32 protein-coding genes and 1 pseudogene are annotated in these 41,763 nt (G+C 45.2%); 18 read left to right on the forward strand and 15 right to left on the reverse strand.

The genetic code is table 11. The features are described from left to right. From QUA53_RS22065 to QUA53_RS22080, 4 genes and pseudogenes are all read left to right on the forward strand, one after another. A partial coding sequence (locus QUA53_RS22065) for an AAA family ATPase (RefSeq protein WP_333099827.1) occupies nucleotides 1-4,725 on the forward strand: 4,725 nt, incomplete at its 5' end. 58 nt (nucleotides 4,726-4,783) lie between these two features. After that, a complete protein-coding gene (locus QUA53_RS22070; protein ID WP_445304978.1) occupies nucleotides 4,784-4,933 on the forward strand; it encodes an ATP-binding protein in 150 nt (49 codons plus the stop codon). A gap of 78 nt (nucleotides 4,934-5,011) precedes the next feature. Continuing rightward, a pseudogene (locus QUA53_RS22075) lies at nucleotides 5,012-7,525 on the forward strand (ATP-binding protein); the annotation flags it as partial. Nucleotides 7,526-8,488: 963 nt separating this feature from the next. After that, nucleotides 8,489-10,804: an ATP-binding protein gene (locus tag QUA53_RS22080; RefSeq protein WP_445305247.1), complete on the forward strand. Its 2,316-nt coding sequence runs from the start codon at nucleotides 8,489-8,491 to the stop codon at nucleotides 10,802-10,804. Nucleotides 10,805-10,987: 183 nt separating this feature from the next. On the opposite strand, the gene QUA53_RS22085 is transcribed toward QUA53_RS22080, so the two are convergent. Beyond that, nucleotides 10,988-13,210: a PAS domain S-box protein gene (locus tag QUA53_RS22085; RefSeq protein WP_333099825.1), complete on the reverse strand. Its 2,223-nt coding sequence runs from the start codon at nucleotides 13,208-13,210 to the stop codon at nucleotides 10,988-10,990. A gap of 413 nt (nucleotides 13,211-13,623) precedes the next feature. Further along, entirely contained in the window at nucleotides 13,624-15,102 is a 1,479-nt protein-coding gene (locus QUA53_RS22090; protein WP_333099824.1) for a leucyl aminopeptidase, read from the reverse strand. 337 nt (nucleotides 15,103-15,439) lie between these two features. Between QUA53_RS22090 and QUA53_RS22095 the strand changes: the two genes are divergently transcribed. After that, nucleotides 15,440-17,641 carry a transglycosylase SLT domain-containing protein gene (locus QUA53_RS22095; RefSeq protein ID WP_333099823.1) on the forward strand — a complete coding sequence of 734 codons (2,202 nt, stop codon included), beginning with the start codon at nucleotides 15,440-15,442 and terminating at the stop codon, nucleotides 17,639-17,641. Nucleotides 17,642-17,789: 148 nt separating this feature from the next. Here QUA53_RS22095 and QUA53_RS22100 read toward each other — a convergent pair whose 3' ends face one another. Beyond that, entirely contained in the window at nucleotides 17,790-18,287 is a 498-nt protein-coding gene (locus tag QUA53_RS22100; RefSeq protein WP_333099822.1) for a pentapeptide repeat-containing protein, read from the reverse strand. A 109-nt stretch (nucleotides 18,288-18,396) separates the two neighbouring features. On the opposite strand from QUA53_RS22100, the gene QUA53_RS22105 reads away from it, so the two are divergent. Beyond that, on the forward strand, nucleotides 18,397-18,765 hold the full coding sequence (locus QUA53_RS22105; protein ID WP_333099821.1) for a phage holin family protein: 369 nt from the start codon (nucleotides 18,397-18,399) through the stop codon (nucleotides 18,763-18,765). A gap of 4 nt (nucleotides 18,766-18,769) precedes the next feature. Here the strand turns inward: QUA53_RS22105 and QUA53_RS22110 are convergent, their stop codons facing one another. Beyond that, a complete protein-coding gene (locus QUA53_RS22110) occupies nucleotides 18,770-19,561 on the reverse strand; it encodes a cobalamin biosynthesis protein (protein ID WP_333099820.1) in 792 nt (263 codons plus the stop codon). 120 nt (nucleotides 19,562-19,681) lie between these two features. Between QUA53_RS22110 and QUA53_RS22115 the strand changes: the two genes are divergently transcribed. Next, the gene (locus tag QUA53_RS22115) at nucleotides 19,682-19,819 is read left to right on the forward strand and encodes a hypothetical protein (RefSeq protein WP_333099819.1); all 138 of its coding nucleotides are present in this window, start codon (nucleotides 19,682-19,684) and stop codon (nucleotides 19,817-19,819) included. A gap of 48 nt (nucleotides 19,820-19,867) precedes the next feature. Beyond that, entirely contained in the window at nucleotides 19,868-20,050 is a 183-nt protein-coding gene (locus tag QUA53_RS22120) for a hypothetical protein (protein WP_333099818.1), read from the forward strand. A 113-nt stretch (nucleotides 20,051-20,163) separates the two neighbouring features. On the opposite strand, the gene QUA53_RS22125 is transcribed toward QUA53_RS22120, so the two are convergent. Then, nucleotides 20,164-20,337, reverse strand: coding sequence for a hypothetical protein (locus QUA53_RS22125; protein WP_333099817.1), 174 nt, complete (start codon nucleotides 20,335-20,337; stop codon nucleotides 20,164-20,166). 82 nt (nucleotides 20,338-20,419) lie between these two features. Between QUA53_RS22125 and QUA53_RS22130 the strand changes: the two genes are divergently transcribed. Then, entirely contained in the window at nucleotides 20,420-20,782 is a 363-nt protein-coding gene (locus tag QUA53_RS22130; protein WP_333069100.1) for a hypothetical protein, read from the forward strand. Nucleotides 20,783-20,790: 8 nt separating this feature from the next. Here QUA53_RS22130 and QUA53_RS22135 read toward each other — a convergent pair whose 3' ends face one another. Beyond that, nucleotides 20,791-21,312, reverse strand: a complete 522-nt coding sequence (locus QUA53_RS22135; protein ID WP_333099816.1) for a GNAT family N-acetyltransferase — start codon at nucleotides 21,310-21,312, stop codon at nucleotides 20,791-20,793. A 24-nt stretch (nucleotides 21,313-21,336) separates the two neighbouring features. Beyond that, nucleotides 21,337-21,954 carry a TetR/AcrR family transcriptional regulator gene (locus tag QUA53_RS22140; protein ID WP_333099815.1) on the reverse strand — a complete coding sequence of 206 codons (618 nt, stop codon included), beginning with the start codon at nucleotides 21,952-21,954 and terminating at the stop codon, nucleotides 21,337-21,339. 282 nt (nucleotides 21,955-22,236) lie between these two features. Here QUA53_RS22140 and QUA53_RS22145 point away from each other — a divergent pair, with 282 nt between their 5' ends. Next, nucleotides 22,237-23,832, forward strand: a complete 1,596-nt coding sequence (locus QUA53_RS22145; RefSeq protein ID WP_333099814.1) for a pitrilysin family protein — start codon at nucleotides 22,237-22,239, stop codon at nucleotides 23,830-23,832. A 283-nt stretch (nucleotides 23,833-24,115) separates the two neighbouring features. Then, complete coding sequence (locus tag QUA53_RS22150; RefSeq protein WP_333099813.1) at nucleotides 24,116-25,597, forward strand: pitrilysin family protein; 1,482 nt, start codon at nucleotides 24,116-24,118, stop codon at nucleotides 25,595-25,597. Nucleotides 25,598-25,875: 278 nt separating this feature from the next. Here QUA53_RS22150 and asnS read toward each other — a convergent pair whose 3' ends face one another. Both asnS and QUA53_RS22160 read right to left on the reverse strand, forming a co-directional pair. Next, nucleotides 25,876-27,267 carry an asparagine--tRNA ligase gene (gene asnS / locus QUA53_RS22155; RefSeq protein WP_333099812.1) on the reverse strand — a complete coding sequence of 464 codons (1,392 nt, stop codon included), beginning with the start codon at nucleotides 27,265-27,267 and terminating at the stop codon, nucleotides 25,876-25,878. Nucleotides 27,268-27,380: 113 nt separating this feature from the next. Beyond that, nucleotides 27,381-27,746, reverse strand: coding sequence for a DUF2203 domain-containing protein (locus QUA53_RS22160; RefSeq protein WP_333099811.1), 366 nt, complete (start codon nucleotides 27,744-27,746; stop codon nucleotides 27,381-27,383). 115 nt (nucleotides 27,747-27,861) lie between these two features. Between QUA53_RS22160 and QUA53_RS22165 the strand changes: the two genes are divergently transcribed. After that, on the forward strand, nucleotides 27,862-28,137 hold the full coding sequence (locus QUA53_RS22165) for a DUF6439 family protein (protein WP_333056391.1): 276 nt from the start codon (nucleotides 27,862-27,864) through the stop codon (nucleotides 28,135-28,137). A 246-nt stretch (nucleotides 28,138-28,383) separates the two neighbouring features. Here QUA53_RS22165 and QUA53_RS22170 read toward each other — a convergent pair whose 3' ends face one another. Next, nucleotides 28,384-28,872, reverse strand: a complete 489-nt coding sequence (locus QUA53_RS22170) for an anti-sigma regulatory factor (protein WP_333076090.1) — start codon at nucleotides 28,870-28,872, stop codon at nucleotides 28,384-28,386. 696 nt (nucleotides 28,873-29,568) lie between these two features. Between QUA53_RS22170 and QUA53_RS22175 the strand changes: the two genes are divergently transcribed. Continuing rightward, complete coding sequence (locus QUA53_RS22175) at nucleotides 29,569-30,462, forward strand: alpha/beta fold hydrolase (RefSeq protein WP_333099808.1); 894 nt, start codon at nucleotides 29,569-29,571, stop codon at nucleotides 30,460-30,462. Nucleotides 30,463-30,605: 143 nt separating this feature from the next. Next, on the forward strand, nucleotides 30,606-31,592 hold the full coding sequence (locus tag QUA53_RS22180) for an aldo/keto reductase (protein WP_333099807.1): 987 nt from the start codon (nucleotides 30,606-30,608) through the stop codon (nucleotides 31,590-31,592). A 242-nt stretch (nucleotides 31,593-31,834) separates the two neighbouring features. On the opposite strand, the gene QUA53_RS22185 is transcribed toward QUA53_RS22180, so the two are convergent. Both QUA53_RS22185 and QUA53_RS22190 read right to left on the reverse strand, forming a co-directional pair. After that, complete coding sequence (locus QUA53_RS22185; RefSeq protein WP_333099806.1) at nucleotides 31,835-31,975, reverse strand: hypothetical protein; 141 nt, start codon at nucleotides 31,973-31,975, stop codon at nucleotides 31,835-31,837. A gap of 108 nt (nucleotides 31,976-32,083) precedes the next feature. Beyond that, on the reverse strand, nucleotides 32,084-33,775 hold the full coding sequence (locus QUA53_RS22190; protein ID WP_333099805.1) for a transglutaminase family protein: 1,692 nt from the start codon (nucleotides 33,773-33,775) through the stop codon (nucleotides 32,084-32,086). 422 nt (nucleotides 33,776-34,197) lie between these two features. Here QUA53_RS22190 and QUA53_RS22195 point away from each other — a divergent pair, with 422 nt between their 5' ends. Both QUA53_RS22195 and QUA53_RS22200 read left to right on the forward strand, forming a co-directional pair. Continuing rightward, nucleotides 34,198-35,064: a DUF928 domain-containing protein gene (locus QUA53_RS22195; protein ID WP_333099804.1), complete on the forward strand. Its 867-nt coding sequence runs from the start codon at nucleotides 34,198-34,200 to the stop codon at nucleotides 35,062-35,064. Between the two features lie 432 nt (nucleotides 35,065-35,496). Continuing rightward, nucleotides 35,497-37,659, forward strand: a complete 2,163-nt coding sequence (locus QUA53_RS22200) for a ShlB/FhaC/HecB family hemolysin secretion/activation protein (RefSeq protein WP_333099803.1) — start codon at nucleotides 35,497-35,499, stop codon at nucleotides 37,657-37,659. Nucleotides 37,660-37,748: 89 nt separating this feature from the next. On the opposite strand, the gene QUA53_RS22205 is transcribed toward QUA53_RS22200, so the two are convergent. The 3 genes from QUA53_RS22205 to QUA53_RS22215 all read right to left on the reverse strand — a co-directional run bounded on the left by QUA53_RS22205 (nucleotide 37,749) and on the right by QUA53_RS22215 (nucleotide 39,384). Next, on the reverse strand, nucleotides 37,749-38,147 hold the full coding sequence (locus QUA53_RS22205) for an alr0857 family protein (RefSeq protein ID WP_333099802.1): 399 nt from the start codon (nucleotides 38,145-38,147) through the stop codon (nucleotides 37,749-37,751). A 254-nt stretch (nucleotides 38,148-38,401) separates the two neighbouring features. Next, entirely contained in the window at nucleotides 38,402-38,917 is a 516-nt protein-coding gene (locus tag QUA53_RS22210) for an HNH endonuclease (RefSeq protein WP_190660760.1), read from the reverse strand. Between the two features lie 212 nt (nucleotides 38,918-39,129). Beyond that, a complete protein-coding gene (locus tag QUA53_RS22215; protein ID WP_333099801.1) occupies nucleotides 39,130-39,384 on the reverse strand; it encodes a hypothetical protein in 255 nt (84 codons plus the stop codon). Between the two features lie 93 nt (nucleotides 39,385-39,477). On the opposite strand from QUA53_RS22215, the gene QUA53_RS22220 reads away from it, so the two are divergent. Both QUA53_RS22220 and QUA53_RS22225 read left to right on the forward strand, forming a co-directional pair. Then, nucleotides 39,478-39,813 (forward strand): ribbon-helix-helix domain-containing protein, encoded by a 336-nt coding sequence (locus tag QUA53_RS22220; protein ID WP_039886507.1) that lies wholly within the window; start codon nucleotides 39,478-39,480, stop codon nucleotides 39,811-39,813. A gap of 432 nt (nucleotides 39,814-40,245) precedes the next feature. Beyond that, nucleotides 40,246-41,577: a D-alanyl-D-alanine carboxypeptidase gene (locus tag QUA53_RS22225; protein WP_445304979.1), complete on the forward strand. Its 1,332-nt coding sequence runs from the start codon at nucleotides 40,246-40,248 to the stop codon at nucleotides 41,575-41,577. The last annotated feature ends 186 nt before the right edge of the window (nucleotides 41,578-41,763 follow it).

The following is a 41,763-nucleotide window of genomic DNA, read 5'->3' on the forward strand; positions in this document are numbered from 1 at the left end:
CCTGCAATAAACAGCCAAGAAATCCCGCAGGTGGTTTCGGATATTGTCATGAAGCTGATGGCGAAGAATGCCGAAAAACGCTATCAAAGTGCCTGGGGATTGAAACATGACTTAGAAAAGTGTTTGCAGCAGTGCCAAGAAACTGGAAAGATTGAAACTTTTGAGTTAGGAACGCGGGATATATGCGATCGCTTCCTCATCCCCGACAAAATTTATGGACGAGAAACCGAAGTAAAAACGCTCATACAAGCCTTTGAAAGAGTCAGCGAAGGTGCAACAGAAATCATGCTAGTAGCGGGTTTTTCTGGAATTGGAAAAACCGCAGTTATCAACGAAGTTCATAAACCCATTGTCCGCCAGCGCGGTTATTTTATTAAAGGAAAATATGACCAATTTCATCGCAACATTCCCTTCAGCGCCTTTGTGCAAGCATTCCGCGATTTAATGGGGCAATTGCTATCCGAATCAGATTGGCAATTAGAAACATGGAAAAGCCAGATATTAACTGCATTAGGAGACAACGGACAAGTCTTAATTGACGTAATTCCTGAGTTAGAAAATATTATCGGTAAACAGCCAGCAGCCATTGAATTATCGGGAACAGCCGCCCAAAATCGCTTTAATCTCCTGTTTCAAAAATTTGTGCAAGTCTTTACCAGTAAAGAACATCCATTAGTCATGTTTTTAGATGACTTGCAATGGGCCGATTCCGCATCACTGAACTTGCTGAAATTATTGATGCAAGATGCTGGGTATCTATTAATACTAGGTGCGTATCGAGATAATGAAATCTCCCCCGTACATCCATTCATTTTAACAGTGGATGAAATTGTAAAAACTGGGGCAACGGTGAATACAATTACTTTACCACCCTTAAGGCAACCTGATATGAATCAGTTGGTGGCAGATACACTGAATTGTGAATCATCTCTAGCCCAGTCTTTAACAAAATTGGTCTATCAAAAAACTCAAGGTAATCCTTTTTTTGCGACCCAGTTTCTCAAAGCATTACATGATGACAAGTTAATTAGCTTTGATTTCGAGATTCAATATTGGCAATGCGATATTGCCCAAGTGAAGGCCTTAGCCATTACTGATGATGTCGTTGAATTCATGGCATTGCAATTACAGAAATTGCCCAGAGAAACTCAGGATAGTCTCAAACTAGCGGCTTGTATAGGGGCGCAGTTTGATTTGAATACCTTAGCAATTGTCAGTGAGAAATCACCAGACAGTAGCGCCACAGCTTTATGGAAAGCCTTGCAGGAAGGTTTGGTAATTCCTACTACCGAAATTTATAAGTTCTTTACCCAATCTGATAGCGAGGAAGTTTTTAATGATTCCGCTAATCCGACTTATCGATTTTTACACGATCGCGTCCAACAAGCGGCTTATTCATTGATTCCTGACGAGCAAAAACAGCAGACCCATTACCATATTGGGCAATTACTCCAACAAAACTTATCAGAGATAGAAAAAGAGGAAAAGCTGTTTGATATTGTCGGGCATTTAAATTTAGGAATTGAGTTCATGACTCAAGCAGAGGAACGGGAAGCCTTAGCCAGATTAAACTTAGCAGCAGGACAGAAAGCCAGAAATTCTACAGCCTATGCAGGCGCCAGAAGTTTTGTGAAAACAGGGCTGGAGTTACTCACTGAAAACTGTTGGCAAACTCAGTATGAATTAACCCTGAATCTTTATGTGGCTGCGGCTGAAACGGCTTACTTAAATGCCGATTTTAATGGCATGGAAGAAATGGCAGCCCAGGTTTTGCGATCGGCGAAAACAATACTAGATAAAGTCAAGATATTTGAGATTCAAATCAACGCACTGACAACTCAGAGTCAGATGTTAGAAGCGATCGCTATCGGCACCAATGCCCTAGCACAATTGGGGATTGAACTCCCCTATGAAACTGACGAAGCATTGACACGCATTGCATTACAAAACCTCGCCAACCAACTGGAGGGCAAACAGATCGAGGAACTGGTTAACCTTCCCGTGATGAGCGATCCTCGGACAATCGCGGCGATGCAATTGTTAGGCATCTTGTTTCCGGCTATTTTTATGGGAAATCCTGCCTTGCAGCCTCTCCTTTGTGCCACAATGGTCAGTATATCACTTCAATTTGGCAATGCACCAGCATCAACAATCGGGTATGTGGGTTATGGCATTGTGCTGTCTGGTTTTTTCGGAGAAGTAGAAAAAGGTTATCGCTTTGGGCGAGTAGCACTGAGCTTACTCAATCAGTTGAATTGGCCAGAATTTAAATGTATCACTTTACTTTGGTTTGGCTGTTTTATTCAGCATCGTCAAGAACCACTGAGGGCAACAATTCCAACTGCGAAAGAAGGGTATTTAGTCGGAATGGAAACAGGTGATTTTCTCAATGCTGGCTACTGCGTCAGTAGTTATTTATATAATAATTTTTTTTCAGGGGTAGAGATTGATGATTGGCACGCAGAAATAGAAAATTACTGTGTTGTCTTAACGACTGTGAAGCAATATTCTCCTATGTTTTACGTGAAGATGACACAACAGACGGTACAGAACTTGAGGGAAATTGTCAATCAACCGGATTTGTTAATCGGTCAGGCTTATGATGAAACCGTGATGTTTCCTCAGCATAATCAGAATAGAGAGCTTACTGCACTCGCTCTTGCCTATAACTACAAACTAATGCTTGCCTATCTCTTTGGCAACTACACCAACGCCCTAGACTACATTGCTCAAGCAAGCCTCTATTTGAGGGTGGCGGCAGCAATGATTCATACTCCGGTTTTCCATTTCTATGCCGGGTTAACCTGCTTGGCAGTCGGCTCTACGCAGTCAGAAATTGAGCAAGCGAACAGTCTCGCTTTGGCAGAAACCCATCAAACCACTTTGGCTCAATGGGCACACCAGGCGCCGATGAATCACAAACATAAAATTGACTTGGTAGAAGCAGAAAAATGCCGGGTTTTAGGCAAGAATTATGAAGCTGGAGATTGGTACGATCGCGCAATTGCCGGATCCAAGAAAAACGAATATATCCAAGAAGAAGCTTTAGGCAACGAACTCGCTGCAAAATTCTACTTAGATTGGGGGAAAGAAAAAGTTGCACAATCTTACATGATTGAGGCGTATTACTGTTATTCCCGTTGGGGTGCAAAGGCTAAAGTCGCTTATTTAGAACAACACTATCCACAACTACTGAAAGCTATTCTCCAACCTGCTAACTTTGTAATCACATCTGGGACAACAATCAACCCTACCTGGATGGGAAGCCTAGCTAGCGTCAGTAGTAGCGAGAATGTATGGTTAGATTTTCCAGCAGTAATGATGGCGGCACAAGCTATTTCCCAAGAAATTGAATTAGAGAAACTGTTAGCCACTTTGATGCAGATTACGCTGGCGAATGGGGGAGCACAAATCGGTTGTTTAGTGCTTCGCCAAGACCGACAATGGTTAGTCGTCGCTCAAACCGCACAAAAGCAGACAAAAATATTAGAAATTCCTCTGGAACAATATCAGGAAATTCCTCATAGTTTAATTTATGCGGTGGCACGAACTCAAGCGACGGCTGTTTTTGATAACTTAAGTATAGCAGACCAATTTGCAGGCGATCGCTATATTATTGCTCATCAACCTAAATCAGTTTTATGTACTCCAATTATTCGCCAAGGAAAACTCGTCGGTATTGTTTACTTAGAAAATAACTTAACACTAGGAGCATTTACTAATGAGCGAGTAGAAATTCTCCAGATACTCGCAGCTCAAGCGGCGATCTCTATTGAGAATGCTCGTTTATATAAACAAATAGAAAAATATTCCCAAAGCTTAGAAGCAGAAGTAGCGCAAAAAACGGAAGATTTAAGCCAAAAAGCTTTTGATTTAGAGCAAGCATTTAAAAACTTACAACAAACCCAAGCACAATTAATTCAGAGCGAAAAAATGTCATCTCTCGGTCAACTGGTAGCTGGGATTGCTCACGAAATCAACAATCCAGTAACATTTATTCGTAGTAATGTTGCACATATAGAGGATTATGTCAAAGATTTGCTTATTTTACTTGATATTTATCAACAAGAGTATCCTGAAGCCCGTGGAGTAATTCAAGCAAAAATAGAAGAAATGGATTTAGAATTTATCTGGAAAGATTTAATTAAAATTCTAGAATCTATGAAATCAGGGAGCGATCGCATTAGCCAAATTATCCTGAGTTTGCGTAACTTTTCCCGTTTAGATGAAGCAGAGATGAAAGCAGTAGATTTACATACCGGAATAGAAAGCACTTTGCTAATTTTACAAACTCGCTTAAGACTAAGCGATGGCAAATCAGAAATACAAGTTATTAAAAGTTATGGAAATCTGCCCAATGTCATTTGTTATGCTAGTGAGATAAATCAAGTATTTCTGAGTATTATCAGTAACGCTATTGATGCTCTTCAATCAATTAATAAAACAGAAAAAAATCCTGTAATCATGATTCATACTGAAGTCATAGAAAAAGACAGGGTTAGAATTAAAATCTCTGATAATGGTGCTGGTATCCCGGCGAGTATTCAATCCAGAATATTCGATCCCTTTTTTACAACTAAACCAGTGGGTAGCGGTACAGGTTTAGGTTTATCTGTTAGCTATGGTATTGTCAAAAAACATGGCGGTAAATTAACCTGTAATTCTAGAGTTGGAGATGGTACAGAGTTAGCGATCGAGATTCCTATCAGCTATATTAGAGCCTAAAGAAGCTTCTTACTGCTACCCCCGTTGGGATGTCAAACAAAAAATATTCGATCATTTATTGACCACGAAAGCAGTGGGCAAAGGCACGGGATGGGGTTTGGCGATCGCACGGCAGATTGTAGTTGAGAAACATAGCGGCTCTATTCACATCAACTCTCGACAGGGAGCCGGAACAGAATTTATCATCACCTTACCCACTAATGCCTAACAAAAAAGTTAATTTTTTTCTCTTCTTCAGACCCATTTAACCGCTCGTTAACCCACCAATTACCAAATAACAACAACCATGAATAACTCTCACCAAAACCGCAACCAAAACATAAGCATTCAAATTCCCAACTATCAAATTCTCCAAACAGTTTATTCAGGAAGTCGCACCTTAGTTTATCGGGCCATCCGTACCAGTGACCGATTACCTGTCGTCATCAAACTGCTGAAAAACGAGTATCCCACCTTTAGCGAGCTGGTGCAATTTCGCAATCAATATACCATAGCTAAAAACCTTTGTCAAGCGGGAATCATCCAAACGTATAGTCTCGAACCCTCTCGAAATGGCTATGCATTAGTCATGGAAGACTTTGGGGGAATTTCGCTTCAGGAATGGGCGATTAAAGGGAAAAACGCACTATCTTTGAGAGAGTTTTTGGAAATCGCGATCGCACTATGCAATACCTTAGATATTCTCTACCGAGAGCGCATTATTCACAAAGACATCAAACCCAGCAATATCTTAATTAATCCCGAAACCAAACAGGTCAAATTAATTGACTTTAGTATTGCGTCTTTACTTCCAAGAGAAACACAAACTTTGATAAATCCCAATGTATTAGAAGGGACACTTGCTTATATTTCCCCAGAACAAACTGGTCGAATGAATCGGGGGATTGACTATCGAAGTGACTTTTATTCTTTGGGTGTGACTTTCTACGAATTACTCACAGGGAAATTACCATTTGAATCAAATGACCCAATGGAGTTGGTACATTGTCATATTGCCAAAGCAGCACCATTAGTACATGAAAATAACCCACAACTCCCCTCGGTAGTCTCAGAGATTGTCAGTAAATTGATGGCAAAAAACGCCGAAGATAGATATCAAAGTGCATTAGGACTGAAATATGATTTAAAAAAATGTTTACATCAACTACAAAAAACTGAGAAAATTCAGAGCTTTAAAATTGCACAACGGGATAGGAGCGATCGCTTCATCATCCCCGACAAACTCTACGGACGAGAAACTGAAGCAGAAACTTTACTGCAAGCATTTGAGCGAGTCAGTCTTGGTGCAACAGAAATGATGCTGGTAGCAGGTTTTTCTGGTATTGGTAAAACCGCCGTTGTCAATGAAGTTCATAAACCAATTGTTCGGCAACGCGGTTATTTTATCAAAGGAAAATTCGACCAATTTCAACGCAATATCCCCTTCTCAGCTTTTGTCCAAGCATTTCGGGATTTAATGGGGCAATTGTTAACCGAAAGTGATGTCCAACTAGAGCAATGGAAAAATCAAATATTAGAAACTGTCGGAAACAACGGTCAGGTAATTATTGAAGTCATTCCCGAATTAGAAAAAATCATTGGTGAACAACCACCAGCAGTAGAATTATCAGGAACAGCAGCCCAAAATCGCTTTAATTTATTGTTTCAAAAATTCACCCAAGTCTTTACTAGCGCCGAACATCCATTAGTGATGTTTTTAGATGATTTACAATGGGCTGATTCAGCATCATTAAAGTTGATGCAGCTATTAATGGTTGATACAGATCATCTTTTCATCATTGGTGCCTATCGGGATAACGAAGTCAATCCCGCCCATCCATTAATGCTGACTTTGAGCGAAATTCAAAAAAACCCAGCAGCCATTAATACTATTACTTTAACACCCCTGAGTCAATCCCAAATCAATCAATTAGTCGCTGATACCCTAAAAATTACAGAAAATTTGGCATTACCCCTTTCACAACTAGTCTCTCAAAAAACTAAAGGCAACCCATTTTTTGCCACCCAATTTCTCAAAGCCCTACACGAAGAAAATCTCATTCAATTTAACTTGGAGTTAGGCTGTTGGCAATGCGATCTGTCCAAAATTAATCAACAAGCTTTGACCGATGATGTTGTAGAATTTATGGCGTTGCAGTTAGAGAAGTTACCCTTAGTAACCCAGAATATTCTGAAGTTAGCCGCTTGTATTGGCAATCAGTTCGATCTAGCAACATTAGCAATTGTTTCAGAACACTCAGATGTAGAAACCGCAGCCAATTTATGGAAATCATTACAAGAAGGTTTGATTTTACCGATCGGTGATGTTTATAAATTTTCTCTAGGGGAAGAAAGTCAAGCTGTTACGTCAGAAAAGTCTCAAAATGTTACCTACAAATTTTTACACGATCGCGTTCAACAAGCAGCCTATTCCCTAATTCCACACGACCAAAAACAGGGGACTCATTACCAAATCGGACAACTGCTGCTGCAACAGATTTCGGCACAAGCAAGAGAAGACCGTATTTTTGAAATTGTCAATCAATTAAATCACGGAACTGGTTTAATTACCAAACCAACAGAACGAGAAGAATTAGCCCAACTCAATTTAATTGCCTGTCGCAAAGCCAAAACTTCAACCGCCTATCAAGCCGCCCATGAATATGCCACAGCAGGATTGTCTCTGTTGGCATAAAATACTTGGCAGCAGCAGTATGAAATGACCCTAGCCTTGTATGAACTAGCAGCGGAAGTGGCAATGCTAAACGGTAATTTTGAGGCGATGGAACAGTTCATTGATATTGTCATTCAACAGGCACGCTCCTTACCTGAAAAAGTCAACGTTTACTGCTTTAGAATTCAATCTCATATTTCCCAAAGTAAATTAACCTCAGCGATCGCGATCGCCCAACCAGTTTTACAACAGCTTGGCGTCACCTTTCCTGAAACACCAACACGATCAGATCTTCAACAGGAAATCCAAGAGATTGAGGAACTTATTGGAAATAGGGAAATTGCCGATTTGGTTAACTTGCCTGAGATGAGGGATGTGGAAAAACTCGGTACTATTAAGATTGCCAATATCATCAGCCCAGCAGCTTACCTCACGGGCTCTGCGCTGTTCCCATTGCTGAGTACTTTGTCGGTTAAACTTTCCATTCAGTACGGTAACACATCGATTTCTGCTTACGGCTATGTGAACTATGGCAATATTCTCTGCAATTTCTTCCAAGTCGTGGATACAGGAACACAGTTTGGTTTCTTGGCACTCCAGATTATTTCAAAACTCGATGCCAAAGCAAGTAAAACAGATGTTTTGATGCTCTTGGGGTTATTTGTTGTACACCGAAACTCTCACATTCAAGAAACACTACCCCTGTTGCAAGAAGGTTACACCACTGCCATAGAATTTGGGAACTTGGTACTTGCTGGGTATAATGGCCACAGTTTTTGCCTCAATTCTTTTTGGTGTGGTCAATCCCTGGCTACGTTAGAGCAGGAAATTTGCGCTTACTGCCATAGTTTGATGCAATTAAATCAATTGACAACCGCAAATTATTGCCGGATCTATTGGCAGCCTGTTTTAAATTTGCTAGGTCTTGCAGAACATACCACCCTTTTGTCTGGGAAAGCCCTTGAAGAAACAGAATTTCTCCAGCAGCTACAATCTGCCAAGGATGGATATGGATTGTATATTTTCCATTTGTATAAACTGATGCTTTGTTTCTTGTTTGGAGAAATTGAGCCAGCGAAAAATCATGCTATTGAAGTCAGGCGCTATTTTATGGCTGGTGCGGGATTAGTCAGCGAACCAGTATTTTATCTTTATGAATCTCTGCTAACTCTGGCACAATTGAATCCAGAGTTAGATGAAACATCAGAAGCATTGCAGGGTGTCATAGAAAACCAAACCAAGTTACAGCAATGGGCGTATCATGCACCCATGAATTATCAACATAAGGTTGATTTGGTAGCGGCAGAAAAATGTCGAGTGTTAGGACAAAAAGCCGAAGCAATTGAGTTTTACGAGAAGGCGATTTCTCTTACCAAAGCCAACGAATATACCCAAGAAGAAGCACTTGCTAACGAACTGGCTGCTAAATTCTACCTACATTGGGGCAAAGAGCGCATAGCCGGGGAATACATGATTGCAGCCTACTATGCCTATGCTCGTTGGGGTGCAAAAGCCAAAGTTGCTGACCTAGAAGCTCGCTATCCGCAACTGCTTGCACCTATATTAGAGCAAATCCGTTCTCCTCTCTCCACTCACGAAACTATCTTCACTTTAGGGAGTGTTACCTCCACCAGTTCTGCCACATCCAGTAGTAGTGTTTCTGTGGCTTTAGATTTAGCTGCTATTCTCAAAGCTTCCCAAGCAATATCCGGTGAAATCGAACTCGAAAAGCTACTTTCATCGTTGCTTTCAATCGTCATTGAAAATGCGGGGGCTGATAAATGCGTGTTCATGCTATTGCGAGACGATCGCCTGTTAATTAAAGGGTCAATTACCGAGGGTTCCAAGCCAGTTGTCTTGCAGCGTCTTCCCATTGAAGAGAGTCAAGAAATTCCCCTGAAGCTGATTTACAAAGTCAAGCACAACAGGCAGACTGTTGTGCTGCTGGATGCGACGACCGAGCGGACTTTAATAAATGACCCATATATCATGCGTCAGCAGCCGAAGAGTATCTTGTGTAGTCCGATTTTGCATCAAGGGAAGCTGATGGGCATTTTATATCTAGAAAACAATTTAGTTACGGGAGCATTTACAAGCGATCGCGTTGAACTACTTAACTTACTCTGCGCTCAAGCGGCGATTTCCTTAGAAAATGCTCGACTTTACGAGCGATCTCAGAACTATGCTCAACAGCTAGAACAGTCTCTGGAAGAGTTAAAGAATAGTGAAGCCCGCTTTCAGAAACTTGCCAATAACGTACCTGGCTTGATTTATCAGATTCGGATTCAAGCCGATGGTTCTGCTTCAGTGCCCTACGTCAGTTCTGGATGTCAAACACTCTATGAAGTGGCGGCAGAGGATGTGATGGTAGGAAAATACAGCCTACGCGATTTTGAACATCCCGACGATCGAGCAGAAGCGTTTCGGGCAGTTATCGAGTCGGCTCAAACGCTCACCCCATTTCAACATGAGTGGCGGATTATTACTCCCAGTGGGAAAGTGAAATGGGTGAAAGCCGCTGCTCAGCCAGAACGTAGAGAAGACGGAGAAACCGTTTGGGATGGAATGCTGATTGATATTACCGATCGCAAGCAAGCAGAAGCAGCTGTAATTCAAAAATCACAGGAACTCCAACAGACTCTGGTAGATTTGCAGAACACCCAACTGCAAATGGTGCAAAGCGAAAAAATGGCATCACTCGGAAATCTGGTAGCAGGTGTTGCTCATGAAATCAATAACCCCGTCGGCTTTATTTGCGGCAATTTGAATGAAACCCAGCAAACGGTGCAAGACTTAGTGGAGCATCTCAATCTCTATCGCGATCGCGCTCCAGAAACAGAGGTTGCAGACCATGCCGAAGATATCGATTTAGACTATATCATCGAAGACTTGCCTAAAATGATTGACTCCATGAAAGTGGGATGCGATCGCATTAAAAGTATCAGCACTTCGCTCCGCACCTTTTCTAGAGCTGACAAAGACTATAAAGCGCCCTTCAACATCCACGAGGGCATAGATAGTACGCTCTTAATTCTCAAATATCGATTGAAAGCGAACGATGAGCGACCCGCCATTGAAGTAGTGAAAGACTACGGCAATATTCCGACGATCGAATGCTTCCCCGGACAGCTTAACCAGGTGTTTATGAACATTCTAGCCAATGCGATTGATGCGTTAGATGAATCAAATACTGGTCGAAGTTTTGCGGAAATTCAGGCGAATCCCAACCGCATTACAATTACAACCTCACTAGAAGATAACCAGGCTAAAATTACCATTACTGATAATGGAAAGGGTATGAGTGAATCAGTCAAAGAGAAAATATTCGATCATTTGTTTACGACGAAAGCGGTAGGGAAAGGAACGGGATTAGGATTGGCGATCGCACGGTTGATTGTAGTTGAGCAACACTTTGGTATGATCTAAGTCAACTCAACTTTAGGTCGCGGTACAGAATTTATAATTTCACTGCCATGTTGAACATTAGCTGGGTAATTTATAGCCAATTTTGGGATTTTTTTTGAAACTTGAAAGTTTTTTACACCCCAATTTACAATTTCTAGTGAGCGATAACTTCTGCCAAAGTCTTGATACTTCCGTCGGACTAATTCATAAAGGAATCTCGATCGCAAATTCCGTACCTTCTCCTACGGTGGAACGGCAGCTCAAGGCTCCGGCGTGTTTTTCCGCGACAATTCGGTAACTGATGGCTAACCCTAAACCAGTGCCTTTTCCCATCGGTTTTGTCGTGAAAAACGGGTCAAATAATCGACTCCGCACGTCTTCTGTCATGCCGATCGCATTATCGGCAATGCGGATGCAAATACTATTTTCGTTCAGGGCTTCTGTGCGAATCCTAATAGTTGGTTTCCAATCGTCGCCGCCGGCAGCCGATCGCCTTTTTTGGTTGCAAGCATCTTCCAAGGCGTCAATACTGTTGCTAAGCAGATTCATAAATACCTGATTGAGCTGACCAGCATAACATTCTATTAAAGGGAGTTGACCGTAATCTTTGATGATTTTTATTTCTGGATAGTCGCCTCTGGCTCGGAGTTTGTTGTGCAATATTAAGAGGGTATTATCTATGCCTTCGTGAAGGTTGGTAGGCTTTTTTACGGAGTCGTCTAAACGCGAGAAATTTCGCAAGCTCAGAACTATTTCGCGAATGCGATCGGCTCCCATTTTCATCGAAGATAATATTTTTACTAAATCTTCTCTCAAAAATTCTAAATCGATATTGTCAATAAATTCTTGAACTTCTACCACGGGCTGAGGATAGTGTTTTTGGTAAAGTTCCACAAGCTGCAACAAGTCTCGGATATATTGGCTGGCGTAGGAAATGTTGCCGTAGATAAAACTGACAGGGTTATTAATTTCGTGAGCTACTCCAGCTACCATTTGACCGAGACTTGACATTTTTTCGGTATGAATTAGGTGAGCTTGAGTTTCTCGAAGTTCTTTGAGAGCGATTTCTAGCTGCTGGGCTCTGTTGTTGGCGATCGCCTCGGAGAGCCGCAAAGCATCCTCCGCTGCTTTGCGCTCAGTCATGTCAAAAATGGCACCGTTGAGGGATAAAACTTCACCGTCTGCGTTGAAAAGGGCTTGACCTTTCTCTGCAACCCACCGCACATTTCCGTCGCAGTGCATCAGGCGATATTCGATGATGTAAGGTTGTTTTGTCTTAATAGCCCGATCGATAATTGTCTCGATCTGCTCAGCGTCATCGGGATGAACTATACTCGGAAAAGCCTGCACCGGTTTTTGCATAAAGTTAGCTGCAGGATAGCCGGAAATAGCTTCTATGCCACTGCTGATAAAAGTTAGGCTCGATCGCCCAGCAGCACTGCATCGGTAAACCGCACCGGGAATGCTAGAAACTAATGACCTAAATTCTTCTTCCCTTTCTCGCAAAGCTGCCTCAATCCGCTTGCGTTCGCTAATATCGCGAGCAAACGCGCACTGATATTCTTTGCCGTTAAATTCCAAATGGTCGATCGTAATTTCTACCGGAAAAATGCGACCGTACTTAGTGAGGTGGTGAACTTCAATATTAACTGAACCGCAGCGTTTTAAGACTTTCCAGTGCAAGCTCCAAGCACTTTGGGGAAAATCTGGATTGATGTCGTGCACTGTCATCGAGAGCAATTCTGCTGCAGAATATCCCAATGAAGTGCAAGCAGCGTCGTTGACGTACAAAAATTTACCGTCGGGTCCGATCCAGAATATCGCATCTGCCGATCGGTCGATCGCAAACTGAGTCAGTTGCAACTTTTCTTCAACTCGCTGGCGATCTGCAATTTCTTTTTCTAACTGTTCATTAAGCGAATTGAGAGCTAAAGCGCGATCGACAATAGTATCTGAAGCGTAAAAATCGATCAATTCTTTCGCCAATTCTCCTTTCTCTATATCATGCTGGTGCGGATTTTCTTCTACCTGTTTTAACGACTGTTGTTGAAATTTTTCTCTTTGATTAAAACCAGACTCGGCAAGTGCTTTCGGCATCAGGGCGAAGGCGACTGCGGCTAAAAGCCAAGAAATCAAAGCACTTGTAGCTTTAAGAGTTACCGACAGCCAATATATGGAATGCCAAAGCGTCCAAACTTCCGTCAATTTAGCCGCACCCCAGGCAAAAAAAACAACGGCAAACACCCGGAAAATCCTGCGGTGAGAACCTTGGCGGGTAAAATAAACTAAAGATAGGGCGATCGAACAATAAGCCAGTGCAGTCAGCGAGTCAAAAACAGCGTACAATCGCAACTCCGGCACCAGCTTGCAGGCGAGTGTAGAAGATACAGAAATTGTTGAAAAAAAATTTGTTAATTGTTCTTGCATAAAGTTCAAGAAAAAAATTATCTGTACCAATGCAAATCCGATCAAATCTAATTATTTGATTTCGGCTAGTGAAATATTTACATAATTATATACTTTTTTCATTTTTTATGAAACAGCTATTTTTTCAGGAAATGTCAAAACTGTCGAGGTTGGGCCCCGGAAAGGAAGCTTTATCGCAAGTATGAGCAATGGTGAGCGTCACGGCTAGCAACGCTTAGGTTGCTCCCTGTAACGGAATAAATAGGTTCGCCTAGCTCTTGATTCAGAAACATTTAAATTGTTAATGATCGGTATTAAATTTTCTTTTAGATTACTTAAGCAGTGAGCTAGGGGTTAAAAACCCCTGGCTCACAGATGGACTAACAGACTTTTAAGGCAGAGAAAATCTCAATTTTTGGGGTGGAAATCCACAATTAAGCGCCGCCCAGGGCCCACTGCACCAAAGTCCGAACTCCAAAACCGGTAGCCCCAGGGCCATTGTAACCATTTTCTTTGTCAGTCCAAACCGGGCCGGCAATATCTAAATGCGCCCATGCAGTATCCTTTACAAACTGCTTCAAAAATAGCGCCGCCGTAATCGAACCGCCGGGACGAGGGCCAGTATTTTTCATGTCGGCGTGCAATGCTTTCAAGCCCTCAAAATACTTCTCTTCCATCGGCATTCGCCAAAATTTTTCGCCTGCCAACTCTGAGGCGGCGACTATTTCGGCAGCGACGCTATCTTGAGGACTCCACAAACCCGCGATATCGTCGCCTAAAGCAATTACGCAGGCTCCGGTCAGAGTTGCTAAATCGACAATCGCGTCAACTCCCAATTTATCAGCAAATACCAAAGCATCAGCCAGTGTTAAACGACCTTCAGCGTCCGTATTGTTGACTTCAATTGTTTTGCCGTTGGAAGCTGTAAGGATGTCTCCAGGGCGCATGGCGCGGCCGCTGATCATGTTTTCAGTGACGGCACTGATAAAGTGAACTTCTACATCTGGTTTGATGTGTCCGATCGCCTTTGCCGCACCCAAAGTAGCCGCAGCGCCGCCCATATCTATTTTCATCATTTCAATGCCGCTGCCCGCACCTTTGATGTTCAAACCACCAGAATCAAAGGTCAATCCTTTGCCGACTATTGCTATTTTGCGGCGCGGTGTGCCTTCTGGTTTGTAAGTTAAATGGATGAATTTAGGCGGTAAATCAGATGCTAGGGCAACGCCGAGAAAGGCTCCCATGCCGAGTTTTTCGCAGTCTTCCCGCTCCAATATTTCTAATTCTAAACCGCATTCGGCAGCTAGACTTTGAGCAGTTTCTGCCATTGTAATCGGAGTGACAAAATTTGCCGGCGCTGCGACTAATTCCCGTGCTAAAATGACTCCGGCAGTGATTTGGCGGGATCGGGCGATCGCACTTTCGGTACCGGCAAAACCGAGCAAATGAATTTGTTCGAGTTGCGGGCTTTTGTCTTCCTGTTCCGATTTGAAACGGTTGTCTTGATTCAAGGAGAGTTCTACACCTTCGGCGATCGCGCTTGCTGTAACATCCGGCGCGTTTTTCCACACCGGAAAGCTAATTCCGAGGGTTTTGCATTTCTCTTTTTTGGCTAACTTGGCGCAAACGCCTGCTGCTTGCCGCACGGTGTCTAATTTTAAATCCTCTGTTTTGCCCAAACCGACGATCGCAATTTTGCGAATGGGATTATTGCCGCCGACGCGGGTGATGGCGCTGGTGCCCACTTTGCCCTTAAAATCTACTTCCAGTAGCAGCTCTTTCAAAGTGCCTGCAAGCTTTTCATCTAATTGTGCCAGATCGCCCGTGAGTTCCAGGGCATCCTCAAATAGACCAATTGCCAAGGCGTCTCCGGTCCAAACAGAGCGGGGCGTATCGGTGACTAGAAATTCCATGTTTTGATTTACACTTTAGATTTTAGATTTTTGATTGTACTTTGTAGTGGGTGGTTTGTGGTTTTTCCTTTGTGCGCGTAAATAGATCGGTCGCACAAATTTTCCGCTCCACATCAAAATAAATTCTGCTACTATATCAGCCAAGTCCGCCTGCGATCGGATCTTCCACCAATCTCAATCATCTGTGTGGGGGTCGGCTGTCCGTTTTTGCCCCACTCTTAACATTTATTTCTCGTTAAACAGGTCTCCTGCCTGTGATGGCGTGGAACACCCATCCTGCCTCTGATGGCTTTTGACAAACGATCGGTTATCTATTGTTATTTTCTTAAATTTTCCCATGCTAAAACGACGCCGGGCCCGATTTTCTGTTTTAATCAGCGTTTCAGTTTGCGTTATTGCGATCGGCTCTTTGGTTGCTGCGATGAAATGGATGGGTTTTGGCTCGGTCCAGAAGGCTCAGCAGCCCCTGAATGCAGCGAATTCCGAATCGGAAGTCAAGATGCTGGTGTCGCTGTCACCGAGCGAGCGATCGGCAAAATTAGTTGAACTCGCAGCCAGTCAGTCTGAAAGTACGAACCCGCAGCAGGAAATCTCCCCTCAAAGCCGCGCCCGCTACCTGCTTGCCAGCGATTTAATCCAGCAAGGAAATGCGGCCAAAGCATTAAAATTATTGGACAAATTAGAGCAAGAATATCCGGTTTTAGCTGCTCACATTGCCCTAAAAAGAGCGCAAGCTTACCAATTGAGCGGCGACAAAGGCAAAGCCCAAAAAGCTTGGCAGGAACTGCTCAAAAACTATCCGAACGACCCCGTAGCAGCAGAAGCTTTATATGTTTTAGGCAAGTCAAAACCGGAATATTGGCAACAGGCAATTACTGAATTTCCTGGTCATCCCCGCAGCGTAGAAATTGCCCTCCGCAAGTTAAAAGAAAATCCCAATCAGCCGCAGTTGATGCTGCTCGTAGCAAAACACGGTCATTATGTCAAAGACTACGGGACAATTTTGGAACAACTGGTGCAGCGAAACAGCGCCGCTTTGAAACCGGAAGATTGGGAAGAAATTGCCTTTGGCTATTGGGAAAAACAAGATTACGGCAAAGGAGCTATTGCTTACGGGAAAGCTCCCCGCAACGCCAAAAATCTTTACCGCAAAGCTCGCGGTTTGTGGCTCGACGGAAAAATCCCGGAATCAAGAATTGCCTATCAAGAATTAGTGCGCGAGTTTCCCGATGCCGAAGATACTGGTTTGGGTTTAATTCGGCTATCGCGGCTGAGCGAAGCGAAAGAAGCCATCGTTTTGCTCGATCGAGTTATTAGCAAATTCCCCAATTATGCCCCCGAAGCTTTGTTAGATAAATCCCAACTTCTCGACAAAGCACGCAGCGGTCAATCCGCCTCAGATACCCGGAAGCTGCTCTTGACAAAATACAATAATTCTGATAAAGCTGGCGAATTGCGGTGGACGATCGCCCAGCAGTTTGCCAAAGGCGGAGATTTAAAATCAGCTTGGCAGTGGGCGAGAGAATTAACCACCCACAATCCCGACAGCGAACAAGCTCCAGAAGCAGCATTTTGGGTGGGGAAATGGGCACAGCAACTCGGCCGCGAACAAGACGCCAAGACTGCATTTGACTACACGATCTTACGCTATCCAGAATCATATTTTGCGTGGCGATCGGCTGTACTTCTCGGCTGGCCCGTAGGCGACTTTACCACAGTCCGAGATTTGTCTCCCAATGTAGTGCGGCCCCCTCAGCGCCCCGAACCAACCGCCGGTTCTCCTGCCTTGAAAGAGCTCTATCAATTAGGTCAAGATAGAGATGCTTGGACGCTGTGGCAAGTAGAATTTATCGACCGCGTAGAACCAAGTATTGCCGAACAGTTTACCGACGGTTTAATGCGAGTTGCAGTCGGAGACAATTTAGACGGTTTGTGGATGGTTAGTAGTTTGCGGCAGCGCGATAAACCAGATGATAGAACCCAATACCTCGATCTCAGACAGCAACCGATTTATTGGCAAGCACTTTATCCTTTTCCTTACTTAGAAAGCATTGTCAAATGGTCGCAAGAACGCAAAATAAATCCAGTATTAGTAACCGCATTAATCCGTCAAGAATCGCGGTTTATGCCCTCCATCAAATCATCAGTTGGCGCCACCGGTTTAATGCAAGTAATGCCTGAAACAGCAGCTTGGGTTGCCGCTCAAATCAGCCTCAAAAAGTATTCATTGGAGAATGTGGACGACAACGTTAAACTCGGTACGTGGTATTTGGATCACACTCACGACGAGTACAAGAATAACTCGATGTTAGCTGTGGCGAGTTATAATGCCGGTCCGAATGCAGTATCAGATTGGTTGAAGAGGTTTAATTTTAGTGACCCGGATGCTTTTGCGGAAAAAATTCCCTTTCCTGAAACGAAAGGATACGTAAAATCGGTGTTTGAAAATTACTGGAATTATCTGCGGATTTACAATCCAGAAGTTAATCAGTTAATGAGTGAGCATTATGCGACTGCTCAGAAAAAAGCAAAGCCTTAGTAATTATGGTTGAGGCTAAGCTTTCAGGAACGGACTCTCCGGCCCGTTCCACAAACAAATTTATTTTGTGTATTGATTTTTTCGGGTGGGCTTCTAGCCCGCCCATACCAAAATTCCAGAAAGTGAAATTATGGAATGATAAAATAAATCAGCGGCATCCCAAGGAATCGCGAGTAGAAATCCCTGTTTTAGAATTAATACCGCTGGCTTTTGTGCACAATTCTTTAACTTGTGAGCCGTCCATAATTGCGTCGGTAAAGTCAGCGCCGGTAATATCAACTCCGTCAAAAGTAGAACGCAGCAAAATTGTTTCCGCTAAAATTGCATCACTTAAATCGGCATTAGTAAATTTAACTTGATCTATCATTGCATTAGTTAAATTGGCGCCATGCAAATTCGCTTGAGTCATCACCGAAGCGCTCATAATTGCTCCCCGCAAATCGGCATTAGAAAAATTAGTCAAGTCCATATTAGCGTTAGAAAACTCAGCGGCCCGCAGCATTTGACCCGAAAAATCGCGTCTTGTCAGTTCGGCATTGCTAAAGGACAACGGCGGAGCGTAATATTTAGATTGAGCCAGCGCTGGCCGCGGCAGGATGAAGATAGTTAGCGCCAAAAGGAATGCTGCTAGTTGCCGAAGTTTCATAAGTCTGATATTCTCGCAAGGTGGGTATTTCGTAGTGTATCCCGAACTTGGGTCGATCGACTAACCAGGTACAATCTTAATTAATAGTGATGGAGATGGAAAAAAAGATATGCTAAGTTTTTTCTTAACTTGGATAGTAGCAGCAGTTTCGCTGATCGTTACCGCTAACATTGTACCAGGTATTTCGGTGGTTAGCTTTCCGGCGGCGATGGTGGCTGCTGTTGTTATCGGATTGGTGAACGCGGTTGTCAGACCGATTCTTACATTGCTGACGCTGCCTTTGACCATTATTACTTTAGGTTTGTTTTTATTCGTTGTGAATGCAATTTCGCTTTCCCTGGCTTCGTTGTTGGCGGGTGCGTTCAATATCGGCTTTGCGGTTAACGGTTTTTGGCCGGCTTTGTTTGGTTCGATTGTTTTGTCATTCGTGTCTGGGTTGATTGGTCGATTTGTGAATGCCAATACTTTGTCTCAGTAATACATTATCCCAGATACTCGATCGGGCAAACTGCAACCGCTACTGTTACCGCAGAACCCGCCCTAACCCCTCCTTGTGAAAGGGGGGGATTTTTGGTGCGAAATATTTTTTTAGGAACTAAGAGGGCATTTGAACCGCAGATAAACGCATAGGGGCGCTGATGATTGATGGATATCTGCGTATATTCGCGTTCATCTGCGGTTAAATTTTCTTTTTTAACTGCACAAAGTGCCGCAGCTTCTGCTACGCTGGGCGTCCCGACTGCTTTTGCTGCAATATTTGAAGGGTTGGGGACTTCTACGGAACTTAAAATGTCAGCAGCAAAGGTTTTTAACGGCCAATTTCGCTCTTGACAAAGTTCCAGCAAGCCGACTTCACCTGCTTTAGTGTCTATTGTAGCAATACCTGCGATCGCACTTTCCGCTAAATGATAAGCACGGCATACTTGTTTAATCGCAGTTTCTATTAATTCTCGCCCTGTTCCGCGTTCGCAACCTATCCCTATCCACAACACTCTCGGATGCCACTGAACTTTTGGCAAAGCAGATTCCGGGGAAAATCTTCTCTGCGTGAAACTAATCCAAATTCTGGCTTTGATAGTTGATAGATTTTCCCCATCCCAATACAAAGAATGTTTTTCGGGCAGACTGTTTTGCCACAAAGTAGAACCAACTTCTTGAATTACTTCGACAGTTTCCCCTCTAGCCATAGCCGCCGCCACTCCTGTCCAGTCACCTTCCCCGCGCTGCCAGCCGCTGGGAATGTCTAGCATCTCTAAAGTAAATTCATCGCTCATTATTCCGTTATCTATTCTGTAGTTTCACTGCGACCGCAATCTTAAAAAAAATTTAATACTTTGTTTATTGAAACTTTTGCTACAACTGTAGCATAAAATACAAAAAATCAAACATTTAAGATGGTAGAACTAAATCAGTTACTGTTAGAGTTTGAAAACAACCTCAAATGGGAAGGAGTGACAAAAGAATGGATAGAGCGCCGGGAAAGTTGGGTTAGCGATGTGGCAGCATCAGTTAACCTGACATATCTAGCATAACTGCTAGTTGAATATAAATCTTCTAACTTGCAGTGGGAATCGGTAGATATGCAGTCGCCAGAGCGTCGTAACCGTTGGGTAGAAGAATGTCTTGGAGCATCGATTGTTCAAGAAGTATCAAGTTTATTGCTGGAACTTGAAACCAATACCAATTGGAAAGCTGTGACTACTGATGAATGGCAGCAGAATTGCGAGAAATGGGTACCGCAAATACACAAGTTTAAGGATTAGTTTCCAGGAGTCAGAGCAGGTAGAGATGCGTTTTTATAACCTAATATTTCCTAATGACTAATCGCTAGTTCTTCCTCTTTCAGCTAAACCCCATTTAGAAAAATCTCTGCGAGTCATTCAGCCCTTTTCTGCATTTGCTGCGGAGAAGCATTCGGCTCCATAATCGTATTTTGACTGAAGGGCGCGACTGCAAACATTGCCAAAAATACCTGAGCGACAATTTTCTGATTCATCTTTGGATAAACTTGTTTTTCCATCGCCGTTTCCAAATAAAGCCTCAGCCACATAGCTCATTATAAAAAACCAACAGTCTCAATCAATAAAATTTGTCCAAAAATAGCACAAACTGCAAACAATACCAAATTTAATATGGTAGAACTAAACCAATTACTGTTAGAGTTTCAAGCCCACCTAAGCAGGGACGCAGTGACGGAAGAATGGAAAGAACGTCGCGACTGTTGGATGAGCGAGGTATCAGCAGCAAGTGACGAAAAACACCTAGCGAAATTGCTAGCTGAATTAGAATCCAATTTTCAGCGAGAAGCGGTACAAAGTCTCTGGAAAATGATCCGTGAAAGTTGGGTAGAAGAATGTCATATAGCATCGACGCTGGAAGAAGTATCAAGTCTATTGCTGGAACTTGAAAGCAATACAACTTGGGAAGTAGTGACGGATGAATGGCAGGATAATCGGGAGAAGTGGGTGCAAAAGATGTACGAATTTATAGAGTAATAATTCACTTAATCAAAATCCACTTTCATTGTGAATGATGTCCCTCCTGTGCGGTTGATTGTCTCGCTTCCGTCAATTACTTTAAATCCACAGCGCTCGTACAAACTCAGGGCCCGATTTGAGCTTCTGACACTCAGGGAGACCGATCGATAAGATGCTTTTGCCGCTGACAACAAACGAGCCAGCAACTGCGTTCCTACACCCTGATTTGTATATTCTGGAAGAACCGCGATCGCCAATTCCGGGGTAGTATCGTCAACCCAGCCAAAGCCCTTGTCATCCCCTGTCAACAAACGCAGCCAGGCGGCTCCTACTGGCTGGCTGGCGTTCAATTCGATGGCTGCGAAGCCCAAATCGTTTGCACGTCCCCAATTCTTGACATATTTGGCAATTAAAGGATGATTGACAACCGCTTGCACCGTTGATTCGCCTTCTTCTGCCATGTGCGCCGCTTCATACAGCATTTGCCACAAAAAAGGCTCGTCTTCCTGCGTTAGCCGCCGAATAGAATAGTGCAAAACTTTGCTCATAACAAGTTTTTCCTATTGCCCTAATTATTCATCTTTAATTAAAACCCCATTCAGAAAAATATCTGCGAGTCCTTCAGCCATTTCCTGCATTTGCTGCGGAGAAGCATTCGGCTCCATAATTGTATTTTGACTGAAACCCGCGACTGCAAACATTCCCAAAAATACCTGAGCGACAATCTTCGGATTCATCTTCCGATAAACTCCTTTTTCCATAGCCGTCTCAAAAAAAGCCTCAGCCACATTAGTCATTTTTCCGATGACTTCCAACTGAATTCTGTCGCGCAAATCCGGGTGAAATTGCGCCTCCAAAAAACACACCCGCATCATGTCGCTATTCTCGCGGATATTCAGCATCCGCCGCCGCATCACCTGAGCCACTGCTTTGTAACTGCCCATCTCGCTTAATTCAGTCAGCAAATCCGTCAGCAACTCCACCCATCCTTCCGTCGCCACCTCAATCAAAATCGCTTTTTTATTATCAAAATGCCGAAATAGCGTACCCTCTGCCACCCCCGCCGCCGCTGCTAAATCGCGAGTTGTCGTGCCGTCGTATCCGCTGCGGGCAAACAACCGCTGAGCGGCTTGTAAAATCCGCTTCTTGGTTTCTGTTTCAGAAGGAGGAGACTGATTAAAAATTCGCATGGCTTTGCAATCGGTAATTGGCGACTTGGATCTACGGTATCGGGACTGAATGGCTAAATTAATGTTAAGTTTTAAGTTGTGCGCGGCTTTGATCCCAAACTTAAAACTCCTCGCTCAACTCCAGACCCTTTTTGAGATTTGCTGTATCAGCCTAACATCTGCGGCGCAACAGATCGCTTATGCCTCCAAAAATCTTTATCCTTAAAAAAGAATCTCTGACCGCCGAGCACAAACATTTTTTGTTTGACAATCCAAAATCTCAATTCTAAAATCTAAAATCGAATGACCCCGCAGTTCCAAAAACCCCGTGAAGCGAAGCTATCCCGTAGGGAATCGCCCGATCGCCAAACTCGATTCATCGCCTCCCTGCTGGCCGCTGTACTGCTGTGGTGGGGCATTTCTCCAGAAATGGCCCTTGCCCGCCCCAACCCCGCTAGCGGCTCCCAAGCAGTCTCTGTTCAACCGTCGCTCGATCGAGTAATCAGCCAAGTCAGCGAATTTAAGCTCGACAACGGCATGAAATTCATCGTACTCGAAAGGCCCAGAGCGCCCGTAGCATCGTTTCTGATTCACGCCGATGTCGGCGGCGCAAACGAACCCGACGGTCAAACAGGTGTCGCTCACTATCTCGAACATTTAGCCTTTAAAGGCACGCCAAAAATCGGCACTACCGACTACCAAGCCGAAAAGCCGCTCTTAGAAAAACAAGACCAACTCTTCGAGCAAATGCAAGCAGCCAAGGCCAGCGGCAAAACTGAAGAAGTCGCCCAATTAAAAGCAGAATTCGACAAAGTTGAAGCTGAAGCTTCGCAATTTGTCAAGCGTAATGAACTCGGCAAAATAGTGGAACAAGCAGGCGGAGTCGGACTAAATGCCGCTACTTCCACCGACGCCACAATGTATTTTTACAGCCTTCCAGCTAATAAGTTAGAAATGTGGATGTCGCTGGAATCCGAGCGATTTCTAGAACCAGTATTTCGGGAATTTTACAAAGAAAAACAGGTAATTTTAGAAGAGCGCAGGCTGCGAACCGAGAATTCTCCGATCGGACAAATGGTTGAAGTTTTTGCCAACAAAGCTTTCTCTGCTCATCCCTACCGCCGCCCCGTAATTGGTTACACTGAAGACATTAAAAACCTTAGCCGCAGCGACGTGCAGAAGTTTTTCGAGACTCACTACGTCCCCAGCAAGCTGACTGTGGCCGTGGTAGGAGACGTGAAAGCTTCGGAGGTGAAGCGACTAGCTCAAATTTATTTCGGTCGTTACAAGGCGAAACCAGCGCCTCCAGAATTGCAGATTGTCGAACCTCCCCAAACGCAAACTAAGGAAGTCACGCTGCAATTAAAAACTCAACCTTGGTATTTGGAAGGATACCATCGGCCTGCGATGAATCATCCCGACAATGCGATTTATGAAATGATTGGTTCTTTGCTCAGCGATGGCCGTACTTCTCGGCTTTACAAATCTTTGGTAGAACAACAGCAATTGGCGCTGGCGGCTCAAGGTTTTAGCGGTTATCCGGGGGAAAAGTATCCGAATTTGATGTTATTTTACGCTCAAACTGCTCCGGGCCGCACGGTTGATGAAGTAGCTGCAGCTTTGAGCAAGGAAATCGATCGCCTGAAAACTGAGCCCGTTTCTGCTTTGGAATTGGAGCGGGTGAAAACTCAGGCGAGAGCCGATTTATTGCGATCGCTCAATTCTAATATGGGCATGGCATTTGCGCTGGCGGACTATCAAGTAAACACCGGTTCGTGGCGAAATTTGTTCAAGGAATTGGATGCGATCGCGGCTGTTACTCCCGCTGACATTCAGCGTGTCGCTCAGGCAACTTTTCGCCCGGAAAATCGCACGATTGGTAAGCTTTTGCCACTGTAACCAGAAGGAAGAAGGAAGAAGGAAGAGGTAAGAAGGAATAAGGAAGAAGGAACTCTCGTTTCCAGGCTCTGCCTGGGAACGCATATCCGCGAGGCTTTGCCTCGAATTGTCAACTTATGAAATAAAGGAAAAAGGAAAAAGGAAGAAGGCTCTTCTGCTTCGCTCAGGGTAAGAAGAGGGAAGAAGAAAGAGGGAAGAAACACTCGTTTCCAGGCTCTGCCTGGGAACGTATATCCGCGAGGCTCTGCCTCGAATTGTCAACTTAGGAAACATTGGAGAAAGAATGAAAAGGACTAAATTGAGACTGAAAAAAGTAAAGTTATTTCTGCTATCGCTTTGCTTTTTTACTGTTTCACTTGGCACGTTTAATTTGTTACCTTCCTTTGCGGCGGCACCCAAACACTACGACGAATTAACATTTCCCCCGCTGGCAGAAATTAAACTGCCTAAATACACTCGCTTCGAGCTGAAAAATGGCATTCGGGTGTATCTGATGGAAGACCGGGAACTCCCGTTAGTCGGGGGAACGGCGCTATTTCGCACGGGCGAGCGCTTTGAACCTGCCGAGAAAATTGGATTGGGAGGATTGACGGGAGAAGTGATGCGAACTGGCGGCACGAGCGGGCATACGGCTGATGAATTAAATCAGTTGCTAGAACAGCGAGCAGCTTCGGTAGAAACTGGGATTGATGTTGCTTCTGGTACGGCTAATTTTAGTGCTTTAGCTGAAGATGTGGAACCCGTGTTTGACTTATTTGCGGAAGTGATTCGAGAGCCAATATTTGCTCAGGAAAAGTTAGATTTAGCAAAGAATCAAACTCAAGGTGCGATCGCCCGCCGCAATGACGATCCTGACGGTATTACCGGCCGCGAGTTTCAAAAATTAATTTATGGCGATCGCAGTCCTTACGCGCGCACGGTAGAATACAAAACCCTCGCCAATATTTCCCGCGATGATTTGGTGAGTTTCTACCAGAAATATTTTCATCCCAAGAATATGATTTTGGGTATTTCTGGCGACTTTGATACAGCTAAAATGCGATCGCTCGTCGAGCAAAAATTCGGCAACTGGCAACCGAGTCAAAGTGCAGAAGTGCCTGCACTACCAACCGTATCGCCAGCAAATAGGGGCGGCGTATTTTTGGTAAATCAGCCGCAATTAAGTCAAAGTTACGTGCAAATAGGACATTTGGGCGGAATGCTCAGCAGTCCAGATTACGGTGCTTTGGACGTGATGAACGGGGTTCTCAACGGTTTCGGTGGTCGTTTGTTTAATAACGTGCGATCGCGCCAAGGCTTAGCTTATTCAGTATACGCGGCTTGGAGTCCGAGATATGACTATCCGGGGGTGTTTGTCGCTGGAGGCCAAACGCGATCGGACGCCACAGTACCGTTTATCCAGGCAATTCGCGCCGAGATCGATCGTATCCGCACCGAACCAATTACCCCGGAAGAATTAGCTTTCGCTAAAGATTCCACCCTGAATTCTTTCATCTTTAAATTTGAAAATCCCAGTCAAACTTTGTCGCGATTAATGCGCTACGAATACTACGGTTATCCCGAAGATTTCATTTTTCGCTACCGCCGCAGCATCGAAGCAGCAACAATTGCCGACGTGCAGCGCGTAGCTAAGACTTACTTGAAACCGGAGAATCTTGTAACATTAGTAGTGGGAAATACGGCGGCAATTCAACCGCCGTTATCGAGTTTGGGAAATTCGGTCAAAGTGCAATCTGTTGATATCACAATTCCCTCGGCAACTTAATTGGTAACAAAGGCTTGCATTCCTCTGTTTTCAGGTAGGGAGGCGGGCTTTCGGCCATTGGTGTAAACTTCAGCCTAAAACCCTTGATAAACATCGCTTTTAGCTGAGTCTAGATCCCTCTAAATATCCATTAAGAAGGGGGACTTTGAGAATATTCTTGTCCCCCCCTGATTAAGGGGGGCTAAGGGGGATCGAGGCTTAATCGTCCGACAGTAGACTGATAATACGTTTGACGTTAAGTTGATACCAATGGGTTCTTGGAGTGTCCCTAAGTTTTGCTAAAAATCAATACTCAAAGGCGCTCTCGGAAACGGAATCACATCCCGAATATTCCCCATTCCCGTCATAAACTGCACCAACCGTTCAAATCCCAAACCAAAGCCAGCGTGAGGCACAGTACCGTAGCGGCGCAAATCCAAATACCACCACAATTCCTCCTTATTCATACCCTGCGCTTCCATCCGCCGCTCCAACACATCCAGCCTTTCTTCCCGCTGCGAACCGCCGATTATTTCCCCAATATTAGGAGCCAAAACATCCATGGCTCGCACCGTTTTCTCGTCATCGTTCAAACGCATATAAAATGCTTTAATCCCGACGGGATAGTCGCTGACAATTGTCGGCTTTTTAAACAAGTCCTCAGCCAAATAACGCTCGTGTTCTGACTGCAAATCTAAACCCCAACTGACAGGAAAATCAAACTTTTTGTCGGCTTTTTCCAAAAGTGCGATCGCCTCCGTATAAGTAATCCGCTCGAACTGATTATTAATGATATTTTGAGCAGTAGCCAAAACCGTTTTGTCAATGCGCTCGTTGAAAAACTCCATATCTTCCGGGCAACGATCCAAAACGTATTTAAAAATGTACTTTAAAAACGCCTCAGCCAAATCCATATCTCCCTGCAAATCGCAGAACGCCATCTCCGGTTCAATCATCCAAAACTCAGCCAAATGTCGCGAAGTATTAGAATTTTCCGCTCGAAAAGTAGGTCCGAAAGTGTAAACATTTCCGAAAGCCATCGCCATAACTTCCGCTTCCAACTGGCCGCTAACTGTTAAATAGGCGCGCTTTCCAAAAAAGTCTTTAGCATAATCAACCTCTTGCGAATCAGTGCGCGGCACATTCTTTAAATCAAAGTTGGTAACGGCGAACATTTCCCCCGCACCTTCGCAGTCGCTAGCAGCAATAATCGGAGTGTGAACCCACAAAAAACCGCGTTCTTGAAAAAATTGGTGTACCGCCGCCGAACAAGCATTGCGGACTCGAAAGACAGCACCGTGGGTGTTTGTGCGCGGCCGCAAATGCGCGATTGTCCGCAAAAATTCAAAGGAATGCCGCTTTTTTTGCAACGGATAAGTTTGCGGGTCTGCATCGCCGTAAACTTGCACTTGTGAGGCTTTCAACTCAATGCGCTGTCCTTTTGCTGGAGAAGCTACCAGCACTCCCGACACTTCTAGAGATGCACCTGTATTGAGTTGTTTGAGTACATTTTCAAAGTCTGGCAAATCGGAATTTATGACTACTTGCAAGTTAGCCATCGCCGAACCATCGTTGACTTCGACAAAGGCAAATTCTTTCAATTCGCGTTTGGTACGAACCCAACCTTGAACAGTTACACTTTCGTCGGGTTCACCTGCGCGCAAAATTGCTGCTATTCGTTGATTTGTCATATCCACTCCTGTTTATTTAATATTTATTTTGCACCATATTTCTCTCTTTGCTCTTCCTCTGCGCCTTCTGCGCCCTCTGCGGTAAATAAAAAAATCCAAAATCCCAACCTTGTTCAACCTGCATAGGATTTCAAAATCCAACCGATCAAAATACCGAGTCCCCCAAACCGAACTGCTTGCCAAAAAGGTTGTTTTATGCTCCCCCAAGAAAACAGGCTGCTTTCTAAATTCAACTCGATAGTTTCCAATTCTTGCTCAATTTCCCGCAATTCTTTTTTGAGTTGCGGCAATGGATTTCGGCGCCCCGACTGGCGGATTTCTTCGCGCCGATGGCCGAGTTCGACTTGGCGCTGTCGATCGACCTGAATTTGAGTGTACCGTTCTTTGACTGCCGCCAGCGATCGCTCCACTGCTGCGATCGCTTGAACAAACTCGCTTTCTTGCTCTTCCGGATTTAACTCTGACGGCTGTTGAGGCATTTCGATCTGCAAACCTGACAATAATAAAAAAAACCGATTTCCAATTAAGTTGTTATTATATGCAGTATATTTTTTAAATTCAGAAACGGCAGCCAAATCCGTATAATTGCCAATTATGCTTGAAACTACACAAACAACCCAAACTGTCAACCTCAACGAGCTGAGCACGGTAGAACTAGCCCAAGCTCTAGCCGCGCGCCTCGCCATCCCCGAAAAAGATTGGCACCGCCTCAAAGCAAACCGTTCCGCGCGGGCCTGCGAGCAAGCTGCGGCCGCTTTGGTCTTTTTGCTCAAAAAACAGCCCGAAGAAGCTCTCCCGCGCTTAAACCAAGCAGCAGGATGGCTGGATAGATCTATATCTGCTCCTCCCTGTCCCACCCACGGCAAATAATTTTGAGTATAGAGTCTTGAGTTTTGGTTTGATTAGTCGCTCAAAAATTAGACAATCGCGCCGATCGATCGAGCAGCGCGATTGTGAGTTCAAAAGATTTATACTTTTTTAACTCAAAACTCAGATTTTGCATTATGATCAGCTATCAATAGCCAGAGCGTTCAAATTCTCATTGCAAACTTCAGTCCGGGAACGAAAAATTTTCCAGGTCTAGCTGAGATGAAAAATGCTGCTTTCATAGCGGTGCTAGCGCAAGCGAGGCAGTCGGTAGCGACTTGGAAGTTCTTTGCACAGCCGTAACTCTGTACCTTGAGAATTCCACTCTACCCGATCGAATATTTGGTAAAGAATAAACAAGCCTCTACCGCATTCCTGTTCCACATTGGGTAGTCCAGAGTTATCTGAAACGTCCTCTGCTAGGAGACTGTCGCAATCATCGGTATAAAGGTTACAACTGCAAGGGGCATTAAAGCCAGAACCTTGATCCGATATCACCCACCAATATTGGTTTTGAACGATCGAAAAACGGACTCCAACAGTTTTACCGGGGTCTAATTTGTTTCCATGCTTAGCAGCATTTACCAAAGCTTCTTGAAGCCCCAACCGCAATTCCGCTTGCCAGTAATCTGGCACCTCTGCTAGGAGCAGATCCAAAATAGGACAAAGGTATAGAGTAGAAGCGAAGCTAATCGTAATCCAATTGCGTCCGACGGGACGAGGTGAAATAGCAATCACTCAGAAAACTCCCTAACTTTCAGGTGGATAAAGTTCACACCCTGCATAGTTGGCTCCCTAGTATTCAAAATGCTAATTAATTGAGCGGCGCAGCTCTACTTCTATATTAGAGTATCTAAGCAATTAAGAACAGCAAACAACGTCACAAAATATTCAGCGATTCTGAGAAACTTCTGCAGAGAACCATCGGTAATTTTACTTATAACTTCTCCCAGCCGCGAAATTTTTGATTTCAGCTTTTGTCAACTCGCAACCAAACGGCTCGCTGCATCCCCACGCCGTCAACACCTCTTGAACAAACGATCCCCACCTGGAAAAGCTCGCAAATAACTATAAAAAAGTCGATCCCTTGACTCTCGCCCATCCGGTTCGACCCTCGCCGCCAAGCTTTGCACCCATAGCCCCAGAGCTATCTCTTACCGCCACACAGAACAATCATCATACCTAGGTATGTTGCACCCAAAACCCGATTTATTTTCCCAAATGCGATCGGGCAAAACATCTCCCATTGCTGCGCCCCTCACAAAATCAATATTCGTTACAAAACTTATTAATTCTGAGTGCGGAAGATCGCCAGATCTCAACTCGCTCACATTGACGAATCCTTTGCTAGCGGAACCCCCGCGCGGATGGCAAACTTTATAAATCTGAGCGTCGCGATACAATAGTTAAAGTAAATAATTATTTCTTTACATTATGCAAGCAAACCCAGCCGTCACCACAGCCCCCATAGCCGGCACTTACTGGCAGTGGCGGGGGCATTCAGTATACTATGTTCGATCCAGCGATCGGCATCCAAAACGCCCTCCCCTGCTGTTAATTCACGGTTTTGGAGCCTCCACAGACCACTGGCGCAAAAATATCAGCGGGCTGAGCAAAGACTTTGAAGTGTGGGCGATCGACCTTTTGGGATTTGGGCGATCGGCAAAACCCGAATTGCAGTACAGCGGCGACCTCTGGCGCGACCAACTCCACGACTTTATCACCAACATCATCGGCCGGCCCGCCGTACTAGCCGGCAACTCCCTCGGAGGCTACGCCGCCTTGTGTGTAGCAGCCCAGCGCCCCCAATCAGCAGCCGGACTCATATTAATCAACAGCGCCGGCCCCTTCAGCGAACCGCAGCCCGCACCCGAAGCCCCCCCCTTGCAAAAAGCCATATCTGCAATAGCTAAAACCTTATTTCAGCAAGATTGGGCAAGTTTTCTGCTGTTCCAGTACGTGCGCCAGCGATCGACAATTCGGAAAACCTTAGAAAAAGTTTATCTCGACCAAAGCGCCGTCACAGACCAATTAGTAGAAGAAATATACCTTCCCTCCTGCGATCCCGGTGCCCCCAAAGTATTCGCTTCCGTATTCCGAACACCCCAAGGCGAAAAAATTGACGTATTACTTAGTCAATTAACCTGCCCGTTGCTAATGCTGTGGGGAGAAGGCGATCCGTGGATGAATTCCACAGAAAGAAGCGCCAAATTTCGCAAACACTATCCGCAGTTAACAGAACACTTTATCAAAGCCGGTCACTGTCCCCACGATGAAGTACCAGAACAGATAAACGAACTGATTCGCGCATGGATAATTGACCAATAGTCGATCGGCACATAAATAATTTTCCCCAGGCTATCTCCTCCCTCGGAGAGGGGGAAAATTATCCGATTTGCAGTAAAAGTTTATGTATTGTGCCAACACAAACGCGGTTAATTTCTCTCACATATTCTGAGGAGACGGAAACCATGACCCGCAAAAAGACTCGCCGCAATTTTATATTGAGCAGTATAGCTGTTGCCAGCGGCATTGCAGGCGCTAAGGCGATTGAACAGCAGGATCGGGAAATCGCAGCCGCACCAAATAACAAGGCCGCCACCACAGTAAAAATGCCAGAACGAGTGTTAGGCAAAACCGGGGTCAAAGTGCCGATTTTCGGTTTGGGTGGGGCCGGACAAACACCGCTGTCGCAGCCGGGAAGAGAAGCAGAAGCAGCGGCGCAAATTGAACGCGCGATCGAACTAGGCATTCGCTATTTTGACACGGCGGCCGAGTACGGGCCCAGCGAAGAAAACTTAGGCAAAGTTTTGCCACCATATCGATCGCGCCTATTCCTAGCCACAAAAACCTCCGCCAGAGACAGAGACGGCGCGTGGAGAGACTTAGAGCGATCGCTCAAAAGATTGAAAACCGATCGGCTAGACTTGTGGCAACTCCACCACGTCTCATTCCAAGCCGAATTAGACCAAATTTTCAGTGCCAAAGGAGCAATAAAGGCGATCGAACAAGCCAAAGAGCAAAAAATAATTCGTTTTTCCGGTATAACCGGACACCACGAACCTGCTATCATTGTGGCCGGCTTGGAGCGCTATCCTTTTGATACAATATTAATCTCCCTCAACGCCGCCGAAAAACATCATCCGCGCTCCTTTGTTACCACCGCTTTACCAGTAGCCAAAGCCAAAAACATCGGCGTCATAGCCATGAAAATACCTGCTTACGGCAAATTATTTGAGAACGGTGTTTTAGATGGAATGCACCAAGCAATGGGCTACACGCTTTCTCTTCCCGGCGTTAACTGCTGCATCATCGCTGCCGACTCAGTAAAGCAATTAGAAGAAAACTTAAAAGTCGCCCAAGAATTCCAACCGCTGAACGAAACAGAAATGGCAGCACTTGAAAAACGCACCGCTGCGGCTTGGCAAGAAAACACATTTTTCCGACAGTGGACTTAAACTCCCCAATACACAATCCCCTTTTTCCTCTGTGTTTATTGTGTTGTGTTTATTATGGCGCGGGACGCCCGTGAGTCGTAGTTTTGTAGGAAGACTCAAGTGGTCACTACAAACTTCTAACGGTTATGTTAATGAACTTGATATCCTCTGCAGTGAAAATATTTCAAATCACAAAACAAGGCGAGCCAACCAGGTCGCCTTGTTTTTTATCATAAAAAATGCGATTTGTCAACAGCAAACCGTTACTTTTTTTTCCGTTTAGCCTTATCTAACCGCCTGCGATCGCGCCACTCAACCGCCGTCAAATAAGCGACTCCGCCAGTCACAGTCAGCAGCAGTATAAAGGCCACTGAAACAAGAATATTAGCAATCGAAAATTCCACAACCCCTCTTCCTCTGATTTTACATTTTCTACTTTCGATTTTAGATGAAAAATGTTAACAATTAACAGTTGAATGTTGACGGCTAACTGTTAATTGTTAACACTCTCTTCAAACTGCTGGCAAATCTTCCAAAATTGTAAACCTCACATGATTAATTGCCAGACTCCCCACGGAAACATCCTCCTTGTTCAAAGGGAGACCGCCGCTCGTGAGACTTTGAAACCGAATTCCCTTGCCAATTTCTACGTGATACCAAGCCAAACCCATAAAAAATCGCAAAGGATAAGGGCCTCTGTCTTGAATATCATCAGGATTAGATTCCATCGGCACCCAGCCAAAACCCGGAATGTAAAATTCCAGCCAAACGTGATTGAAATCCGGCTCCAGCGCCACACCTTTTCTGTCAGCAAAAGCCGGACACTTGTAGCGGCCTATCGTGCGGCAAGCAATCCCGTTCAACCTTGCCAAAGCCAACAACAAGCCCACGTACTCGCCACAAGAACCGATGCCGCGGCGTAATACAATATCTGGAGTGTCAATGTGAGGCCTAATTCCGTAAGAAAGTTGGTCGTAAACAAAATTGCGAATGCTCAGTAACTGCCTCAGAATATTAGTTTCTGAGCCAATGGCAGCCACAGCAGCCGATCGCACAATCTCCGTATCCATCGCCAAATTGTCATTATCCACCAAATACTTAGCTGCAAACTCCGGCGACAGCTTGGGAATCTTTTCGACATCCCTAGGCGACAACTGATACTTAATCGATCGAACTTCTAACAAAGCCTTCCAGCCAAAAATTCGGCGTTCTCCCGGGTGCAGCCGATCGAACTTAAACACCGCCACCCGTTCTCCTTCCTGAATTTCCTCAGTAAAAGGCATTCCAATCGGCGTAATTTTCCTGACCTTTTGTCGGTGAGTTTCCGAAGGCAAAGCAATCCGCCACTCCAAATTTTCGATTTCTACCTCATCGAGAGGAGACAGTTCCTCCACATAAGACATTTCCATCAAAAAACCGTTTGACAGAGCGTAGCGCTCGGCTTCATTGTAGTGAAAATATAAAGGCTGAATAAAAGTGCGATCGCGCTTTGTCAACTGAAAAGGATCTTCCGAATTCGGGTCATCCCGGATGTAAAGTTCATCCCCGGCATAAGCCACGTACAGAACCTCCTCTCCCGTTTCGGAATCCTTGTGAAAAGCCAAACCAGAAGGCGACTCAAAGGGAGTCAAAACGCTAAATTTAATCTCCCCAGTTCCCCGTTCCAAACAGTAAACAGTTTGCTCAGTCTTGTCGCAAACCCAAATTTCCTCATCCCGGACTGTGATATTTTCCACCCCTATACCGGGAGCGTAAAACCGAGTAATTTCCCGACCAGTTTTCAGGTCAAAAACCAGAATCGCATTTAATCTCTGGCAAGTCGCATAAAGCGTAGATTTCCACACAGCAATCCCGTCAGCAGGATAAGAAAGTGAAACAAAATGTTCCGGTTTGAGTGCAGCGATCGCCCCGTCCCGAACTGCGCCCCGACAGCAACAAATATCCTCATCCCGCGCAAACCAGAGAGTATCTTCCGAAATAGCCAGCCCGGTTGCGCCCGCAAACTTAGCCGTTTGATAAGGATTCAAAACAGTAGTGTTGTCAGTTTCTCGATCGATCTCCAATAGCAGCCCTTCGGCGCGATCGACAGCGAACAACCTATTTCCTAAAAAAGCAATGCCGTGCAGTGCCAAGACTCCGATGGGTCTTACCATCCGCAGCCCCGAAGGCTGTTTGTCCGAGAGAACAGGTGAATCGAGATTCATGCTAAATTTCTTGCCGGTATTGTACAGAAAACCTGATTTGTAACTTGTAGCCGCTCGCTTGAGGTTAACCAGCAAAATTGCCGAGTTTCCTGATATTCAGGATTGACGCATCAACCGGGTGTTTTTACGAAAAGACGCGCTGTATCCTCTGGCTAGAGTTAAAAGGATCCGAATATTAGTCTTTGTCAAAGTTGGGTTTAACAAGCTCAACCCAACCTGGTGCCGTGAATGGAAGTAAGTATAACTACTAAGCTACCACTGACAAAGGCGACACAGAATTCTATGTTGAGCACAGCGACCAAAATAATCGTATCTGCCTAAAGATATAAATTAAGTACAACAGATTACTATATCCGTCAAAACCTTGGATAGAATAAAACCGTGCGATAAAGTTCCTAGGTTCATCAAAAGGCAGGTTCGTCATGGCTTTGAAGTCTGCTCTAAATATCGGTGCTTTTTCATTAATTCTGTCTTTAGAGGCAGTTGCCGCCGGTAGTTTCTTAATACCAGCAGAGGCTCTCAACAGCCCCGCAAACATTGTCAAGCGCCCCTCACCACGGCAGCTACCCCTCAACTGGCAAACAGTTCAACCCCCTGAAACCAGGGGAAGCACACCGAACATTCAGCCAACCGGTTCCACGTGGAATACCTTTCAACCGCCGGAGGACGGAGTACCCGGAAGGCGTGAAGGGGGAGGAACCCGCGGCTTAGAATGCCCCACGGCCACAACTGCCTTAACTGCTTTGATTCCCCAATCAACTATGGGGCAAACCATATCAGCAAAGCCAACATTTTTCTACTACCTTCCTATAGCCCTCGACAAAACAGTTCAGTTTGAGTTAGCAGACCAAAGAGACAAAACACTGTACAAAAAAAGTTTTCGCATGGTAACTAGCCGTGCAGGTGTAGTTAGCGTCAGCCTCGACTCCGACGACAACTCGCCAACCCTGGAAGTTGGCAAAAACTATCAATGGTACTTTACTATCAAATGCAACCCCAAAAATACAAGAGATGATGTTCTCGTTTCCGGGTGGATCAACCGCACCGCACTCGCCCCAACCGTGCAAACAGAGTTGGATCGATCGCCCGATCTCACCAAGCTCAGTATCTTCGCCCAACAACGTCTTTGGTACGAGTACCTGGCAACTCTAGCTCAATTGCGTATCGAGTCTCCCAGCGATGCCAGTTTAGCGATCGAGTGGTCAGCAGTGCTCAACTCAGTCGAACTCGGCAAAATAGCCCAAGAACCCTTAGTCACAAGTGAATTAACACCTATCACCAGAAAATAATTAAACACCAGTTCCAAAAAAGAATGCAACGGTAGGCAAGCCCCAAACTGTGATAGCCATCAGTCAGTTGATTTTAGATTTTAGATTTTAGATTTTAGATTTACTTGTTGCATTGAATCAGGAATCTCGAACAGGAGTCTAAAATTTTAGGATCTACGCTGATGAGCGTTCGGGGTACGGTATCCGTTTTTGGGCGAGTCATTGCCAAATCTCAAATCTCAAATGGTATGACTGGTGCAGCAAGTACGACAAACTCGGTTTAAAGCGCGGTATTTGGCAGCGCCACAGATGATTTTTGGCTGTTGCGGGTTGTTTGGTCGATCGTGCTAAATAAATTAAAATTTGTGTACCGATCGGCAAGCAGTTCTGACTTCTGGCATCTTAAAAGGCGGACTGTGAAGATTTTGATGGTCAAATTTCGCCTAATACTAAATGATAAACTGGCATAGTCAAGCAGCCGACAAACTTATTTTAGAGAAATTATTAATTATGCGCCCGAATGCAAATATTGCACTATTTCGGTTAGGGATTTCACTTCTAACTTCGCTCCCGATGGTTTGCTTTTACACCAATAAAGCTATATCCCAAACCAACGATATTTCTCAGTTGCCCGTCGCCGCTGACAACTCAGCAGATACCGGCAATCAAGTATTAGCACTGCAAAAACTGGAAATCAAGCAGGATGAAACAGCGACCAACTTAAATCAGCTTCGCGATTCCATCGAGACCAACCCTGAACCAGAAACACAATCGAACCCCGCCGAGAACAGCCCAGATGCCTGTTCCACAATCGATGAAGCTGCTTGTGGTGCGGGCATCTTGCCCGAACAAACAAATCTGGTTGACAACGATCCCCAATGTCAGAACCAGCTAAATTGTAATCATGTTTTAGCTCAGAACCCGCAGACGCCACCGGGAAACCTCCCGCCCGACTTAAACCGCGAGCGACTACCAGATCCGCTGTTACCGTCGCCGCCGACTCAGCCAGATCCAAATCGCGATCGATTTCTGCAACCGGCCCCGCAGCCTTCGCCAGAACCTCCCCAAGTACCCCCCACAGTAGCGCCGCCGTCCCCATCGCCAGTTCCCTCAACCCTGCCGAATACACCAATTGAGGTGCAGAAAATTCAAGTAGTGGGCAGCACAATTTTAAGCCAAGACGAAATTAATGCCTTAGTCAACCCCTTAGAAGGCCGTTCTACCACCCTAGAACAGCTCAAACAAATCGCCGACAAAATTACCGAAATTTACCTCAATCGTGGCTACATCACTTCGAGAGCAGTCTTGCCACCCCAAACTATCACCGCAGGGGTAGTCCAAATTCAAGTGATTGAAGGCAAGCTAGCCCGAATTGAGGTAGAAGGAACTAAAAGATTGAATCCAAATTACATCCGCAGCCGGATTCGACTCGGTGCCGGAATGCCTTTAAGCACAGCTTCCTTAGAAGACCAACTCCGGCTGTTGCGGGTCGATCCTTTATTTGACAATGTAGAGGCCAGTCTGCGGGCTGGGGATAATGAAGCCGAGAGCATTCTGATCGTCAGAGTCTCGGAAGCTAATCCATTTCAGCCTACTTTCAGCATTGACAATTACTCGCCTCCCAGTGTCGGTTCCGAAAGATTGGGAGTTAGTTTGCGGCACCGCAATATAACAGGAAATGGCGACGAACTTGCGGCGGCTTATTATCGATCGCTCGGCGATTCAGACGTATTTGATTTCAGCTATCGCGTGCCGCTAAATGCGATGAACGGCACTTTGCAATTGAGGGCGGCCCCGAACCGCAACAGTATCGTACAAGCACCTTTTGACGCTTTTGACATTTCAGGAAAATCGCATTTATTTGAAGTTAGTTACCGCCAGCCGCTGCGGAGAACGCCGATCGAAGAATTTGCGTTGTCTGCCGGTTTTACTTATCAGACAGGCAGAACTTTTCTCGCCGGCGAACCGTATGCTTTTGGCATCGGCCCGGATTCCAATGGTGTCACCACTACGAGTTCAATTAAGCTGGGACAGGACTACATTCGGCGCGACCCTCAGGGCGCTTGGGCTTTGCGATCGCAATTTACGATCGGCACTAGCTTGTTTGATGCTACTCAAAACGAAGGTTCTGACCCGGACGGACAATTTTTTAGTTGGCTGGGTCAAGTGCAGCGAGTACAGCGATTGAATGACAAACATTTATTAATTTTGCAGGCAGACTTGCAGTTGTCAGCTAATAGTTTGTTGCCTTCCCAGCAATTTGTAATTGGCGGCGGGCAATCTTTGCGTGGCTACCGCCAAAATGTCCGTTCTGGCGATAACGGCTTCAGAGTTTCCATCGAAGATCGGATTACTTTGCAGCGCGATGCTTCGGGAAATCCAAAACTACAATTAGCTCCATTTTTGGATGCAGGTACTGTATGGAACGTTGCGAACAATCCTAATAAATTAACCAATCAGACATTTTTAGCCGGTCTGGGTTTGGGGGTAATCTGGGAACCGATACAGCGGGTGAACCTGCGGGTAGATTACGCTTTCCCTTTGGTGAGAATTAGCGATAAAGGCGACAATCTGCAAGATAAGGGAATTTACTTCAACATAATTTATACGCCTTAAGGAGAGAGGGAGAGTGAAGAGTGGGGAGTGGGAGAAAGTGGAAGATGAAGAAAATATTTCCCTCTTCCCTCTTCCTTCCACATCCGATATTAATCGCCGACTTCCCCGACAACCTCTGCAGCAGCCTGAGTTTCGAGCCAGAGATTGAGCAGCAATAGCTCCGCCCGATCGCCCAACACAGTCGCAAACACGCCGTCAGCCCCCTCGGACGCCTCAGAAATCCACGTACCGCGCAGAGTCACTTCTACAAAGTCAGTATCAGCAACACAAAGCTCGATCGCATCGTTGTCGTTTCGGCGGGCCTCAGATTCCAACAGAGACAGCGCCGGCAAATTCGCGGGCAGCAAAAATGCCGCAGTGCTCGGTTCGACGCTGATGCTTTGACCAACTCGCATAGCCAGCACAACTCGCAGCGCCACTAACTGTTCGGGAGATTGAGCCAAACGCTCGAGGTTAAAGCCCGTTTCAGTGTAAGTCAACTTCAGCATATTGACAGCCCTAAATTTGGAATTGAAAGTTTAAAATTGAAAATCGGGAACTGGGCATGGGGAATAGGGCATCGGGCATTGGGCATCGGGCATCGGGCATTGGGCATTGGCCATCGGACATTGGATAGGTCGGAATGAAAAGTTTGCTATTGGGACCTAAAATCCTTTTCAATTACAGGACTTAATTAGCTATTAACTATTAGCTATTACCAATTACCAATTACTTGTTTGGTCCATGCCCTATTCCCCATGCCCTATTCCCCTATTTGATATTCGTGCCAAAACAGTTCGGCAAAAGCAACAGTGGGGTGTATGGGAGCCTTTGGCTTAGTTCGCAGAGACATTCCAGCTTCTATAGGAGTTCGATCGCCCTTACGAGAGTTGCACCGTTCGCAAGCAGTCACTACGTTGTCCCAAGTATGCGGGCCGCCCTTCGATCGAGGCATCACGTGATCCAGCGTCAAATGCCGATTGCTACCACAGTATTGGCAAGAATGAGCGTCGCGGCGCAGAACTTCCCGGCGATTGACCGGGGGTACTTTCCACAAGCGTTCCCTGTTACCAAAAGTTAAGCGGATTTGTTCGGGTACGTGGATGCTGGTGCTGGGCGATCGTACCAGCCAGCCGTTGCCGATGCTAAAATCCAGAGGTTCAGCTTTGCCTGTTACCAACAGTACGATCGCCCGTTTGATGTTGACACGGCTCATTGGTAGGTAATTCTGAGAAAACACCACCACAGATTGCCTCAATACATCAGTTACTACGGTCACGGCTTGCTCCTCCTCATCAATTTTGGATTTTAGATTTTGAATTTTGAATTTTGCTTGCTTCGTCAGCATTGGCTACATCTGGTTTTTTCCCAGTTCCCCAAGCGGATCGAATTTCTCAAATATCCAATCAAATGCCCCCGCTTCTCTTACTTAGAAGCGGGGGCTAGAAAAACTGCTAAAGGCAAATTTTCATCCTGTCTTGGTACAGTCGTTTAGCTGTACCTCCCGCTTCGCGTATCTCGATGTGGCTGTGCCACTTGCAGACCGTCCCGGTCTACCTCGTTGTAATTAATTTCTGCAATTTGTCCTAATCCACTATAACCGCGTTTAATTAGGCCCAAGCCCGCCCACGAGGTTGCTGTGACAGTCGCAAAACCCGTGCTAAAAACGTGCCGTAACGACTCAGAGTGACCCGTGGGGCGATCGCACTTCAATTGATAGGTGGAGTAGGTGGGGAGAAATTTCACAGCAGGCAGAAGGTGGTTAAGAGGCTTTCAATCTAGCTGTAAACATACTACACTGATATTACACATATGTCCACCCGTCACGGAGAAAAAATTATGCATACCCTACCTAGAACCTCAACCACCGAAATGGAAGTCACCAGCATTCGACTCGAAAGAGAACTCAAGGAGAGACTTAAAGAGCTCGCGGGCAATCAAGGCTATCAAGCTTTGATTCGAGATTTGCTCTGGAATTACGTGCAGCAGAAGTCTGGAGAGTATCGGCAGATGTTTTCTCGATCGGATATTCGAGCCAGCATTAATGCCACAGCACAGCAGGAGGAACGCTGCGCGCTTACAGGAGAGTTGATTCGACCGGGCGGGCCGATGTTATTAGGCCTGACGATGCACGGCGAAATGGTGCCGCTGAGTATAGGGAGTATGGCTGGATAAACCAGTTTATCGAAAATTTGTGAGAGCGATCGGCCTGGGGTGAAGGCCCCAGGCGCTGAAGATCATACTATTTTAGATTTTAGATTTTAGATTTCAATACTTCGGGCAGTTTTTGATTACCAACCGTAGAATAAGGGTTTCCAGGCTCCAAGGCAATCGAGCTACCAACGGAAAATCCAGGGTTTCAGACTACGAACTAAAAACAGTCCGGACTATTGGTATAAAATTCCGCAGTCTTTAAAAAATATCTATTTAACGAACCGTGAAGACGCAAAGAACGCGAAGGAAGATGGAGAAGAAGAGAGGTAATGTCAGCGGTTCGGGAGTCTGGTAACGCAGATGCGGAGGCTCCACAACGCGCTGGCTAGTGCTAAAATTTCCATCGGGCGTGCCGAACAGACGATCGTACATTTGATGAAAAAAATTAAAGTAATGCTGAAAAACCGCTACTTGACTGCTGCGAGTTCGATCGCCCTTCTTACAATTATTGCCGGATGTGCAGCTACTGAATCACCTCAACTTGCATCTCCCTCTCCTGTAGCTGAAGCTTCCCCGCCGCCAGTTAAACCAAGTCAGCCTCAGCCCTTAATAGTCTCTGCTAGCAATCCCGAAACCCCCACAAGTACCAAAATCCAGCAATATCTCAACGGGTTGGCAGCCCAAGGTTTTGCCAAAGAAAACCAAGGCGTCTGGATGCAATCTGGCAATACTTTGCTAGCCAATCACCAAGGTACAGTTCCTCTGTCGGCCGCTTCTATTACCAAAGTAGCAACATCTCTGGTAGCGCTGCAACAATTCGGGCCGGAACATCAATTTATCACCTTAATTGGTACAACGGGAAAAATAGAAAACGGCATACTAAAAGGCGATTTAATTGTTCAGGGAACCGCCGATCCGTTGTTTGTTTGGGAAGAGGCGATCGCCCTTGGTAACGCCTTAAGTCAAAAAGGGATCAAGCGAGTCAGTGGCAATTTAATAATTGTCGATAAGTTTTATATGAACTTTGAACTCGATCCCTTCAAATCGGGAGAATTGCTCAAACAAGGATTGAACAGTCAAATCTGGCCCAGCGAAGCCGCCGCCCAGTATCAAACTCTGCCTCCCAATACGCCAAAACCCCAAATAGCCATTGAGGGTACTGTACAACTTTTGCCAACATCTCCCAACGACGTGCAGCCTTTAGTCAAACATTATTCTTTGCCCCTTGCTGAACTGATCAAAAAAATGAATCAGTACAGCAACAATCTCATGGCAGATATGCTAGCTGATACTGTCGGGGGCGCCAAAACTGTCGCGCAAAAAGCAGCAGCAGCAACCGGAGTTCCGCCCGCAGAAATTCAACTCGTCAACGGTTCGGGATTGAGCGAAGAAAATCTCATTTCTCCCCGGGCTGCTTGTGCGTTGTTTATAGCTTTAGAACGCTATCTTGAACCTTACAGCATGACAGTTGCTGATGTCTTAACTGTAGTTGGGAAAGATAAAGGAATACTATCAGAACGGCCGCTTCCCAAATTAGCAGTAATCAAATCTGGCACGTTGGATAATGTTAGCGCTTTGGGCGGAGCGCTGCCAACTCAAAAACAAGAAACAGTGTGGTTTGTGATTATGAATCGCGGGGCAAATGTCGAGACATTTCGCACTCAGCAAGAGGTTTTGCTGAAAAGCTTTTTGAATGAGTGGGGAAGTGTTCAAGTTTCGCCACCCGAATTAACGCCAAATCCTGCTAGAAGCAGTAAGGTATCTCGCAGCGAAATCATCAATTAATCGGGTTTGTAGTAAGGACTTGAGTCCTTGATTTTTAAGTAGCGCAAGGTGCGCCACAAGCACCTAGCCCGCTCAGGAGTGCGATCCTCTTCGTTGGCGTAGCCCCCGTAGGGGCGGGCTGCGCTAACGACGGATTTGCCTCATTCTAGGTTTTGGCGATCGGCAATAAACAAGATTTATTACCGA

Source organism: Microcoleus sp. Pol12B3 (assembly GCF_036701355.1).
GTDB lineage: Bacteria > Cyanobacteriota > Cyanobacteriia > Cyanobacteriales > Microcoleaceae > Microcoleus.

Excerpts from the sequence above, each read along its gene's own strand:
- QUA53_RS22125 (WP_333099817.1), bottom strand. The coding sequence starts at position 20,337 with ATGTGGCTGAGGCTTTATTTGGAAACGGCGATGGAAAAACAAGTTTAT.
- QUA53_RS22115 (WP_333099819.1), top strand. The coding sequence starts at position 19,682 with ATGGTAGAACTAAATCAGTTACTGTTAGAGTTTGAAAACAACCTCAAA.
- QUA53_RS22145 (WP_333099814.1), top strand. The coding sequence starts at position 22,237 with ATGACCCCGCAGTTCCAAAAACCCCGTGAAGCGAAGCTATCCCGTAGG.
- QUA53_RS22150 (WP_333099813.1), top strand. The coding sequence starts at position 24,116 with ATGAAAAGGACTAAATTGAGACTGAAAAAAGTAAAGTTATTTCTGCTA.
- QUA53_RS22220 (WP_039886507.1), top strand. The coding sequence starts at position 39,478 with ATGCATACCCTACCTAGAACCTCAACCACCGAAATGGAAGTCACCAGC.
- QUA53_RS22120 (WP_333099818.1), top strand. The coding sequence starts at position 19,868 with ATGCAGTCGCCAGAGCGTCGTAACCGTTGGGTAGAAGAATGTCTTGGA.
- QUA53_RS22165 (WP_333056391.1), top strand. The coding sequence starts at position 27,862 with ATGCTTGAAACTACACAAACAACCCAAACTGTCAACCTCAACGAGCTG.
- QUA53_RS22175 (WP_333099808.1), top strand. The coding sequence starts at position 29,569 with ATGCAAGCAAACCCAGCCGTCACCACAGCCCCCATAGCCGGCACTTAC.
- QUA53_RS22090 (WP_333099824.1), bottom strand. The coding sequence starts at position 15,102 with ATGGAATTTCTAGTCACCGATACGCCCCGCTCTGTTTGGACCGGAGAC.
- asnS (WP_333099812.1), bottom strand. The coding sequence starts at position 27,267 with ATGACAAATCAACGAATAGCAGCAATTTTGCGCGCAGGTGAACCCGAC.
- QUA53_RS22100 (WP_333099822.1), bottom strand. The coding sequence starts at position 18,287 with ATGAAACTTCGGCAACTAGCAGCATTCCTTTTGGCGCTAACTATCTTC.
- QUA53_RS22105 (WP_333099821.1), top strand. The coding sequence starts at position 18,397 with ATGCTAAGTTTTTTCTTAACTTGGATAGTAGCAGCAGTTTCGCTGATC.
- QUA53_RS22200 (WP_333099803.1), top strand. The coding sequence starts at position 35,497 with ATGATAAACTGGCATAGTCAAGCAGCCGACAAACTTATTTTAGAGAAA.
- QUA53_RS22110 (WP_333099820.1), bottom strand. The coding sequence starts at position 19,561 with ATGAGCGATGAATTTACTTTAGAGATGCTAGACATTCCCAGCGGCTGG.
- QUA53_RS22180 (WP_333099807.1), top strand. The coding sequence starts at position 30,606 with ATGACCCGCAAAAAGACTCGCCGCAATTTTATATTGAGCAGTATAGCT.
- QUA53_RS22130 (WP_333069100.1), top strand. The coding sequence starts at position 20,420 with ATGGTAGAACTAAACCAATTACTGTTAGAGTTTCAAGCCCACCTAAGC.
- QUA53_RS22190 (WP_333099805.1), bottom strand. The coding sequence starts at position 33,775 with ATGAATCTCGATTCACCTGTTCTCTCGGACAAACAGCCTTCGGGGCTG.
- QUA53_RS22140 (WP_333099815.1), bottom strand. The coding sequence starts at position 21,954 with ATGCGAATTTTTAATCAGTCTCCTCCTTCTGAAACAGAAACCAAGAAG.
- QUA53_RS22195 (WP_333099804.1), top strand. The coding sequence starts at position 34,198 with ATGGCTTTGAAGTCTGCTCTAAATATCGGTGCTTTTTCATTAATTCTG.
- QUA53_RS22225 (WP_445304979.1), top strand. The coding sequence starts at position 40,246 with ATGCTGAAAAACCGCTACTTGACTGCTGCGAGTTCGATCGCCCTTCTT.
- QUA53_RS22095 (WP_333099823.1), top strand. The coding sequence starts at position 15,440 with ATGCTAAAACGACGCCGGGCCCGATTTTCTGTTTTAATCAGCGTTTCA.
- QUA53_RS22160 (WP_333099811.1), bottom strand. The coding sequence starts at position 27,746 with ATGCCTCAACAGCCGTCAGAGTTAAATCCGGAAGAGCAAGAAAGCGAG.
- QUA53_RS22205 (WP_333099802.1), bottom strand. The coding sequence starts at position 38,147 with ATGCTGAAGTTGACTTACACTGAAACGGGCTTTAACCTCGAGCGTTTG.
- QUA53_RS22135 (WP_333099816.1), bottom strand. The coding sequence starts at position 21,312 with ATGAGCAAAGTTTTGCACTATTCTATTCGGCGGCTAACGCAGGAAGAC.
- QUA53_RS22080 (WP_445305247.1), top strand. The coding sequence starts at position 8,489 with ATGGCTGGTGCGGGATTAGTCAGCGAACCAGTATTTTATCTTTATGAA.
- QUA53_RS22085 (WP_333099825.1), bottom strand. The coding sequence starts at position 13,210 with ATGCAAGAACAATTAACAAATTTTTTTTCAACAATTTCTGTATCTTCT.